Source organism: Mycobacterium sp. E3339 (assembly GCF_001666915.1).
Taxonomy (GTDB): domain Bacteria; phylum Actinomycetota; class Actinomycetes; order Mycobacteriales; family Mycobacteriaceae; genus Mycobacterium.
In genome coordinates, this window is record NZ_LZIZ01000248.1 from 1 (window position 1) to 49,967 (window position 49,967).

56 protein-coding genes and 2 pseudogenes are annotated in these 49,967 nt (G+C 68.6%); 41 read left to right on the plus strand and 17 right to left on the minus strand.

What is annotated here, in order from left to right:
• Together A5702_RS23630 and A5702_RS23635 are read right to left on the minus strand one after the other, a co-directional pair.
• Positions 1-647, minus strand: a pseudogene (locus tag A5702_RS23630) (hypothetical protein); the annotation flags it as partial.
• Positions 644-1,219 (minus strand): TetR/AcrR family transcriptional regulator, encoded by a 576-nt coding sequence (locus A5702_RS23635; RefSeq protein WP_067822570.1) that lies wholly within the window; start codon positions 1,217-1,219, stop codon positions 644-646. The pseudogene A5702_RS23630 and the gene A5702_RS23635, both read right to left, overlap by 4 nt.
• 28 nt (positions 1,220-1,247) lie before the next feature.
• Here A5702_RS23635 and A5702_RS23640 point away from each other — a divergent pair, with 28 nt between their 5' ends.
• Together A5702_RS23640 and A5702_RS23645 are read left to right on the plus strand one after the other, a co-directional pair.
• Complete coding sequence (locus A5702_RS23640) at positions 1,248-2,483, plus strand: sulfotransferase (RefSeq protein ID WP_068224336.1); 1,236 nt, start codon at positions 1,248-1,250, stop codon at positions 2,481-2,483.
• A 29-nt stretch (positions 2,484-2,512) separates the two neighbouring features.
• Complete coding sequence (locus A5702_RS23645; protein ID WP_068224339.1) at positions 2,513-3,403, plus strand: alpha/beta fold hydrolase; 891 nt, start codon at positions 2,513-2,515, stop codon at positions 3,401-3,403.
• Between the two features lie 12 nt (positions 3,404-3,415).
• Here the strand turns inward: A5702_RS23645 and A5702_RS23650 are convergent, their stop codons facing one another.
• Positions 3,416-3,628, minus strand: a complete 213-nt coding sequence (locus A5702_RS23650; RefSeq protein ID WP_055404630.1) for a molybdopterin-binding protein — start codon at positions 3,626-3,628, stop codon at positions 3,416-3,418.
• 48 nt (positions 3,629-3,676) lie between these two features.
• Positions 3,677-4,255 carry a TetR/AcrR family transcriptional regulator gene (locus A5702_RS23655; protein ID WP_156349660.1) on the minus strand — a complete coding sequence of 193 codons (579 nt, stop codon included), beginning with the start codon at positions 4,253-4,255 and terminating at the stop codon, positions 3,677-3,679.
• A gap of 161 nt (positions 4,256-4,416) precedes the next feature.
• Here A5702_RS23655 and A5702_RS23660 point away from each other — a divergent pair, with 161 nt between their 5' ends.
• The gene (locus A5702_RS23660) at positions 4,417-5,742 is read left to right on the plus strand and encodes a cytochrome P450 (RefSeq protein WP_068224341.1); all 1,326 of its coding nucleotides are present in this window, start codon (positions 4,417-4,419) and stop codon (positions 5,740-5,742) included.
• Positions 5,743-5,752: 10 nt separating this feature from the next.
• Here A5702_RS23660 and msrA read toward each other — a convergent pair whose 3' ends face one another.
• The gene (gene msrA, locus A5702_RS23665; RefSeq protein WP_055404633.1) at positions 5,753-6,265 is read right to left on the minus strand and encodes a peptide-methionine (S)-S-oxide reductase MsrA; all 513 of its coding nucleotides are present in this window, start codon (positions 6,263-6,265) and stop codon (positions 5,753-5,755) included.
• Between the two features lie 90 nt (positions 6,266-6,355).
• On the opposite strand from msrA, the gene A5702_RS23670 reads away from it, so the two are divergent.
• The 3 genes from A5702_RS23670 to A5702_RS23680 all read left to right on the plus strand — a co-directional run bounded on the left by A5702_RS23670 (position 6,356) and on the right by A5702_RS23680 (position 8,331).
• Positions 6,356-6,859: a nuclear transport factor 2 family protein gene (locus tag A5702_RS23670; RefSeq protein WP_067822579.1), complete on the plus strand. Its 504-nt coding sequence runs from the start codon at positions 6,356-6,358 to the stop codon at positions 6,857-6,859.
• Complete coding sequence (locus A5702_RS23675) at positions 6,860-7,885, plus strand: NAD-dependent epimerase/dehydratase family protein (RefSeq protein WP_067822582.1); 1,026 nt, start codon at positions 6,860-6,862, stop codon at positions 7,883-7,885.
• A gap of 65 nt (positions 7,886-7,950) precedes the next feature.
• On the plus strand, positions 7,951-8,331 hold the full coding sequence (locus A5702_RS23680; RefSeq protein WP_055404636.1) for a DUF427 domain-containing protein: 381 nt from the start codon (positions 7,951-7,953) through the stop codon (positions 8,329-8,331).
• Here the strand turns inward: A5702_RS23680 and A5702_RS23685 are convergent.
• On the minus strand, positions 8,328-8,726 hold the full coding sequence (locus A5702_RS23685; protein WP_055404637.1) for a nuclear transport factor 2 family protein: 399 nt from the start codon (positions 8,724-8,726) through the stop codon (positions 8,328-8,330). The genes A5702_RS23680 and A5702_RS23685 overlap by 4 nt on opposite strands.
• Before the next feature lie 51 nt (positions 8,727-8,777).
• Here A5702_RS23685 and A5702_RS23690 point away from each other — a divergent pair, with 51 nt between their 5' ends.
• Positions 8,778-9,689, plus strand: a complete 912-nt coding sequence (locus A5702_RS23690; protein ID WP_055404638.1) for a DNA-3-methyladenine glycosylase — start codon at positions 8,778-8,780, stop codon at positions 9,687-9,689.
• Positions 9,690-9,783: 94 nt separating this feature from the next.
• On the plus strand, positions 9,784-10,329 hold the full coding sequence (dps, locus tag A5702_RS23695) for a DNA starvation/stationary phase protection protein Dps (protein ID WP_055404639.1): 546 nt from the start codon (positions 9,784-9,786) through the stop codon (positions 10,327-10,329).
• Here dps and A5702_RS23700 read toward each other — a convergent pair.
• A complete protein-coding gene (locus A5702_RS23700) occupies positions 10,326-11,777 on the minus strand; it encodes a chloride channel protein (RefSeq protein WP_156669728.1) in 1,452 nt (483 codons plus the stop codon). The two genes, dps and A5702_RS23700, sit on opposite strands and share 4 nt — an antisense overlap.
• Before the next feature lie 112 nt (positions 11,778-11,889).
• Between A5702_RS23700 and A5702_RS23705 the strand changes: the two genes are divergently transcribed.
• The 7 genes from A5702_RS23705 to A5702_RS23735 all read left to right on the plus strand — a co-directional run bounded on the left by A5702_RS23705 (position 11,890) and on the right by A5702_RS23735 (position 18,896).
• Positions 11,890-12,873, plus strand: coding sequence for a pirin family protein (locus A5702_RS23705; protein ID WP_068224343.1), 984 nt, complete (start codon positions 11,890-11,892; stop codon positions 12,871-12,873).
• A gap of 2 nt (positions 12,874-12,875) precedes the next feature.
• On the plus strand, positions 12,876-13,526 hold the full coding sequence (locus A5702_RS23710; RefSeq protein WP_068224345.1) for a TetR/AcrR family transcriptional regulator: 651 nt from the start codon (positions 12,876-12,878) through the stop codon (positions 13,524-13,526).
• Between the two features lie 55 nt (positions 13,527-13,581).
• On the plus strand, positions 13,582-14,523 hold the full coding sequence (locus A5702_RS23715; RefSeq protein WP_068224349.1) for a class I SAM-dependent methyltransferase: 942 nt from the start codon (positions 13,582-13,584) through the stop codon (positions 14,521-14,523).
• Between the two features lie 33 nt (positions 14,524-14,556).
• Positions 14,557-15,489 (plus strand): class I SAM-dependent methyltransferase, encoded by a 933-nt coding sequence (locus A5702_RS23720; RefSeq protein WP_156669729.1) that lies wholly within the window; start codon positions 14,557-14,559, stop codon positions 15,487-15,489.
• Positions 15,489-16,424: an SAM-dependent methyltransferase gene (locus tag A5702_RS23725; RefSeq protein ID WP_068224359.1), complete on the plus strand. Its 936-nt coding sequence runs from the start codon at positions 15,489-15,491 to the stop codon at positions 16,422-16,424. Before A5702_RS23720 ends, A5702_RS23725 begins: the two co-directional genes overlap by 1 nt.
• A gap of 129 nt (positions 16,425-16,553) precedes the next feature.
• Positions 16,554-17,981, plus strand: a complete 1,428-nt coding sequence (locus A5702_RS23730; RefSeq protein WP_055405139.1) for an aldehyde dehydrogenase family protein — start codon at positions 16,554-16,556, stop codon at positions 17,979-17,981.
• Positions 17,982-18,032: 51 nt separating this feature from the next.
• The gene (locus A5702_RS23735; protein WP_067822599.1) at positions 18,033-18,896 is read left to right on the plus strand and encodes an SDR family oxidoreductase; all 864 of its coding nucleotides are present in this window, start codon (positions 18,033-18,035) and stop codon (positions 18,894-18,896) included.
• Between the two features lie 3 nt (positions 18,897-18,899).
• Here the strand turns inward: A5702_RS23735 and A5702_RS23740 are convergent, their stop codons facing one another.
• Complete coding sequence (locus A5702_RS23740) at positions 18,900-19,724, minus strand: tyrosine-protein phosphatase (protein ID WP_055405137.1); 825 nt, start codon at positions 19,722-19,724, stop codon at positions 18,900-18,902.
• The gene (locus tag A5702_RS23745) at positions 19,717-20,937 is read right to left on the minus strand and encodes an acyl-CoA dehydrogenase family protein (protein ID WP_055405143.1); all 1,221 of its coding nucleotides are present in this window, start codon (positions 20,935-20,937) and stop codon (positions 19,717-19,719) included. The genes A5702_RS23740 and A5702_RS23745 overlap by 8 nt, the downstream gene beginning before the upstream one ends.
• A 177-nt stretch (positions 20,938-21,114) precedes the next feature.
• Here A5702_RS23745 and A5702_RS23750 point away from each other — a divergent pair, with 177 nt between their 5' ends.
• From A5702_RS23750 to A5702_RS23765, 4 genes are all read left to right on the plus strand, one after another.
• Positions 21,115-21,576, plus strand: a complete 462-nt coding sequence (locus tag A5702_RS23750) for a nuclear transport factor 2 family protein (protein ID WP_068224362.1) — start codon at positions 21,115-21,117, stop codon at positions 21,574-21,576.
• Positions 21,577-21,803: 227 nt separating this feature from the next.
• The gene (locus tag A5702_RS23755) at positions 21,804-22,892 is read left to right on the plus strand and encodes a Re/Si-specific NAD(P)(+) transhydrogenase subunit alpha (RefSeq protein WP_068224365.1); all 1,089 of its coding nucleotides are present in this window, start codon (positions 21,804-21,806) and stop codon (positions 22,890-22,892) included.
• 2 nt (positions 22,893-22,894) lie between these two features.
• Positions 22,895-23,224 (plus strand): NAD(P) transhydrogenase subunit alpha, encoded by a 330-nt coding sequence (locus A5702_RS23760; protein ID WP_055405134.1) that lies wholly within the window; start codon positions 22,895-22,897, stop codon positions 23,222-23,224.
• Complete coding sequence (locus A5702_RS23765) at positions 23,221-24,645, plus strand: NAD(P)(+) transhydrogenase (Re/Si-specific) subunit beta (protein WP_067822602.1); 1,425 nt, start codon at positions 23,221-23,223, stop codon at positions 24,643-24,645. Before A5702_RS23760 ends, A5702_RS23765 begins: the two co-directional genes overlap by 4 nt.
• Before the next feature lie 52 nt (positions 24,646-24,697).
• On the opposite strand, the gene A5702_RS26550 is transcribed toward A5702_RS23765, so the two are convergent.
• The gene (locus A5702_RS26550; protein ID WP_156349705.1) at positions 24,698-24,823 is read right to left on the minus strand and encodes a hypothetical protein; all 126 of its coding nucleotides are present in this window, start codon (positions 24,821-24,823) and stop codon (positions 24,698-24,700) included.
• 165 nt (positions 24,824-24,988) lie between these two features.
• Between A5702_RS26550 and A5702_RS23770 the strand changes: the two genes are divergently transcribed.
• Positions 24,989-25,612 carry a TetR/AcrR family transcriptional regulator gene (locus A5702_RS23770; protein ID WP_055405132.1) on the plus strand — a complete coding sequence of 208 codons (624 nt, stop codon included), beginning with the start codon at positions 24,989-24,991 and terminating at the stop codon, positions 25,610-25,612.
• Here A5702_RS23770 and A5702_RS23775 read toward each other — a convergent pair.
• On the minus strand, positions 25,609-26,505 hold the full coding sequence (locus A5702_RS23775) for an alpha/beta hydrolase (protein WP_068224368.1): 897 nt from the start codon (positions 26,503-26,505) through the stop codon (positions 25,609-25,611). The two genes, A5702_RS23770 and A5702_RS23775, sit on opposite strands and share 4 nt — an antisense overlap.
• A gap of 109 nt (positions 26,506-26,614) precedes the next feature.
• Between A5702_RS23775 and A5702_RS23780 the strand changes: the two genes are divergently transcribed.
• The 4 genes from A5702_RS23780 to A5702_RS23795 all read left to right on the plus strand — a co-directional run bounded on the left by A5702_RS23780 (position 26,615) and on the right by A5702_RS23795 (position 30,282).
• Complete coding sequence (locus A5702_RS23780; RefSeq protein ID WP_068224369.1) at positions 26,615-27,715, plus strand: diacylglycerol kinase; 1,101 nt, start codon at positions 26,615-26,617, stop codon at positions 27,713-27,715.
• 16 nt (positions 27,716-27,731) lie between these two features.
• Complete coding sequence (locus A5702_RS23785; RefSeq protein ID WP_067270071.1) at positions 27,732-28,472, plus strand: glucose 1-dehydrogenase; 741 nt, start codon at positions 27,732-27,734, stop codon at positions 28,470-28,472.
• 88 nt (positions 28,473-28,560) lie between these two features.
• Positions 28,561-29,901 (plus strand): FAD-binding oxidoreductase, encoded by a 1,341-nt coding sequence (locus tag A5702_RS23790; RefSeq protein ID WP_067822614.1) that lies wholly within the window; start codon positions 28,561-28,563, stop codon positions 29,899-29,901.
• Between the two features lie 30 nt (positions 29,902-29,931).
• Positions 29,932-30,282 carry a hypothetical protein gene (locus A5702_RS23795; protein WP_055405090.1) on the plus strand — a complete coding sequence of 117 codons (351 nt, stop codon included), beginning with the start codon at positions 29,932-29,934 and terminating at the stop codon, positions 30,280-30,282.
• Here A5702_RS23795 and A5702_RS23800 read toward each other — a convergent pair whose 3' ends face one another.
• Genes A5702_RS23800 through A5702_RS23810 form a run of 3 tightly spaced genes read right to left on the minus strand, consistent with a single transcriptional unit; the run spans position 30,283 to position 32,519 of the window.
• Positions 30,283-30,819, minus strand: a complete 537-nt coding sequence (locus tag A5702_RS23800) for a TetR/AcrR family transcriptional regulator (protein WP_055405091.1) — start codon at positions 30,817-30,819, stop codon at positions 30,283-30,285. It abuts the gene before it with no gap.
• A 28-nt stretch (positions 30,820-30,847) separates the two neighbouring features.
• A complete protein-coding gene (locus A5702_RS23805) occupies positions 30,848-31,684 on the minus strand; it encodes a thioesterase family protein (protein ID WP_067822617.1) in 837 nt (278 codons plus the stop codon).
• Between the two features lie 16 nt (positions 31,685-31,700).
• Positions 31,701-32,519 (minus strand): SMP-30/gluconolactonase/LRE family protein, encoded by an 819-nt coding sequence (locus tag A5702_RS23810; protein WP_068224370.1) that lies wholly within the window; start codon positions 32,517-32,519, stop codon positions 31,701-31,703.
• 264 nt (positions 32,520-32,783) lie between these two features.
• Between A5702_RS23810 and A5702_RS23815 the strand changes: the two genes are divergently transcribed.
• The 3 genes from A5702_RS23815 to A5702_RS23825 are packed head-to-tail and all read left to right on the plus strand — an operon-like array spanning position 32,784 to position 35,752.
• A complete protein-coding gene (locus A5702_RS23815) occupies positions 32,784-33,665 on the plus strand; it encodes an acyl-CoA thioesterase II (RefSeq protein WP_068224373.1) in 882 nt (293 codons plus the stop codon).
• A gap of 15 nt (positions 33,666-33,680) precedes the next feature.
• On the plus strand, positions 33,681-34,601 hold the full coding sequence (locus tag A5702_RS23820; RefSeq protein WP_068224374.1) for an LLM class F420-dependent oxidoreductase: 921 nt from the start codon (positions 33,681-33,683) through the stop codon (positions 34,599-34,601).
• Positions 34,601-35,752 carry an acyl-CoA dehydrogenase family protein gene (locus A5702_RS23825; protein ID WP_055405096.1) on the plus strand — a complete coding sequence of 384 codons (1,152 nt, stop codon included), beginning with the start codon at positions 34,601-34,603 and terminating at the stop codon, positions 35,750-35,752. Before A5702_RS23820 ends, A5702_RS23825 begins: the two co-directional genes overlap by 1 nt.
• On the opposite strand, the gene A5702_RS23830 is transcribed toward A5702_RS23825, so the two are convergent.
• Complete coding sequence (locus tag A5702_RS23830; protein WP_068224375.1) at positions 35,736-36,422, minus strand: DUF427 domain-containing protein; 687 nt, start codon at positions 36,420-36,422, stop codon at positions 35,736-35,738. The genes A5702_RS23825 and A5702_RS23830 overlap by 17 nt on opposite strands.
• Before the next feature lie 107 nt (positions 36,423-36,529).
• Here A5702_RS23830 and A5702_RS23835 point away from each other — a divergent pair, with 107 nt between their 5' ends.
• The 8 genes from A5702_RS23835 (at position 36,530) to A5702_RS23870 (ending at position 43,144) form a co-directional block, all read left to right on the plus strand.
• Positions 36,530-37,699, plus strand: a complete 1,170-nt coding sequence (locus A5702_RS23835; protein ID WP_055405098.1) for a CaiB/BaiF CoA-transferase family protein — start codon at positions 36,530-36,532, stop codon at positions 37,697-37,699.
• A 131-nt stretch (positions 37,700-37,830) separates the two neighbouring features.
• Positions 37,831-38,409: a hypothetical protein gene (locus A5702_RS23840; protein WP_068224376.1), complete on the plus strand. Its 579-nt coding sequence runs from the start codon at positions 37,831-37,833 to the stop codon at positions 38,407-38,409.
• Positions 38,409-39,113 (plus strand): NIPSNAP family protein, encoded by a 705-nt coding sequence (locus tag A5702_RS23845; RefSeq protein WP_067822632.1) that lies wholly within the window; start codon positions 38,409-38,411, stop codon positions 39,111-39,113. Before A5702_RS23840 ends, A5702_RS23845 begins: the two co-directional genes overlap by 1 nt.
• A complete protein-coding gene (locus A5702_RS23850) occupies positions 39,110-40,321 on the plus strand; it encodes a cytochrome P450 (protein WP_055405101.1) in 1,212 nt (403 codons plus the stop codon). Before A5702_RS23845 ends, A5702_RS23850 begins: the two co-directional genes overlap by 4 nt.
• 1 nt (position 40,322) lies before the next feature.
• Positions 40,323-41,291, plus strand: coding sequence for a zinc-binding dehydrogenase (locus A5702_RS23855; RefSeq protein WP_068224377.1), 969 nt, complete (start codon positions 40,323-40,325; stop codon positions 41,289-41,291).
• Positions 41,288-42,031 carry an HpcH/HpaI aldolase/citrate lyase family protein gene (locus A5702_RS23860; RefSeq protein WP_068224378.1) on the plus strand — a complete coding sequence of 248 codons (744 nt, stop codon included), beginning with the start codon at positions 41,288-41,290 and terminating at the stop codon, positions 42,029-42,031. Before A5702_RS23855 ends, A5702_RS23860 begins: the two co-directional genes overlap by 4 nt.
• Entirely contained in the window at positions 42,021-42,419 is a 399-nt protein-coding gene (locus A5702_RS23865; RefSeq protein WP_055405104.1) for a nuclear transport factor 2 family protein, read from the plus strand. Before A5702_RS23860 ends, A5702_RS23865 begins: the two co-directional genes overlap by 11 nt.
• Positions 42,416-43,144 carry an SDR family NAD(P)-dependent oxidoreductase gene (locus A5702_RS23870; protein ID WP_055405105.1) on the plus strand — a complete coding sequence of 243 codons (729 nt, stop codon included), beginning with the start codon at positions 42,416-42,418 and terminating at the stop codon, positions 43,142-43,144. The genes A5702_RS23865 and A5702_RS23870 overlap by 4 nt, the downstream gene beginning before the upstream one ends.
• A gap of 18 nt (positions 43,145-43,162) precedes the next feature.
• On the opposite strand, the gene A5702_RS23875 is transcribed toward A5702_RS23870, so the two are convergent.
• On the minus strand, positions 43,163-44,272 hold the full coding sequence (locus A5702_RS23875; protein ID WP_068224387.1) for an alcohol dehydrogenase catalytic domain-containing protein: 1,110 nt from the start codon (positions 44,270-44,272) through the stop codon (positions 43,163-43,165).
• A gap of 14 nt (positions 44,273-44,286) precedes the next feature.
• Here A5702_RS23875 and A5702_RS23880 point away from each other — a divergent pair, with 14 nt between their 5' ends.
• Both A5702_RS23880 and A5702_RS23885 read left to right on the plus strand, forming a co-directional pair.
• Complete coding sequence (locus A5702_RS23880; RefSeq protein WP_068224382.1) at positions 44,287-44,778, plus strand: thioesterase family protein; 492 nt, start codon at positions 44,287-44,289, stop codon at positions 44,776-44,778.
• 95 nt (positions 44,779-44,873) lie between these two features.
• On the plus strand, positions 44,874-45,314 hold the full coding sequence (locus tag A5702_RS23885) for an SRPBCC family protein (protein ID WP_055405533.1): 441 nt from the start codon (positions 44,874-44,876) through the stop codon (positions 45,312-45,314).
• Between the two features lie 5 nt (positions 45,315-45,319).
• On the opposite strand, the gene A5702_RS23890 is transcribed toward A5702_RS23885, so the two are convergent.
• On the minus strand, positions 45,320-46,012 hold the full coding sequence (locus A5702_RS23890) for a GntR family transcriptional regulator (protein WP_082956184.1): 693 nt from the start codon (positions 46,010-46,012) through the stop codon (positions 45,320-45,322).
• Positions 46,013-46,173: 161 nt separating this feature from the next.
• Between A5702_RS23890 and fadD5 the strand changes: the two genes are divergently transcribed.
• From fadD5 to A5702_RS23910, 4 genes and pseudogenes are all read left to right on the plus strand, one after another.
• Positions 46,174-47,790 (plus strand): fatty-acid--CoA ligase FadD5, encoded by a 1,617-nt coding sequence (fadD5, locus tag A5702_RS23895; RefSeq protein ID WP_068224384.1) that lies wholly within the window; start codon positions 46,174-46,176, stop codon positions 47,788-47,790.
• 272 nt (positions 47,791-48,062) lie between these two features.
• The gene (locus A5702_RS23900; RefSeq protein WP_055405531.1) at positions 48,063-48,878 is read left to right on the plus strand and encodes an ABC transporter permease; all 816 of its coding nucleotides are present in this window, start codon (positions 48,063-48,065) and stop codon (positions 48,876-48,878) included.
• 1 nt (position 48,879) lies between these two features.
• Positions 48,880-49,749, plus strand: coding sequence for an ABC transporter permease (locus tag A5702_RS23905; RefSeq protein WP_055405530.1), 870 nt, complete (start codon positions 48,880-48,882; stop codon positions 49,747-49,749).
• A 2-nt stretch (positions 49,750-49,751) separates the two neighbouring features.
• Positions 49,752-49,967 (plus strand): annotated as a pseudogene (locus tag A5702_RS23910) (MCE-family protein MCE1A); the annotation flags it as partial.

Genomic DNA, 49,967 nt, shown 5'->3' on the forward strand with positions numbered 1-49,967 from the left:
CGGGTGCCGACCGCCAGCGGGACGATGGCGAACATGGTGCGCAGCCATGCGGTCGCCGCCCGCAGGCTCGCCGCGGTCTCGGCGTCGCCGTGCCGGATCGGGTCCGGCTCGTCGAGCGCCTCGATGCGCCAGACGACGGGGCGCCCCGTCAGCGGATCGGCCTGGTAGTCGCGGGTCATCAGCACGGCGGCGTCGGGGATGGGGCCGAGCTCGAAGGCGAAGTCACCGTCGGCGTCGATGTCGAGATCGCTGTCGCGGACGATCGCGACGACCCGGTCGGACCACGCGCCTGGAGACGGTTCGTTGTACGCGGTCACTGAAAAGTACACGCTGTCACCGCGATTGCCGCTGATGCGGTAACGACGCCGCGGATCCACCGGGCACATGAAGTAATAGGCGTCGGTGTTGTCGCCGCCCCACCGGCGGTCCCGGCGGAACGGCGTGTTCACCGCGACGAACTGCGGGCGGCCGGGCTCGGGGAACAGGTAGGCGTCCAGGGCGACGCCCAGCGCCGTGGCCAGGGCGCGGTAGCCGTCGGCGATGTGGCGCTCGTCGGTCACCGCCCGCTCGCCCTCCAGGAACGACCGGTCCAGGGTGGAGAGGGTGCCGAGCAACTCCTGCCATGCGGCCGTCGTTTCGTGCGTCATGCGCTGATTCCCTTCAGGAGCAACGTGGTGGTGCGGTCCACCCAGGCGTCGTCGAGCTCGGTGACGCGGGTGAGCAAACCCATGAGGGTGATGCCGGCGATGGCCTCCGTCAGTTCGGTGGCGCTCACCTCCGGCCGGACCTCGCCGCGGCCCGCGGCGCGCTTCAGCAGCTCGGCCAGGCCGCCGCCGATGATGCCCGCGAACCGCTCCAGCAGCGCCGAGTGCAGGGTCGGATCCGCGGCCATCTCGCCCACCAGCCCGGGCAGGGCCGCCCGGGCCGCCGGCGTGGTCAGGAAAGCCATTGAGCGACAAATCATTTCGCGCAGATCCTCGGCCAGCGACCCGGTGTCGGGCAACGCGGTCCCGGCACCGATGGGGAACACGGCCTCGTGCACCAGGTGCGCCTTGCTCGGCCAGCGCCGGTAGATCGCGGGCTTGGAAGTACCGGCGCGCTCGGCGATCGCGGACACCAGCAGCCCGGCGTAGCCGGTCTCGGCGAGCAGCTCGACGGTCGCGCTCAACACGGCGCCGTCGATGCGAGGGTCACGGGGTCGGCCAAAATCCACTACCATTACGAAACTCAGAGTAACATAAGTCGGCGTGACCGATGCCGTTCGCCTCGATGACCTCGCCCAGCCCCGGTTCAGCGCCGAGGCGCAGCAACTGCTCGACATGATGGCCTCACTGGCGCCGGACTGCCCGCTGGACGCGGACGCGCTGCACGCCAGGGCCGCCGCCGACACCGGCTTGGCCGATTTCGGCGCGCCGGACTATCGCGAGCGGCTCGGGGTCTACCTGGCCGCGCTGCGCGATATCGACGGACGCCACGACGCGGGGACCGTCAACTTCTACGGGCAGCTGCTGCAGTTGCTCAAGAACCGCCTGCTGCTGACCGACCTGCTGCGCCGGCATCCCGAGATCGACGACATCGAGCTGGAGCCGCCGGTGGTGATCGCCGGCCTGCCCCGCACCGGCACCACCCACCTGCACAACCTGCTGGCGGCGCCGCCCACCTTCCGCACCATGCCGTACTGGGAGAGCGTCGAGCCGTTCCCGTTGCCGGCCAAGGCCGGGATCGAGCCGGATCCCCGGCGGGCGCGCATGGACGTCGCGGTCGGGCTGATCAACACCGTGATGCCGCACTTCCCGCTGATGCACGAGATGACCACCGAGCACGTCCACGAGGAAATCCAGCTGCTCGCCAACGACTTTTCGACCATGCTCTTCGAGACGCTGGCGCACGTGCCCCGCTGGCGCGACTACTACCAGGCCCACGACCAGACGCCGCATTATGAATACCTGGCCCGGCAACTCAAGGCGATGCAGTTCCTGCGTGGCGGTCGGCGCTGGCTGCTCAAGTCGCCCCAGCATCTCGAGCAGGTTCCGGTACTCAACCGCGTATTCCCCAGCGCCATCGTGGTTTTCACCCACCGCGATCCCGTGCCGGTGGCGCTCTCGATGATCGCGATGATCACCTACTCCGCGCGCATGCACCGCTCGCCGGTGCCGGTGGAAGAGATCGCGGCGTCGTGGATCGATCGGCTCGAACAGATGCTGACCGCGCTCGTCCGCGATCGCGACGTCATCGGTCCGGAGCGGTCGATCGACATCCGGTTCGACGACTTCATGGCGAACGAGACCGGGGTGGCCGAGCGGGTGTACGCCCTGGCGGGCGAGCCGTTCACCGCCGAAGCGCGAACGGCGATCGACGATTACCTGGCGGCCCACCGTCGCGGCCGGTTGGGCAACGTCGCGACGTCCTGCGAGATGTTCGGGTTGGACGAGGCCGACCTGCGCGGCCGCTTCGCGCCGTATGTGGAACGGTTCCTGGCCTAACCCACCGTGGGCCGCTACCTTCTCAACTCATGGTCACTATGCCCGCGCTGGAGGGTGTCGAACACAGGTATGTGGAGCTCGGACCCGAGGTGACGATCCACGTCGCGGATGCGGGCCCGGCCGAAGGGCCGGCGGTCATGCTGACGCACGGCTTCCCGCAGAATTGGTGGGAATGGCACAACCTGATCGGGCCGCTGGCCGCCGACGGCTATCGCGTGCTGTGCCCCGACCTGCGTGGCGCCGGCTGGAGCTCGGCGCCTCGCTCGAGTTACACCAAGGCCGAGATGGCCGACGATTTGGCGGCCGTCCTGGATCGGCTCGGCGTTGCGACGGTCAAGCTCGTCGCCCACGACTGGGGCGGACCGGCCGCGTTCATCATGATGCTGCGCCACCCGGAAAAGGTGAGCGGGTTCTTCGGGGTCAACACGGTGGCGCCCTGGGTGAAGCGCGATCTGCGGGCGGTGCGAAACATCTGGCGGCTGTGGTATCAGATCCCGATCTCGTTGCCGGTCGTCGGCCCGCGAATGATCGGCAATCTCAACTCGCGGTCGAGCCGCCTGCTCGGGTCATGGGTGGGTGGCGGTTTCGCGTTGCCGGAGGACGACCTGCGCATCTACGCCGAGTGCATGCGCCAGCCCGGCCACGCCGAGGCGGGCTCGCGCTGGTATCGCAGCTTCCAGGGCGGCGAGATGCTGCGCTGGATGCGCGGTGAGTACGACGACGCCCGGGTGGACGTCCCCGTCCGGTGGCTGACGGGCACCGAGGACCCGGTGATCACCCCCGACCTCACCGACGGATATGCCGATCACATCAGCGATTTCGAGGTGGAGCTGGTCGACGGCGTCGGGCACTGGATCATCGACCAGCGCCCGGAGCTGGTGCTCGACCGGGTGCGGAGCTTCCTGCGCGCCGAAAAGTAGGCCCCCGCAAGGCTACTCGACGCCGATGGTGACTTCCGTGGACTTGATGAACACGGTCGCGGGTTGGCCGACCTCGAGCCCGAGATCCGTGGCGGCGTCCTTGGTGACGGAGGATGTGACGATCTGGTCGCCGCCGTCCAGCTTGACCTTCACGATCGCCATCACGGTGCCGAGGTTGACCTCGGTGATGGTTCCTTTGAGCTGGTTTCGCGTCGATAGCCGCATCGCGAGGTCCTCCGTCTCGTTGAGGGTCTGCGATCGAGCCTAGCCCGCTCAGTGCCGCGGGCCGAGCAGGGCTATCGAGGCGTCGACGGCCGGTTCGACTATGCCCCGCACCGGTTTTCCGTCTTCGACGGCCAGGGCGGTCAATTCGCGCAGGCCGCCCAGCAGGATGACGGCCAGCGGGGCGGTCAGCGGGGGCAGCTCGGCGCGCTGGAATCCGGGGCTGGCGCTGAGGTCGATCAGCAGGCTGGACAGCAGCTGCAGCCCGCGGCGCTGCATGGGGCGGGCGGCGGCGCCCAGCGACGGGAGCTCGCGGATCATGCTCAAGGTGATGGCCGGGCGGGCCTCCATGTGTGCGACGTAGGCCTCGACGGCCTGACGAATCTGTTTGTGCCAGTCGGCCTCGGGGTCGACCGCGGCGGCGATGCTCTCGCCGAGTTCCTCGATGTCGGCGCGCAACAGCTCCAGGAAGCACTCTTCCTTGCTGGCGAACTGGTCGTAGAAGGTGCGCTTGGAGGTGCGGGCGTTGCGCACGATGTCGGCGACCGTGCTGGCGCGGTAACCGCGCTCGGCGATCGAGGCGGCCAGGCCGTCGAGCAACCGCAGCCGAAACGGATCGCCCCGAACCACCTCGTCAGGCGTTGCCGTCGCCGCTGGGGTCACGCCGGCGCCCCTTTCGGTAGGGAGAGCACCCTTGTCAGGTGTGGTACCACAGAGTACCGTATTCCGAAAGGATTTGGTACACCGCGGTACCAGCCCGGATCCGGGTCAGATACGGGGAGCAGCCCGCCATGAGTGAAGTCGTCACCGCCCCAGCGTCGGCCGCCGCCGTCCGGATGCCGCCGGCAACCCGGCTGCCAAAGGTGTTGCAGGGACTGGGTTTTGCCGTGTCACGGCGGGGGATGATCAAGCGGCTGGCCCGCCGTCACGGCGACGTCTTCACGCTGAACCTGCCCATCTATGGCCGGGTCGTGGTGGTCGCCGACCCGCAGCTGGCCAAACAGATCTTCACCACCAGCCCCGACGAGCTCGGCAACATCCAGCCCAACCTGAGCCGGTTGTTCGGCTCCGGCTCGGTGTTCGCGCTCGACGGGGAGGACCATCGCCGCCGGCGGCGGTTGCTGGCCCCGCCGTTTCACGGCAAGAGCATGAAGAAGTACGAGGCGATCATCGAAGAGGAGACGTTGCGGGAGACCGCCACCTGGCCCGAGGGCGAGCCTTTCGCGACGCTGCCGTCGATGATGCACATCACGCTCAACGCGATCCTGCGTGCCGTGTTCGGGGCCGAAGGCGCCGAACTCGACGAGCTGCGCCGGCTCATTCCGCCGTGGGTCACGCTGGGCTCGCGGATGGCGACGATGCCCAAACCACAACGCAGTTACGGCCGCTTCACGCCGTGGGGCCGGCTGGATGAGTGGCGCCGCCAGTACGACGGCGTCATCGACAGGCTGATCGAATCCGAGCGGGCCGACCCGCACTTCGACGAGCGCAGCGACGTGCTCGCGTTGATGCTGCGCAGTACCTACGAAGACGGTTCGGCCATGTCCCGCAAGGACATCGGCGACGAATTGCTCACGCTGCTGGCGGCCGGCCACGAGACGACGGCCTCCACGCTGGGCTGGGCGTTCGAGCGGCTGACGCGGCATCCGGATGTGCTGGCGGCGCTGGTCGCGGAGGCCGACGAGGGCGGCCAGGAGCTGCGCCAGGCGGCCATCCTGGAAGTCCAACGGGCGCGGACGGTCATCGATTTCGCCGCCCGGCGGGTCTACCCGCCGCGCTACCAACTCGGCGAGTGGGTCATTCCCCGCGGTGAGTCAATCCTGGTGAGCATCGCCCAGATTCACGAAAACCCGTACGTCTTCGAAGATCCGGAGCGATTCGACCCGCAACGCTACGTCGGGACCAAGCCGTCGGCCTTCGCGTGGATACCCTTCGGCGGCGGCACCCGCCGCTGCGTGGGAGCGGCGTTCGCCAACATGGAGATGGACGTCGTGCTGCGAACGGTGTTGCGCGAGTTCACCATTGAGGCCACGACGGCGCCCGGTGAGCGGTGGCACGGCCGGGGCGTGGCCTACACGCCCAAGGACGGCGGGCGGATCGTGGTGCACCGGCGCTGAGCCGGTAGGCCTACTGGTCCGCGGTGGCCCGGCGCGGCAGTTTCCAACCCGGACGGATGTAGTGGCAGGTGTACCCGTTCGGGTAGTGCTGCAGGTAGTCCTGGTGCTCGGGTTCGGCCTCCCAGAAATCTCCGGCGGGGCTGACCTCGGTCACCACCTTGCCGGGCCACAGCCCGGACGCCTCGACGTCGGCGATGGTGTCCAGTGCGATTCGCTTCTGCTCCTCGTCGAGGTAGAAGATGGCCGACCGGTAACTGGGTCCACGGTCGTTGCCCTGGCGGTCCTTGGTCGTCGGATCGTGAATCTGGAAAAAGAATTCCAGGATGGTCCGATAGTCGGTGACCGCCGGGTCGTAGACGATCTCGACGGCCTCGGCGTGCGTGCCGTGATTGCGGTAGGTCGCGTTCGGGACGTCTCCCCCGCTGTAGCCGACCCGGGTCGAGACGACGCCCGGCTGCTTGCGGATGAGTTCTTGCATCCCCCAGAAACAGCCGCCGGCAAGTATCGCCTTTTGGGTTGCCATCGCTCGTCCTCCTCACCCGCCTCGGTGCCGCCCAGGCTACACTCCGCCGATGAGCCGCAACGTCGCGACGATTTCGGGAAGTGGCACACCATGACCACCCCTTCGTTCTCCCGCAGTGAACTGTCCGCCGCCTTCGAAAAATTCGAGGCAACGGTGGCCCGGGCCGCCGAAACCCGGGACTGGGACGCCTGGGTCGAGCAGTACACCCCGGACGTCGAATACGTGGAGCACGCGGCAGGCACGATGCGGGGTCGCGACGAAGTCCGCGAGTGGATCAAGCAGACGATGACGACGTTCCCGGGCAGCCACATGGTCGCCTTCCCGACGCTGTGGTCGGTCATCGACGAGCCCACCGGGCGGGTCATCCTCGAACTGGACAACCCGATGCGCGACCCCGGCGACGGCAGCGTCATCAGCGCCACCAACATCACGATCATCACCTACGCGGGCGACGGCCAGTGGAGCCGTGAAGAAGACATCTACAACCCGCTGCGCTTCATGCGCGCGGGGATGAAGTGGTGCCGCAAGGCGCAGGTGCTGGGCACGCTCGACGAGGACGCCGAGCGCTGGATGCGGCAATACGGAGGATCGTAAGTGAGCACCAAACCCAAGCTGGTCATCGGCGCCAACGGCTTTCTGGGTTCCCACGTCACCCGCCAGCTCGTCGCCGACGGCGCGCAGGTGCGGGCCATGGTGCGCCCCAACGCCAACACCCGCTCCATCGACGACCTCGAGCTGACCCGTTTCCTCGGCGACGTTTTCGACGACGCCACCCTGCGCGAGGCGATGGACGGTGTCGACGACGTCTATTACTGCGTCGTGGACACCCGCGCCTGGTTGCGCGACCCGGCGCCACTGTTTCGCACCAACGTCGACGGCCTGCGCAACGTCCTCGATGTCGCCGTCAACCAACCCCAGCTGCGCAGGTTCGTCTTCACGAGCACCTACGCGACGGTGGGCCGTCGGCACGGGCACGTCGCGACCGAAGAGGACGTGATCCGGTCCCGCGAGCTGACCCCCTACGTCCAATCGCGGGTGCAGGCCGAGAATCTGGTGATGCGCTACGTCGCCGAGGCCGGGTTGCCCGCCGTCGCGATGTGCGTGTCGACCACATACGGCAGCGGTGACTGGGGCGGCACCCCGCACGGCGCCTTCATCGCCGGTGCCGTGTTCGGCAAGCTGCCCTTTTTGATGAACGGCATCCAGCTGGAGGTCGTCGGCGTCGACGACGCCGCGCGGGCCATGATCCTGGCAGCCGAGCACGGGCGAATCGGTGAGCGATACCTGGTGTCCGATCGGATGATCGCGCTGAACGACGTCGTGCGCATCGCGGCCGACGAGGCGGGAACTCCGCCGCCGCAACGGTCGATCTCCGTACCGATGCTCTACGCCCTGGCCGCGGCCGGCACCCTCAAGGCGCGGCTCACCGGCAAGGACGCCGAACTCAGCCTGACGTCGGTGCGGATGATGCGCGCCGAGGCCGAGGTCGACAGCAGCAAGGCGAAGCGCGAATTGGGCTGGCAGCCGCGCCCGGTCGAGGAATCGATTCGCGAGGCGGCCCGGTTCTGGGCCGCCATGCGCACCCCGCGAAAGGCCAGCCCGGCCGCGCAACCCGAATAAGGCCGATCGGGAAGTCTCGGGCGCCGGCCCGCGTTGAAAACGTCATTGGCGTCTAGGAGGAGATCATGAGCCACCCCGAAATCAAGGAACCCAACGCCGGCCACCCGATCACCATCGAGCCGACCAGGGGCCGGGTCCAGGTGCGCGTCAACGGCGAGCTGGTCGCCGACACGACGGCCGCCCTGGAACTGCGCGAAGCCACTTTGCCTGCGGTGCAATACATTCCGATGAGCGACGTGGCCCAGGACCGGTTGACCCGCACCGACACCAGCACGCACTGCCCCTTCAAGGGCGACGCCAGCTACTACAGCGTGACCAGCTCGGCAGGCGACACCGTCTCCGACGTGATCTGGACCTACGAGCAGCCCTATCCCGCGGTCGCCGAGATCGCCGGGCATGTCGCGTTCTACCCGAACAAGGCCGAAATCAGCGTGTCGCCGTCCTAGCAGGTCCACCCGGGCAGCGCGGCCTCGTGCGCCTGGGTGTCGCTGTACACCCGCATCGAGACGATCAGCCCGTCGCGGGTGTCGAAGATGCAGACGAACGGGCTGTCGTACTCGACGCCGCCGGTGGTGGTGCCGGTGGCCTGCGCCTCGACGACCACCGTCTCGCCCTCGTTGACGCAGCGCACCAGGTCGATGGTCAGCTCGAGCTCGCGTTTGCGTCGCTCGATCGCACGGCGGAAGGTTTGCTTGTCGCAGGAGGTGCGCGTCAACAGCGTCCAATAGGTGAAGTCGTCACTGAGCAGCGTGAAGCCCTCGTCCAGGTCGCCGCCATCGCTCGTACTCTGTAGGAACATCCAAGCCAGTTCGCCCTGCGGGTCATCGAACGGCGTCATCACATCGCAATATTGACTTGGCACATCGTTAACGGTCAATCGGAGAGTTGGTCGGTGGAGAGCGAGCGCACGGTCACGTTCCCCGGGGCGGTCAGTTTCGGGCACACGTTGGCGCCGCTTCGCCGCGGGTCGGGTGACCCCTGCTTCCAGGCGTCCGGCGACGGCACGATCTGGCGAACCAGCCTGCTGCAGAGCGGGCCCGTCACCGCCCGGATCAGCCGCGCCGCCGCAAACGCCGCCCATTGCGTGGCGTGGGGCGGCGGCGCGCAGGAGTTCGTCGAGCGGCTTCCCGCGCTGCTGGGCCTCGAGGACGACGCGTCGGATTTCGTGCCGTCGGACCCCACCGTCGCCGCGGCGCACCGGCGCGTCCCGCACCTGCGCCTGGGCCGCACCGGGCAGGTGCTGGAGGCGCTGATCCCCGCGATCATCGAGCAGCGGGTGCCCGGCGCCGACGCGTTCCGGTCGTGGCGCGTGCTGGTGTCCAAGTACGGCTCACCGGCGCCGGGACCGGCGCCCGCGCGGATGCGGGTGCCGCCATCGGCCGAGGTGTGGCGGCACATTCCCTCGTGGGAGTTCCACCGCGCCAATGTCGACCCGGGGCGCGCGCGGACCGTGGTGACCGTCGCGCGGCGGGCCGGCTCGTTGGAACGGCTGGCGTCCCGCCCGCCCGCGCGGGCGCGCGAGGCGTTGATGTCGTTGCCCGGGGTGGGGGAGTGGACCGCCGCCGAAACGGCGCAGCGGGCGTTCGGGGACGCCGACGCCCTGTCGGTGGGTGACTACCACGTTCCCAAGATGATCGGCTGGACGCTGGTCGGCCGCCCCGTCGACGACGCCGGCATGCTCGAGCTGCTCGAGCCCATGCGGCCGCACCGCCACCGGGTGGTGCGGTTGCTGGAGGCCAGCGGGCTGGCGTACGAACCGCGCCGCGGCGCCCGGCTACCGGTGCAACACATCAGCGAGCTCTAAACGTGGTCATGGCCTCGCCGGGGCCGCGTTTTCAGCAACGGCCATCGGGTAACCACTGTCGAAGACGTGACCGTGTTTGAAACGGAGGAAATCGATGACACAGTTCACCATCCCGGGGCTCACCGACAAACAGGGAGCGCGGCTGACCGAACTGCTGCAGAAACAACTGAGCACTTACAACGATCTTCACCTGACGCTGAAGCATGTGCACTGGAATGTGGTGGGGCCCAACTTCATTGGTGTTCACGAGATGATCGACCCGCAGGTGGAGGCGGTTCGCGGTTTCGCCGACGACGTCGCCGAACGCATCGCGGCCCTCGGCGGATCACCGCAGGGCACGCCCGGGGCGATCATCAAAGACCGCACCTGGGACGACTATTCGGTCGGCCGCGACACCGTCCAGGCCCATCTGGCCGCGTTGGACCTCGTCTACACCGGCGTGATCGAGGACATCCGCAAGTACATCGAGGAGACCGAGGAGCTCGACCCCGTCACCCAGGACCTGTTGATCGATCAGGCCGGGAACCTGGAGAAGTTCCAGTGGTTCGTCCGGGCGCACCTGGAGAGCGCGGGCGGGAAGCTGACCCACCAGGGCTCGAGCACCGAGAAGGACGCCGCCAGCAGCGCCCGCGAGTCCTAGCGGCCGTCCTCGACCCGGCCTTCGCGCTCGGCCGCGGCGGTCTCGCGGTTCAGGCGCTGCGCCTCGTAGATCGTGACGTTGGTGCGCGACATCAACAACGCCGCGATGCCGACGGACAGAATCGCCCCGGGCACCACCGAGAACGAACCGGTCATCTCGGCGACCATGATCATGATGGCGAGCGGCGCCCGGGCGACGCTGCCGAAGCACGTCATCATCCCGACGACGACGAACACGCCCGGCTCGTGCGGCACGCCCGGCAGCGCCAGACCCTCGCCGAGCCGCCACACGGCCGCCCCGACGAAGGCGCCGATCACGATCCCGGGCCCGAACAGCCCGCCGGATCCACCGGTGCCGATCGACAGCGACGTGGCGACGATCTTCGCGATCGGCAGCACGACGACGATCCACAACGGGATGGCCAGCAGGGACCGGCGGTCGGCCGCCAGCTGCGCCCAGCCGTAGCCGCTGCTGAGGATCTGGGGGATCAGCAGGCCCAGGAGTCCGACCAGCAGTCCGCCGATCGCCGGTTTGAGCACCGGGCCGCCCGGCAGCCGCCGGGTGAGCCGCACCGCGGCGTGGAAGGTGCGGGCGTAAAGGTAGCCGACCGCGAAGGCGGCCAGGCCGATGACCACGAACCACAGCAGCGGCCACGCCCGCTCGAAGCGGTACTCGGCGTCGATGTAGCCGAATAGCGGATCGAAACCGAGGAAGGCGCCGAGTACGGCGTAGGCCGTGCCGGACGTGATGAACCCGGGCAACAGGCAGCGATAGTCGAAGTCGTCGCGGTAGGTGATCGACGCCGCCAGGACCGCCCCGCCGAGCGGCGCCGCGAAGATCGCCCCGATGCCGGCGCCGATGCCCAGCGCCACCGCGATCCGGCCGTCCTCGTCGGACAGGTGGAGCCGCCGCGCGAGCAAGGAGCAGAAGCCGGCCGAGATCTGGGCCGTCGGCCCCTCGCGGCCGGCCGAACCGCCCGACCCGATGGTCAGGGCGCTGGCCACCATCTTCACCAGCACCGCCCGGAAGCGGATGGCACGCGGATCGCCGTGCACGGCCTCGATGGCTTGGTCCGTGCCGTGGCCCGTGGCCTCGGGGGCGAACTTGGCGACCAAGAACGCCGAGAGCAACGCCCCTCCCGTCGTCACCAACGGGATCGCCCACGCGCGGTGAAACCCGGGGTCACCCCGGCCGCCGCCCTCGCCCACGGGTGTCGGGATGTGGTAGCCGCCCAGGTAGCCGAGCAGAAACTCGCCGGTGTACTTGAGGCCCAGGTAGAAGACGACGGCTCCCAGGCCGGCGACGAAACCGATCGTGACGCCCAGCAGCAACCACTTCTGCAGGTAGCCGGACTTCCTGATCGACGCCCCGAATCGGCCGCCCGCCCCGGGAGCCGATGCCACCGGCGCCTCGGTGGGCTGTGGTTCGCCATCCGCTTGTTCGGTCACGGCGCGGGTTCCGCAAGCACCAAGTCATCTTATGCAGCGCCACGGCGGCGCCGCGGGGGAATAACTGGACCGCGGTCCGGTTATAGGGGTAGTTCAAACTCACGGAGGTCACATGCCCGCCATCACCGCAAACACGCTGACATTGCCACGCGTCGGCGCCGCCGGCCCCACCGAGACCGAACGCCCCGTGCGGTCGATCACCACCGGGCCGCGCGGCTACGAGGGCGAGGGCTTTCCCGTCGTCCGCGCCTTCGCCGGGGTGAGCGCCGCGGCCCTGGATCCCTTCGTGCACATGGATCAGATGGGTGAGGTGGACTACGAGCCGGGCGAGCCGAGGGGCACGGACTGGCACCCGCACCGCGGGTTCGAGACGGTCACCTACATGATCGACGGCAAGTTCGCCCACCAGGACTCCCACGGTGGTGGCGGCCTGATCACCGACGGTGCGACCCAGTGGATGACCGCCGGGTCCGGGATCCTGCACATCGAGACGCCACCCGCCGAACTGGTCGAAAGCGGGGGCCTGTTTCACGGCATCCAGCTGTGGGTGAACCTGCCCAAGCGAGACAAGTTCGCACCGCCCCGTTATCAGGCCATCGAGGGCACCGACGCGAGGCTGATCGCCTCCGACGACGGCGGGGCGCTGGTCCGCATCATCGCCGGCGAGGTCGACGGCCATCGAGGTCCGGGCATCACCCACACGCCGATCACGCTCGCGCACGCCACGATTGAAAACGGCGGGCGGCTCAGCCTGCCGTGGCGCCGCGATTTCAACGCGTTGGTCTACGTGTTGTCCGGCGGCGGATACGTCGGCCCGGTCGCTCACCCGATTCGCGCGGGCCAATTGGCGGTGCTCGGCCCCGGTGACCGAATCACCCTGGGCGCCAATCGAGTGCAGGAATCGTCGCGGACGACGGCGATGGACGTGCTGCTGCTGGGCGGCCAACCCATTCGCGAGCCCGTATTCCATTACGGGCCTTTCGTGATGAACTCGCGGGCGGAATTGGCCGAGGCGGTGCAGGACTATCAGGCCGGCAAATTCGGGAGCATTCCGCCAAATGCGCTAATGCCGCACCGGGGCGATGGCACACTTTAACGATGTCGTCAGGGGTGAGCCGCAGGCCAGGACGCCCCCCTGCCGCGAAAGCGGACGAGACGCGACAGCGAATCATGCAGGCCGCCCGCCTGGTGTTCAGCGAACGTGGCTACGACGGCGCGACCTTCCAGGCGATCGCGGCCCGCGCCGATCTGACCCGGCCGGCTATCAACCATTACTTCTCGAGCAAGCGCGCCCTGTATCGCGAAGTACTGGACCAGACCAACGAAGCCGTCATCGGTGTCGGCATAAAAGAGGCGGACCGGGAAACGACGCTGGCCGGCCAGCTGACGGCATTCATCACCTCCGCGGTGCGCGCCAATAACGAGAATCCCGCCGGGTCGGCCCTGATCATCACCGGCGTGCTCGAGTCTCAGCGCCACCCGGAATGGAACACCACCGAAAACGACTCCGTGCGAATCGCGCGGGACTTTCTCACCCGGGTCACCAAGGATGCCATCAAGCGCGGCGAGATCGCCCCCGACGTCGATGCGACGGCGCTGACCGAGGCGCTACTCGTCCTGATGTGCGGGGTGGGTTTGTACGCGGGCTACGTCCAGAGCCCCGAGGCCCTGCTCGCCATCACCGGAGTGTTGCGCCGGCTCGTCGAAGGAGCGCTGCAACGCCCCGAGTCCCAGCCGGACGTGCAGTGAAGTTGCGCACAAAGCGTATAGGCTAACTAACTTATCCCGGTAACATGGTCGGGTCATGACTGATCTGGACGCGTCGTTACCGCCCTCCTTGAGATCCGCCGGCGACAGCTGGGCCATCACCGAACTCGTCGGTGCCACCGCCCTGGGCGTCGCGGCGGCACGCGCGGCCGAGACCGCCGGGAGCGACCCGCTGATCCGCGACGAGTTCGCGCCGATATTGGTCGCGTCGGCCGGTCCGGCCTGGGCCCGCCTCGCCGACCCCGAACTGGGCTGGCTCGAGGGCGACGACCACGGGCGGCGCGCGCATCGCATCGGCATCGACTACCAGGCCGTGCGCACCCACTTCTTCGACGAGTACTTCGACAGCGCCGCCCGGGCCGGCATCCGGCAGGTGGTCATCCTGGCCGCCGGCCTGGACTCGAGGGCCTACCGCCTCGACTGGCCGGCCGGCACCGCGGTGTACGAGATCGACCAGCCCAAGGTGCTCGAGTACAAGGCGGGCGTCCTGCAGCAGCATGGGGCGGCCCCGAGCGCCCACCGCCGCCCGGTTCCGGTCGACCTGCGCGACGACTGGCCGGCGGCCCTGGCCGCCGCGGGATTCGACCGCGCGCAACCGACCGCCTGGCTGGCCGAGGGCTTGCTGCCCTACCTGCCGAGCGACGCGCAGGACCGGCTGTTCGAGATGTTCACCGCGCTCAGCGCCCCGGGCAGCCAGGTGGCCATCGAGGCGTTCGGCATGAACTCGCGCAGCAATTCGGCGCGCTGGCAGCGGATGCGCGAGCGGCTCGGCCTGGACGTCAACGTCCAGGCGCTGACGTATCACGAGCCGGACCGTTCCGATGCGGCCCGATGGCTGACCGACCACGGCTGGCAGGTGCAGATCGTGGACAACCGCGAGGAGATGGCCCGCCTGGGCCGCCCGGTACCCGAAGACCTCACCGAGGAAGCGGTGCGCAGCATGCTGCTGCGGGCGCGTCTCGGGGAGCCGACCGACTGACTTTCACACCCGAGGAGCAACCCGATGAGCTCATTGCGCACGCACGATGACACCTGGGACATCAAGACCAGTGTCGGCAGCACCGCGGTGATGGTGGCCGCCGCCCGGGCGGTGGAAACTGAGCGGCCCGACGCCCTCATCCGCGATCCGTACGCCAAACTGCTGGTCACCAATGCCGGTGCCGGGGTGCTGTGGGAGCACATGCTCGACCCCGAGGTGGCGGCCAAGATCGAGGCCCTCGACGCCGACTCCGCCGCGCACCTCGAGCACATGCGCAGCTATCAGGCGGTGCGCACGCACTTCTTCGACACCTACTTCAAAGACGCCGTCGCCGCCGGGATCCGGCAGGTGGTCATCCTGGCCTCGGGCCTGGACTCGCGCGCCTACCGCCTGGAGTGGCCGGCCGGCACCACGGTGTACGAGCTGGACCAGCCCGAGGTGCTGGCGTACAAGTCCACCACGCTGGCCGAAAACGGCGTGACCCCGTCGGCGGAGCGCCGCGAGGTGGCCATCGACCTGCGGCAGGACTGGCCGGCCGCGCTGCGCGCCGCGGGCTTCGACCCGACGGCCCGGACGGCCTGGCTGGCCGAGGGCCTGCTGATGTACCTGCCCGCCGAGGCGCAGGACCGGCTCTTCACCCTGATCGGCGAGCTGAGCCCGGCCGGCAGCCGGGTGTCGGCCGAAACTGCACCCAATCACGCCGACGAGCGCCGGCAGCAGATGCGCGAGCGGTTCCGGAAGGTCGCCGACGAGCTCGGCATCGAACAGACCGTCGACGTCGGGGAGCTGATGTACCGCGACGACCACCGCGCCGACGTCGCGAAGTGGCTCGACGAACACGGCTGGCGCGCGACGGCCGAGCATTCGATCGACGCGATGCGCCGGCTGGGTCGCCTGATCGAGAACATCCCGATGGCCGACGACACGGACGCGTTCTCCGACTTCGTCATCGCCGAGCGGCTGTAATGCCGCGCTCGCTGGACGACTCCTGGGACATCGCCACCAGCGTCGGAGCGACCGCCGTCATGGTCGCCCTGGCCCGCGCCGCCGAGACCGCCAGCGACCAACCACTCATCCGCGACCCGTTCGCCGAGCCGCTGGTCTCCACACCCGAACTGGCCGGAGTCCGCGAGCAGGTGGCCGCGTGGTGGACGGAACCGGACGGCGATGACGACCCGGGAGACGGGGACTACTCGGTCCGCGCCCAGAACATGATCGACTCGCAGGCGGTGCGGACCCATTTCTTCGATGCGTACTTCGCCGCCGCCGCCCAGGCCGGCATCCGGCAGGTGGTGCTGCTGGCCGCCGGGCTCGATTCCCGCGCCTACCGGCTGGATTGGCCGGCCGGCACCGTCGTGTACGAGATCGATCTGCCCAAGGTGCTCGAGTACAAGACCGAGACGCTCGCCGACTGCGGCGCCACGCCGGCCGCCGACCTGCGGCCGGTACCCGCCGACTTGCGCCATGACTGGCCACAGGCGTTGCGCGACAAGGGTTTTGACGCCGGCCAGCCGACGGCGTGGCTGGCCGAAGGGTTGTTGCCGTTCCTGCCGGCCGCGGCGCAAGAACGCCTGTTCGTCGCGATCGACGGGCTGAGCGCGCCGGGCAGCCGCGTCTCGGTCGAGAACTTCGGCATCGACCCGGCCAAGCGCCGCGAAGCCGAGGCGAGGTTCGCCGAACTGCGCGCCAAGCGCGAGGCACGCGGCCAAGACATCTCGTTCAACCCGTTCGACCTGTGGTTCGAGGACGGGGAGCGGCCCGACTGCGCGGACTGGTTCACGGCCCACGGCTGGAGCACCGGGGTGGTGGACGGGCACGAAGAGGCGCTCCGGCTGGGACGCGACCCGCAGCCCGAGGGCCGGCCGTTTGTGGTCACCTATGTGACCGCTACCAAACCCTGAGCTGCCGCAGCCAGAGCCTTTCTACTGCTCTCCCAACCGGATGGTTAGGATCGCGGTTATCACCCATGAGCGCTTGCGCGGCCAGCGGCGGGCGCCCCTCGGGATGACCGAAGCAGGGGAAGGACAACGATGACCACCGAATCGGTTACACCCAAGACATCCGTCACCAATGGCGCGCCGACCGCGCAGCAGGTCGACGTTCCCGCCACGGTGGCCCGGCTCCGCAAGACCTTCGCCACCGGGCGCACCCGCGACATCGAGTGGCGCAAGCGGCAACTGCTGCAACTGGCCAAGCTGATGGAGGAGAACGAGGCGGCCATCGCCGACGCTCTCGCCGAGGACCTGGACCGCAGCCCGTTCGAGGCGTTCATCGCCGACATCGCCACCACCGCCGGCGAGGCGAAGTACGCGGCCAAGCGGGTGCGCCGGTGGACGCGCCGCCGCTACCAGCTGCTCGAGGTGCCGCAGCTGCCGGGCCGCGGCTGGATCGAATACGAGCCGTACGGCACCGTGCTGATCATCGGCGCGTGGAACTACCCGTTCTACCTGACCCTGGGCCCCGCCGTCGGCGCCATCGCGGCGGGCAACGCCGTGATCCTCAAGCCCTCGGAGATCGCCGCGGCGTCCGCGCACCTGATGGCCGAGCTGGTGCCCAAGTACCTCGACAGCGACGCGATCGCGGTGGTCGAGGGCGACGGTTCGGTCAGCCAGGAGCTGATCGCGCAGGGGCTGGACCGCCTGCTGTTCACCGGTGGCACCGAGATTGGTCGCAAGGTCTACGAGGGCGCCGCGCCCCACCTGACCCCGTGCACGCTCGAGCTCGGCGGCAAGAGCCCGGTGATCGTGGCGGCCGACGCCGACGTGGACGTGGCGGCCAAGCGCATCGCCTGGATGAAGCTGCTGAACGCCGGGCAGACCTGCGTGGCCCCCGATTATGTGTTGGCGGACGCCAAGATTCGCGACGAACTGGTGAGCAAGATCGGCGCCGCCATCACGAAGTTCACCTCGGACAAGCCCAACGGGATGCGGATCGTCAACCAGCGTCAATTCGACCGGATCAGCGGCTACCTCGCCAGCGGGGACGGCAAGGTGGCCGTCGGCGGGGCGTGCGACGCGGCGAGCCTGCGCATCCAGCCCGCCGTCGTCGTCGACCCCGACCCGAACGGCCCGCTGATGCAGAACGAGATCTTCGGGCCGGTGCTGCCAGTGGTGACGGTCCAATCCCTGGATGACGCAATACGTTTCATCAACGCGCGACCCAAGCCGCTGTCGGCCTACCTGTTCACCAAGACGCGGGAAACCCGCGAGCGGGTGATCAAGGAGGTGCCGGCCGGCGGCATGCTGGTCAACCACTTGGCCTTCCAGGTGTCGACGGCCAAGCTGCCGTTCGGCGGTGTGGGCGCGTCGGGGATGGGCGCCTACCACGGCCGGTACGGCTTCGAGGAGTTCAGCCACCGCAAGTCGGTGCTCACCAAGCCCACCCGGCCCGACCTGTCCAGCTTCATCTACCCGCCGTACACCGAGCGCGCCATGAAGATGGCCCGCAGGATGTTCTGATCATTCGAATCACCTGCTAGGCAGTACTTTTCACACTTAGAGAGGAACCTTATGCCCGGAGTGCAGGATCGCGTCATCGTCGTCACCGGAGCCGGCGGGGGACTGGGCCGCGAATACGCCCTCACCCTCGCCGCCGAAGGCGCCAGCGTCATCGTGAACGACCTCGGCGGTGCGCGTGACGGTACCGGTGCCGGCCACAACATGGCCGACGAGGTGGTCAAGGAGATCAAGGACGCGGGTGGCCGGGCGGCCGCCAACTACGACAGCGTCGCCGACCCCGAGGGCGCCGAGAACATCATCAAGACGGCGCTCGACGAGTTCGGCGCCGTGCACGGCGTGGTGAGCAACGCGGGCATCCTGCGGGACGGCACCTTCCACAAGATGACCTACGAGAACTGGGACGCCGTGCTCAAGGTGCACCTGTACGGCGGGTACAACGTGCTGCGCGCCGCGTGGCCGCACTTCCGCGAGCAGAGCTACGGCCGGGTCGTCGTCGCCACCTCCACCAGCGGCCTGTTCGGCAACTTCGGGCAGACCAACTACGGCGCCGCCAAGCTCGGCCTGGTCGGCATGATCAACACGCTGGCGCAGGAGGGCGCGAAGTACAACATCCACGCCAACGCCGTCGCCCCGATCGCGGCCACCAGGATGACCGAGGACATCCTGCCCAAGGAGGTGCTCGAGAAGCTGACGCCCGAGTACGTCGCGCCGGTGGTGGCCTACCTGTGCACCGAGGAAAACCCCAACACCGCTTCGGTTTTCGTGGTCGGCGGCGGAAAGGTGCAGCGGGTGGCGCTGTTCCAGAACGAGGGCGCCAACTTCGACAAGCCGCCCACGGTCGAGGACGTCGCCTCGCACTGGTCGCAGATCGACGACCTCTCGGCGGCCCAGCCGGCCAACTTCAAGCTCGGGTAGCGGTTAGGCAAGCAGTTCGTTGCGCAGGCGGTCCACATCCGCCTGCGCAATGCCCGCGTCCCGCAGGTACGCGTCGAGCGAGCCGTGCGCCTCGTCGATCGCTTGGCGCGCGGCGGCCAGATACTCCGGGCGCACGCCGAGCACACCGTCGGCGAGCCGCGCCTTGGTGAACGTGACGACCTCCGGCGTCAGTTCGACGTCGGAACGCTGCTGGATCATCTCGTAGATGTGGTCCCGCAGCTGGGGTACCGCGGCGTTGCTGCGCAGGTAGTCGGCGACGATGGTGTCGCGATCGACGCCGACCGTTTCCAGCACCGTGGCGATCACGAAACCGGTGCGGTCCTTGCCCGCGAAGCAGTGGGTGAGCACCGGACGCCCGGCCGCCAGCAACGAAAAGACATGCTGCACAGCGCGTTGCGCCCCGTTGCGAAACGGGAATTGCCGGTATTCGTCGATCATGTGCCGGACGGCGGCCTCGTTGACGGCTTCGTCGGATTGGTCGGGATCGTTCTCGAACAGCCGCCGAAACGCGGTTTCGTGTGGCGCCTCGTCCTCACTCGGCTCCTCGTCGCCCAGGTCGGGAAAGGGCAACAAGTGGATCTGGACGCCGTCGGGAACCAGGCCGGGGCCGCGGCGGGCCACCTCGCGTGCGGCGCGCAGGTCGGCGACGTCGGTGATACCCAACTCGCGCAGCGTCGCGCGGCCCTCGTCGTCGAGGCGGCTCAGCTCACCGGACCGGAACAGCCGGCCGGGACGAAGCCCCGGCGTCTCGTCGGCGACATCGCGAAAGTTCCACGCGCCGGACAGCTCCCGCAGGGTTTCAGTCATGTGCGGTGACCGCCGCGGCGAGCGGTGACTTCTCCCGGCCGATCTCGGCGCGCGCGATGGTCCGCATGTGCACCTCGTCCGGGCCGTCGAACAGGCGCATGGCCCGATGCCAGCCGTAGGACCGGGCCAGCACGGTGTCCTCGCTGACGCCGGCGGCCCCGTGCACCTGGATCGCGCGGTCGATGACATCGCAGGCCACCTGGGGCGCCACCGCCTTGATCTGCGAGACCAGCAGGTGAGCGGCGCGGTTGCCGTGCTGGTCGATGGTCCACGCCGCCTTCTCGCACAGCAGCCGGGCCTGGTCGATCTCGTTGCGCGACTTGGCGATTGCCTCACGCACCACGCCCTGCTCGGCCAGCGGCCGGCCGAACGCCACCCGGTTACGGGCGCGGTCCACCATCAGGGCCAGCGCGCGTTCGGCGCCGCCGAGGGCGCGCATGCAGTGGTGGATCCGGCCGGGACCGAGCCGGGCCTGGGCGATCGCGAAACCCCCGCCCTCTTCGCCGAGCAGGTTGGTGACCGGTACCCGGACGTTGTCGTAGATGATCTCGCAATGCCCGGGCTGGTCCTGGTAGCCGAAAACGGTCGTCGACCGAACCACGTTCACGCCCGGGGTGTCGATGGGCACCAGCACCATCGACTGTTGCTGGTGGCTGGCCGCCTCGGGGTTGGTGCGGCCCATCACGATCAGGATCTTGCACCGAGGGTCCGCCGCGCCCGAGGTCCACCACTTGCGCCCGTTGATCACGTAGTCGCCGCCATCGCGCACGATGGAGGTCTCGATGTTGCGCGCGTCGCTGCTGGCGACCGCCGGCTCGGTCATGGAGAAGGCGCTGCGAATCTCGCCGTTCAGCAACGGCTCCAGCCACTGCTTGCGCTGCTCCTCGGTGGCGAACAGATGCAACGTCTCCATGTTGCCGGTGTCGGGCGCCGCGCAATTGAGCGCCTCGGGCGCGATCTCCAGGCTCCAGCCGGTGAGCTCGGCCAGCGGTGCGTACTCGAGGTTGGTGAGGCCGGACTCGGCGGGCAGGAACAGGTTCCACAGGCCTTGCTCTTTGGCCTTGGCCTTCAGCCGCTCGATGACCGGCGGGACGGTGTGATCGCTGGGGCCGGCCTCGTGCCGGTACTTGTCGTATTCGGCCTCGGCCGGAAAGACGTACTCGGTCATGAAGTCGGACAGTCGCTTGTGGTAGTCGTTGGCTTTGGCCGACATCGCGAAGTCCATGACCGTCACGATAGGACACGTGTCAGGACGGCCCATATGGCGAGCCTCAATGGTTCACCTTCGCGACACTGAAACCTCGCACATGACACGCCGTGAAGGGCGTGCGTGGTTTCAGTCTCGCGGTGTGGCGGGCGGTCGCGATTCCCGTCGCGCACCATGGGAGCCATGACCGAATCCCGCCCGCCGTTCCCGCCGTTCACCCGCGAGACGGCGCTGCAGAAGGTGCAGGCCGCCGAGGACGCCTGGAACACCCGCGACCCGCACCAGGTGAGCCTGGCGTACACGCCCGACTCCCAATGGCGCAACCGCGACGAACACGTCGTCGGGCGCGAGGAGATCGTCGCGTTTCTGACCCGCAAATGGCGGCGCGAGCTCGACTACGCGTTGCGAAAAAGCTTGTGGGACTTCCACGACAACCGCATCGCCGTGCGCTTTCAATACGAATGCCGCGATAAGGCCGGACAGTGGTACCGCAGCTACGGCAACGAGCTGTGGGAGTTCACCCCGTCGGGCTTGATGGCGCGCCGCGAGGCCAGCATCAACGACGTGCGGATCGACGAGTCCGAGCGCCGCTACTTCGGGCCCCGCCCGCCGGCGGAGCACGGCCGGGACATCCCGCTCTGGTAGCGGGACGGCCACAACGCCGGCGTGTGACTCCACAACTCGGCGGGCGGTACTGCGCGCGCCGCGGGTAGCGAACCATCGATGAGTTGAACGGCCGCGCCAGGGGTATCGGGCCCCGGTCCATCGCACGGCCGGGCCGAAATCCGGCAGGCGTTAAGGTAGCGAAGCGTGCGGCCAGCCAGCGGCACAGTCAAACGGCAGGAAAGTGCGGGAAAGCAGATGTACGCGCCATGACAGATGCGCAGACGACGGTAGGGGTGGTCGCCGAGTCCGCGGCCGACGAACGGCGCGTCGCGCTGGTGCCCAAGGCGGTCGCGTCGCTGATCAGCAGCGGAGTCGCGGTGGTGGTCGAATCGGGAGCGGGCGAAGGCGCGTTGCTTCCCGACCAGCTCTACAGCGAGGCCGGCGCCAGCATCGGGGACGCCTGGTCGGCGGACATCGTCGTGAAGGTGGCGCCGCCGACCAAGGAAGAGGTCGCCAAGCTGCGCAACGGCCAGACCCTGATCGGGTTCCTGGCCCCGCGCAACGCCGACAACTCGATCGGCGCGCTCACCGAGGCCGGCGTGCAGGCGTTCGCGCTGGAGGCCATCCCGCGGATCTCGCGCGCCCAGGTCATGGACGCGCTGTCGTCGCAGGCCAACGTCGCCGGCTATAAGGCCGTGCTGCTGGCCGCGTCCGAGTCGACCCGGTTCTTCCCCATGCTGACGACCGCGGCGGGCACCGTGAAGCCGGCCAGCGTGCTGGTCCTGGGCGTCGGCGTGGCCGGCCTGCAGGCGCTGGCCACGGCCAAGCGGCTGGGCGCGCGCACCTCCGGTTACGACGTGCGCCCGGAGGTGGCCGACCAGGTCCGCTCGGTCGGCGCGCAATGGCTGGACCTCGGGATCGACGCGGCCGGGGAGGGCGGCTACGCCCGCGAACTCACCGAAGCCGAGCGCGCCCAGCAGCAGGAGTCGCTGGAGAAGGCGATCGCCGGGTTCGACGTGGTGATCACCACCGCGCTGGTCCCCGGGCGGCCCGCGCCGCGCCTGGTGACCGCCGCGGCGGTGGAGTCGATGAAGCCCGGCAGCGTGGTGGTCGACCTGGCGGGGGAGACCGGGGGCAACTGCGAACTCACCGAACCCGGCCAGACCGTCGTCAAGCACGACGTGACCATCGCCTCGCCGCTGAACCTGCCGGCGACCATGCCCGAGCACGCCAGCGAGCTCTACAGCAAGAACATCACGGCGCTCCTGGACCTGTTGATCACCGACGGCAAACTGGCCCCCGACTTCGACGACGAAGTGATCGCGGCGTCCTGCGTCACTCGAGAAGGAACCTAGACATGTACGACGAGCTGTTGGCCAATCTGGCGATCCTGGTGCTGTCCGGGTTCGTCGGGTTCGCGGTCATCTCCAAAGTGCCCAACACGCTGCACACCCCGCTGATGTCGGGCACCAACGCCATTCACGGGATCGTGGTGCTCGGCGCCCTGGTGGTGTTCGGCGAGGTCGAGCACCCGTCGCTGGCCGTGCAGATCATCCTGTTCGTCGCGGTGGTGTTCGGCACGCTGAACGTCATCGGCGGTTTCATCGTCACCGACCGGATGCTGGGCATGTTCAAGGGCAAGAAGAAGGTGGCGCCCGTCAAGACCGAGGATCTGGCGGCGAAATGAACTACCTCGTCACCGTCCTCTACATCGTTTCGTTCGCCCTTTTCATCTACGGCTTGATGGGCCTGACCGGGCCCAAGACCGCGGTGCGGGGCAACCTGATCGCCGCGGTCGGCATGGCGCTGGCCGTGACGGCGACGCTGATCAAGATCCGGCACACCGAGTCGTGGGTGCTGATCATCGCCGGCCTGGTGGTGGGCGTCCTGCTCGGCGTCCCGCCGGCGCGGTTGACCAAGATGACCGCCATGCCGCAACTGGTGGCGTTCTTCAACGGCGTGGGCGGCGGCACGGTCGCGCTGATCGCGCTGGCGGAATTCATTGAGACGAGCGGCTTTTCGGCGTTCCAGCATGGTGAGTCGCCGACCGTGCACATCGTGGTGGCGTCTTTGTTCGCCGCGATCATCGGGTCGATCTCGTTCTGGGGTTCGATCATCGCGTTCGGCAAGCTGCAGGAGATCATCTCGGGATCACCGATCGGCTTCGGGAAGGCCCAGCAACCCATCAACGTGCTGCTGCTCGTTGCGGCGGTGGCGGCGGCGGTGGTCATCGGCCTGGGCGCGCATCCCGGCACGGGTGGGGTGTCGCTGTGGTGGATGGTCGGCCTGCTGGCCGCGGCCGGTGTGCTCGGCCTGATGGTGGTGCTGCCCATCGGCGGCGCCGACATGCCGGTGGTGATCTCGCTGCTCAACGCGATGACCGGGTTGTCGGCCGCGGCGGCCGGCCTGGCGCTGAACAACACCGCGATGATCGTGGCCGGCATGATCGTCGGCGCGTCGGGTTCGATCCTGACCAACCTGATGGCCAAGGCGATGAACCGCTCGATTCCCGCGATCGTCGCCGGCGGTTTCGGCGGTGGCGGTGTGGCACCCAGCGGTGACGGCGGCGGCGACAAGCACGTCAAGGCCACCTCGGCCGCCGACGCCGCGATTCAGATGGCCTACGCCAACCAGGTGATCGTGGTGCCCGGCTACGGGCTGGCCGTCGCGCAGGCGCAGCACGCGGTCAAGGACATGGCGTCGCTGCTGGAGGACAAGGGCGTGCCGGTGAAGTACGCGATCCACCCGGTGGCCGGCCGGATGCCCGGACACATGAACGTGCTGCTGGCCGAGGCCGAGGTGGATTACGACGCGATGAAGGACATGGACGACATCAACGACGAATTCGCCCGCACCGACGTCGCGATCGTCATCGGCGCCAACGACGTCACCAACCCGGCGGCCCGCAACGAGCAATCCAGCCCGATTTACGGCATGCCCATCCTGAACGTGGACAAGGCCAAGTCGGTGATCGTGCTCAAGCGGTCGATGAACTCGGGGTTCGCGGGCATCGACAACCCGCTGTTCTACGCCGACGGGACGACGATGCTGTTCGGGGACGCGAAGAAATCGGTGACAGAGGTCGCCGAGGAACTGAAGGCGCTTTAGCGGTGATCGCAAGCGCAGCGGAGCCGGGCGCTGCGGGTCACCGCCAGAGGGTCTAAACCGGAGGGTAGGCGGGCGGCGGATAGCCGTTGCCGTCGACGACGCCGCGCAGGCCCCACGGGACGTAGCGGAAGAAGAACTCGATCTCGTCGCTCATGTCATAGTCCGGGCTCGGATCCATGAAGACACCCCTCCAGTCGCGACTTGAGCTTTCTTCAGGCGAGTCTAGTCCCATCCTCGTCGGGGTGACACCCGGCGTTTGCCTAAACTGTCCAACCAGTTGATTGATAATTGGACTTGCCCGGCACCCCAGCGTCCCGCCCGGCAGTGACGATTGCGAGTACAGATGCCATCCGAGAACGGACTGACCCGGCGCGAGGAATTGCTGGCCGTCGCCACCAAGCTCTTCGCCGCCCGCGGCTACCACGGCACCCGGATGGATGACGTCGCCGACGTGATCGGCCTGAACAAGGCGACGGTCTACCACTACTACGCCAGCAAGTCGCTGATCCTGTACGACATCTATCAGCAGGCCGCCGAGGGCACGCTGGCCGCCGTCCACGACGATCCGTCCTGGACGGCCCGTGAGGCGCTCTACCAGTACACGGTTCGCCTGCTCACCGGCATCGCGGCCAACCCGGAGCGGGCCGCCGTCTACTTCCAGGAGGCGCCCTACATCACCGAGTGGTTCACCGAGGAGCAGGTGGCCGCGGTCCGGGAGAAGGAAACGCAGGTCTACGAGCACGTCCACGGGCTCATCGATCGCGGCATCGCCAGCGGCGAGTTCTACCAGTGCGATTCGCACGTCCTGGCGCTCGGCTACATCGGCATGACGCTCGGCGCCTACCGGTGGTTGCGGCCTAGCGGCCGCCGCAGCGCCAAGGAGATCGCCGCCGAATTCAGCACCGCGCTGCTGCGCGGCCTGATCCGCGACGAGGGGATCCGCACGAGTTCCCCGCTGGGGCCCTAGGCTTGCGCGCCCTTCAGGTGCTTGTCCAGGAAGGCGAGCTGGTCGGCCACCACGCGGTCGAAGGCCTCGTCGACGTAGATCGCGAAATGGCCCTCGGGATATACCTTGATCTCCCCGCGCGGGGCCTTGGCCGCGTGCCGCAGCGTCGCCGCCGCGGGGGCCACCGAGTCGGCCTCGCACACGCAGAACAGGATCGGGCAGCCGATGTCGGGGGTGCGGCGCCCGGGCCGATAGGTCATGATTTTCAACGCGATCCGGGCCGCCACGTCCGAAGGGATGTCCGCGCCGTCGGGCACCAGTCGTAAAAAACCCGGGTACGCGTCGGGGGTGGTCATCAGCGCCACCTCGCCCGGTCGCCCCACCGCGGGAACCATCACCGGTGCTTTGCCGAGCCGGGCGGCGAGGAGGTCGCGGGCGGCCAACGTGCCGACGCGCATGAAGATCAGCGGGTTCAGCGTTCCTATCGACGCTCTGGCGTCGGTGAAGGGGCATTGCACCACGGCGGCGGCGATGTCGGGGTGGCGGGCCGCCGTGGTGATCACATGGCCGCCGCTAAAAGACGTGCCCCACAACGCGATTCGAGCGGTGTCGATTCCGGGGATGGTGCGGGCGTAGCTGACGGCCGCGGCCCAGTCGGCGAGTTGCAGCCCGATGTCGAGCAGTTGGCGTGGGTGGCCCTCGCTGTCACCGAAGTTGCGGTAGTCGAACACCAGGCAGGCGTAGCCGGCCGCGCTGAAGCGTTCGGCGTAGGCGTCCAGGCGCATGGTCCGCACCCCGGCGAGGCCGTGCGCCATCACCAGCAGCGGCGCGGGCCCACTGCCCGGCGGCCGGTAGAGCCAGGCGCTGATCAGATCGCCCCCGGATGGGAACTGGACGTCTTCGCGTTGTGTCATCAGTCAGTCATTCTGCCCGCGTCACCGCGACGGGTCCGCCGGTATGCGCCGCGAATTTAATGGACTACTGTCTAGAAAAGTTTTGAGCGCTCAACGAACGGAGACTCTCATGGCGATCCGCGTCGCGCACGTCGGTACCGGAAACGTCGGAGGGTTGGCGCTCGCCGAACTCATCACCAACCCCCAGTTCGAGTTGACCGCGGTGTGTGTCTCCACCCCCGAGAAGGTCGGTAAGGACGCCGGCGAACTGTGCGGCGTCGGTTTGGAGCGCGGTGTGGTCACCGGTGTCACGGCCGTCTCCGACCTCGACGCGCTGCTCGCCACCCAGCCCGAGTGTGTCGTCTATTGCGCCATGGGCGACACCCGGCTGCCCGACGCGATGGCCGACGTCATGCGCGTCCTGGCCGCCGGCGTCAATGTCGTCGGCTCCTCGCCCGGGCTGTTGCAATACCCGTGGGGCGTGATGCCCGAGAAGTACATCGGCCGGGTCGAAGATGCTGCCAGGCAAGGGTATTCGAGCATTTTCATCAGCGGTGTCGACCCCGGATTCGCGAACGACCTGATCCCGTTCGCGCTCGCCGGGACCTGCCAGCGCGTCGAGCAGGTGCGCTGCATGGAGATCCACGACTACGCCAGCTACGCCGGCGCAGAGGTGATGCATTACATGGGATTCGGCCGACCCATGGACGAAATCCCGATGCTGCTGCAACCGGGCATCCTGTCGATCGCGTGGGGCACCGCGATCCGCCAGCTGGCGGCCGGGCTGGGCATCGAGGTCGACGAGATCACCGAGTCCTACCAGCGCGAGCCGGCGCCGGAGGATTTCGACATCGCGGTGGGACGCGTCGCCAAGGGCACCGTGGCCGTGCTGCAATTCGAGATCCGCGGCATGGTCGACGGCCACCCCGCCATCGTCATCGAGCACGTGACCCGGCTGCGGCCGGACCTGCGACCCGATCTGCCCCAGCCCGCGTCCGGCGACGGCTCCTACCGCATCGAGATCACCGGCGAGCCGTCTTATGCCGTCGACATCATTCCGAGCAGCCGCAAGGGCGACCACAACCACGCCGCGATCGCCGGCGCCGCGGGTCGCATCGTCAACGCCATTCCCGCCGTCATCGCGGCACCGCCCGGCATCCGCACGACGCTGGACCTGCCGCTGGTGACCGGCAAAGGCCTGTACGCACCAAGCACTTTGGTGAGCACCTAAATCGAAAGGAGTCCCTGTGGGACGGGTAGAAGGCAAGGTTGCGCTGATCAGCGGGGGCGCCCGGGGGATGGGCGCCGAGCATGCGCGGCTGCTGGCGTCCGAGGGCGCCAAGGTGGTGATCGGCGACATCCTCGACGACGAGGGCAAGGCGGTTGCCGACGAGATCGGCGATTCGGTCCGCTACGTCCACCTCGACGTCACCCAGCCCGACCAGTGGGACGCCGCCGTCGAGACCGCGGTCAGCGAATTCGGCAAGCTCAACGTGTTGGTCAACAACGCCGGGACCGTCGCGCTCGGGCCGCTGAAGAGTTTCGATCTGGCCAAGTGGCAGAAGGTGATTGACGTCAACCTGACCGGAACCTTCCTGGGCATGCGCGCGGCGGTCGAGCCGATGATCGCGGCGGGCGGCGGCTCGATCATCAACGTGTCCTCGATCGAGGGCCTGCGCGGCGCGCCCATGGTGCACCCGTACGTCGCCTCCAAGTGGGGGGTGCGCGGGCTGGCGAAGTCCGCGGCGCTGGAGCTGGCGCCGCACAACATCCGCGTCAACTCCGTGCACCCCGGCTTCATCCGCACCCCGATGACCCAGCATCTGCCCGAGGACATGGTGACGATTCCGCTCGGCCGCCCGGCCGAGTCGCGGGAGGTCTCGACGTTCATCCTGTTCCTGGCCAGCGACGAGTCGTCCTACTCGACGGGCAGCGAGTTCGTCATGGACGGCGGCCTGGTGACCGACGTGCCGCACAAGGAGTTTTAGCCTCGGTTCGTCACCGAACGTGCACTCACGGCGAGAATTAGGCTAATTTTTCGCCTTCAGTGCACGTTCGGCGTAGGGGATGGTGTCAATGCTGCGTAGCCTGGCCGAGGTAGTGGGATCGAACCACGTCGTCACCGATCCCGACGTGCTCGCGGGCCGCAGCGTCGACCACACCGGTCGTTATCGGGGCCGGGCGAGCGCGCTGGTGCGCCCGGGTTCGGCCGAGCAGGTCGCCGCGGTGTTGCGGCTGTGCCGGGACGCGGGGGCGCACGTCACCGTCCAGGGCGGGCGCACCTCGCTGGTGGCCGGCACCGTCCCGGAGCACGACGACGTGCTGCTGTCCACCGAGCGGCTGCACGCCCTCGATGACGTCGACACCGTCGAGCGCCGGATCCGGGCGGGCGCCGGCGCCACACTCGCCGCGGTGCAGCGGGCCGCGGGCGGCGCGGGCCTGCTGTTCGGCGTGGATTTGGCCGCCCGGGACACGGCGACCGTCGGGGGGATGGCGTCGACGAACGCCGGCGGGCTGCGCACGGTCCGCTACGGCAACATGGGCGAACAGGTCGTCGGCCTGGAGGTCGCCCTGCCCGACGGTTCGCTGCTGCGCCGGCACAGCCGGGTGCGCCTTGACAACACCGGCTACGACCTGTCGGCGTTGTTCGTCGGCGCCGAGGGCACCCTGGGCGTGATCACCTCGCTGGATCTGCGCCTGCACCCCACCCCCGCGCGGCGGGTGACGGCGGTGTGCGGGTTCGACGACCTGGCGGCGCTGGTGGACGCGGGCCGGACGTTCCGGGACACCGACGGCATAGCGGCGCTGGAATTGATCGACGGCCGGGCCGCCGCGCTCACCGGCGAACACGTCGGCGTGGGTGCCCCCGTCGACGGCGACTGGCTGCTGCTGGTGGAACTCGCCGCCGACCAGGACCAGACGGACCGGCTCGCCGACCTGCTCGACGGAGCGCGGATGTGCTCCGCGCCCGCGGTCGGCGTGGATGTGGCTGCGCAGCAACGGTTGTGGCAGTTGCGCGAGTCGCTCGCCGAGGTGCTCGGCGTGTACGGGCCGCCGCTGAAGTTCGACGTCTCGTTGCCGCTGTCGTCGATCGACGAATTCGCCCGAGCCGCAGTCGATTTGGTCGGGACGCACGCGCCGGATGCGCTGCCCGTACTGTTCGGCCACATCGGCGAGGGCAACCTGCATCTCAACGTGCTGCGCTGCCCGGTCGACCGGGAGCGGGCACTCTACGAGCCGATGATGGAACTGATCGCGCGATCCGGTGGCAACGTCAGCTCCGAGCACGGCGTCGGCACCCGCAAGCGGCACTACATGGGCATGTCACGCGAGCTGGCGGACATCGCGGCGATGCGGACCATCAAGGCCGCGCTGGACCCGACCGGCTACCTCAACGCCGCGGTGCTCTTCGACTAGCCGGAGGTCGCCTGACATACGCTGGCGTCCATGGCATCCGGGATCTTCGACACACCCGTCAACCGAATCGTCAACAATTTCTTCAATGGCATGATCGACGCGCCCGTCGTCGGGCGACTGGTACGACGCGGGCTGATCAAGATCCGCTACGTCGGCAGGCGTTCGGGCAAGACGATTCAGACCCCGGTCGGGTATCGCCGTTCCGGCGACGGCATCGTCATCAACGTCATGTCGCCCGATAGCAAGACATGGTGGCGAAACTTTCTCGGCGCGGGCGGGCCGATCACGCTGCTGAACTTCGACGGCGCGGACCGCACCGGACACGCGATCGCCAGCCGAGACGAGAAGGGCCGCGTCAAGGTCGCGGTGCGGCTCGACTGATCACGAACCCTTGATCCCGACCGCGTGCCGCAGCTGCGCCAGGAACTGATCGGCATCGTCGCTGGGCACGATGTAGTGCGAGATCGCGATCCGGATCACGGTCGCCGCCTTCACCGCGGCGTTGGGTCCGGGCAGGTGGCGCTGCAGGCCCTCCCGCATCTGCGGGATGACCCCACCGAACTGGGCGATGGTGTGTTCGGGCTCGACGTCGACCATGCGCACCCCGGAGTACGAATGTTGGTATTCCACGATGAACCGCAGCACGGCGTCGAGCTTGTCGACGCCCTTCAACCCCGCGGTGGCCCGCACCAGGCCGCTTTCGAAGATCTGTCGCTCGTAACTCGAAAAGGCCGACAGCAGCTCCTCTTTCGACGCGAACCAGCGGTACAGCGTCGGGCGCGAGACCCCGGCCTGCGCGGCGACGTCGGACAGGCTGAGCTTGGTCTTGCCGTTGCGGCCGAGCACCTCGGCGGTGGCATCGAGGATGCGCTGCCGCGTCGAGGTGTCGGGCTCTGCGGTCTGGGCCGGACTGCTCATAAGTGCAACTCTACGAAGTCGTTCACCGTCATTTCGCCTCCCGGCCAGGCTTGGGCGGTCTCGGCCGCACCAACACGGACTGCTGGATGGCGCCCACCGCCCCCTGCTCGTCGAACAACGTGCCGACCGTGGTCCCGATGCCGTCCGGGCCATAGTTCGTCTCGGCGCGGATCCCGATCCACTCCCCGTCGGGAACCCGGAACACGTGCACGGCCAGGTCGGTGTTGAGGAAGGTCCACCGGGTGATGTCCAACTTGCTGCCGATGCCGTTGGCGCAGTCGGCCACCGCGAACAGCCGCTCCAGCGGTGTCATGCTCTCGCCGGTGACCAGGTCCACGGTCGGGTGGATCCACGATTCGCCCGGCCCCTCGCTCAGCGGTTCGGTCAGCCACAGCCAGTCCAGGCTGTGCACGTAGTTGCGGTCCCAATCCCGCGCCTTCAGGTTGCGGTTGCGCGCCTCGCCGCGCGGCCGCGGCATTTCGGGCGCGGCGTGGGCCACGGCGCGCGTGTCCAACGTCTGTAGCCGCCAGCCGCTGGCGCGCGCCACCGGCCGGGGCTCGCCATCGGGGCCGGGGGCCAGCATCTCGGCGGTGACCAGTTCGATCTGCTTGCCGCCCCGCTGCACCTGCGACCCGACCCACAGGTCCCCCTCGGCCGGCACCCCGCCCAACAGGTCGATGACGACGCGCGACAGGCGGGTGTCGTCGCGCTGTTCGCACCGCTCGAGCGCCCGCACCAGCAGCGCGGACACCGGCCCGCCGTGCTGAATCGCGGCCGACCAGGTGCCCCGCGCCAGGTCGGTGGCCCGGAACTTCTCGCCCAGCGGATCGGCGCCGTCGACTAGCTCGTAATAGGAGTCGGACATCGTCGTCAACCTTTCCTCAGGGCAGGCCGGCGCCGGGAGTCGTCACCGTGACCGCATCCAGCCGGGACAGCCGGGTGCCGACCAGCCGCTGGGGATAGGCGTCCGTGCTGGACAACAGGAACAGCGTGCGCCGCTCGGGGCCGCCGAGCGCGCAGGCGATCGCTACCCGCTCGCCCATGTCGATGCGGTCGGTCACCGCCCCGCCCTCGACGATCCGCTCGAATTGGTGGGCCAGCGTCATGGACGCCCACACCGCGCCGTCGGCGTCGAGCGCGATGCCGTCGGGCGGCCCGTCCAGACCCTCGGCGAAAACCCGCCGGTCGGCCAGGCCGCCGTCGGAGTCGATCGTGAACGCGGTCAGCCGGCGGCCGATCGACTCGGCGACGATCAAGGTGGCGCGGTCCGGGGTGATCACCATGCCGTTGGGAAAATCGAGGTCTTCAGCGACGACGGTGGCGCTGTCGTCGGGATCGAGGCGGATGATGCGCCCGCCGTGCCGCGCCTGGCACCCGATGTAGGCGCGCCCCGCGTCGTCGATCACCATGTCCCCGAGGTTTTCCGGCGCGAGTTCGGTGAGATCGGCGACGGTGTCCACGGTTTCACCGTCGTAGCGCAGCACCTTGCGGTCGTCGGCCGAGACGATCAGCAGCGATCCGTCCGGGCGGAAACCCAGGCCGGAGGGCGAGTGCCCGGGCAGCGGCAACGTCGTGAGCGAGCCACCCATGGTCGAGGTGTGGACCGCCTCGCCCAACATGTCGGAGAACCACAGCAGCCCCTCGAACCAGCGTGGCCCCTCGCCGAAGCAGAAGCTGTTGGCCAGCGGTTCGGGAATCATCCGGTCACGCCTTTGACCACGGCTTCCGCTTTACAAAACACCGCCAAAGTGTCATGCACCGCGGGTGCCGGTGTCAATCTCGCGACGGCCGGTCCCCGCGGGCCCCGTGAACGCGGATGCGCAACCGCGGGAGGCGCCGCCCAATTGTGTTGCGCCCCTCGGTGTCCCATCGAGCCGCCGGACCACCTTGTTAGCCAAGCTTTACAAATCCTACGCAAAGTGTCACGCTGAGCCGTGAGCTGCTAGCCGAGAGGTGGACCCGACTTGACCACGGAATCTGAGCAGACCGAGTGGACCGTGCAGGGCCTGCTGGACCTGTTCGACGTGCGGGCCGACGGGCCGGACCGGTTCACCGGCGACACGGGGATCGCCGGCGGCGACGAACGTCAGGTGGTGGAGGGCACCCAGGTGCTCGCCCAGGCGATTGTGGCGGTGGCCAAACGGTTCGGAGACAAGTCGGTGCGTTCGGCGCACGCGGTGTTCTCCCGCGCGGTGACCGTCGGCCCGCCGATCGAACTCGTCCTCGACGTCGTGGCCGAGGGCCGGTCCACCGCCACGGCGGTGGTCGCCGTCCACCAGAACGGGCGGCGCTGCCTGAGCATCACGGTGCTGGCCGACGTGCCGACCGGCGACGTCATCCGCCACCACCTGCCGCGCCCCGACGTGACCGGGCCCGCGGACGCCATTCCCTCGCCGATGCCGATGGTGGGCCGCGAACTGCGCCTGGTCGACGTCGTCGACGTGAACAGCCCCGACGAGGTCGGGCCACCCGAGCTGCACGCGTGGCTGCACTACGACCCGATCCCGGAACGGGACGACCTGGCCAAGGCGCTGCTCGCGTACTTCACCGGCCACCTGGGCATCTCCACGACGATGCGACCGCACGAGGGCATTGGCACCGCCCAGGCGCACCTGACCGTGTCCACCGCACCGATGAGCATCTCGGTGGCGTTCCACGAACCGGTGCGCTGGGACGGCTGGCTGCTCTACACCCACGAGAGCACCCAGGTCGGCGCGGGGATGTCGTACGTGCGCGGCACCGTGCACTCCGAGGCGGGCGAGCTACTGTGCTCGTTCGCCCAGGAGGCGCTGATCCGGCCGCTGCGCACCACCGACACGGCGATCGATTCCCGCGCGCGATTCTGACGGCGGGCCGCGCTCATGCACTTCACCATCACCCATCCGATGCACAGCCACCCGTACAACCCGGAGTTGGTCAGCGGGGACGGCATCGCGAAGGTGGCCGCGGCCACCCAGGCGGCCGGCATTCACGGGTTCGGCTTCACCGACCACCCGGCGCCGTCGCAGCGGTGGCTCCAAGCCGGTGGGCATGACGCTTTGGATCCCTTTGTCGCGCTGGGTTTCGCGGCGGCCACGACGACGACGCTGCGGCTGATCCCCAACATCGTGGTGCTGCCGTATCGAAACCCGTTCGTAGTGGCCAAGTCCGGCGCGACGCTGGACCTGCTCTCCGGCGGTCGCTTCACGCTCGCGGTCGGTGTGGGTTATCTGAAGCGGGAATTCGCCGCGCTCGGTGTCAGCTACGACGAGCGGGCCGAGCTGTTCGAGGAAGCACTGCAGGTGATCCGGGCTGTCTGGACCGGCGACGACATCACCTTCGAGGGCAAGCATTTCAGCGCGCGGGGGATCACCGCGCACCCCCTCCCGCTGAGCGATCCGCACCCGCCGATCTGGATCGGCGGCAACACCTCGTCGGCGCGCCAGCGCGTGGCGCAATACGGCGACGGCTGGTGCCCATTCCCCGCCCCTCCCCAGTTGGCGCAGACGGCGGGCACCGCGGTGATCGACTCCGTGGCGCGGCTCACCGAAGGCATCGACGATCTGCGGCGCCGGTGCGATGCCGCGGGCCGCGACTGGTCCACCATCGACATCACCTTCGCGAACTTCGAGGGCGGCAGCCCCGCCGACGACTCATTCAACGCCGACGCCTACCTCGCCGGCTTGGAAAGGCTTGCGGGCGTTGGGGTTACCTGGGTGAGCGTGCACCTGCCCGGAGACAGCATCACCCACGCGCTCGAGACCCTCGACCGATTCCGCACCCTCGTGATCGACGCGGCCTGATGGACTTCTCCCGCGTCGAACTCTCCCCGGAGGACCAGGCCTTCCGCGACGAGACCCGGGCGTTCATCGCCAAGCACGTCACCGACGAAGTGCTGCACCGGCAGCTGAAGTTCGGCGAAAACTTCGACGAGGAGGTGCATCTGGCGCTCGGCGAGGCCGGCTACCTGGCATCCGATTGGAAGCTGGAGGCCGAGGGCGGCTTCAGCCCGGTGCGCCGACGCATATTCCAGCTCGAGATCGCCCGCGCCCACACCCCCTGGTATCACTGGGGCACCACGTCCGTCGTCGCCAAGCTGGTGCGGCAGTTCGGGGTGCCCGAGTTAGCCGACAAGGTCATCCCGGGCGTGCTGGCCGGCGAGATCCGGCTGTGTCTGGGCTACACCGAGCCCGAGGGCGGCTCCGACGTCGCCACCTGCAAGACGCGCGCGGTGCGCGACGGCGATGCGTGGATTATCAACGGCTCCAAGATGTTCACGTCGAACGCGCAGAACGCCAGGTACGTCTTCCTGCTCACCAACACCGACCCCCAGGGCCCCAAGCACAGGAACCTGACGATGTTCCTGGTGCCCCTCGACACGCCGGGCATCGAGATCCAGGGAATCCGGACGCTGGACGGCGACCGCACCAACATCGTCTACTACAGCGACGTCCGCGTCGACGACGTCTACCGCATCGGCGAGGTGAACGGCGGCTGGACGGTGATGCGCGCGGCGCTGGACTCCGAGCACGGCATCGTGGACCCGGAAGACCATGGGCTGCAATACGTCGCGGCGATGGCGGCGCACGGCGACCTGATGGCCGAAGTGATCGACGCCGTCGCGGCCGTCGTTTCGGCGACGGACGACGAGTCGGTGAAGTACCGGCTCGGACGGGCCGTCGCGCGCATGGAGGCGTCGCTGTCATCGCCCGGAATGTTCGGCCGGGTCGCGGTCGCGCAGACGATGCGCGACATCACCGGTGACCTGATGGACATCATGGGCTCGGCCTCGGCGTTGCCGACCGAAACCGAAGGCTCCGCCACCGACGGTGCGGCGGAACATCTTTACCGGCTCTCGTTGCCGCTCGGCATCTATGGCGGCACCCTTGAAGTGTTCCGCAACATGATCGCCCAGCACGAGCTGAAGCTGGGACGCCCTAGCTACGGCGGGTGAGCGGCAGGTCGGCCACGACGTCGGCCCGGGCCAGGTCGAAGCTCAAAAAGCCCTTGATGGGCAGGCTTTCGGGTGGCGGATCCGAATAGCTCCAGGCGATGTCGTCGATCGCGTGATCGTCAACGACGGCCGACCAGTAGGTGGCGAAGCCCTTGTAGTTGCAATACGTCACCGTGTCGGTGCGGCGCAGCAGGTCGGTGCGCACGTGCGTCGGATCGACGTAAAGCCTTGGCTCCAAGGCCGTTTCGAACACAATAACGGTGTCATCGGTATCTACCAGCGTGACGCCCCCGACGCTGGCGCGCAGGCGGCGCCTCGTCGGCCGGCAGTCGACGCGGTGGTAGGGGTTCGGCGGATAGTGTACGAGCTCGCGTCCCTCCTCCAGCCAGGTGTCGACGGCGTCCCACGGCACGTGCACGAAGCCAGGCGCCTCCGGCTCGGGTTCGGTGGGCAGGTCGGCGACCGCGTCGGCCGGGAAAACGTAGCTGAGCGGCCGGCCCCGCCGGTGCACCAGCATCGCCCGCTCGGTGTCGATCACCAGGCGCCCGTCCTGGATCGCCTGCACGCGCCGTGGGTGCGGCTCGACGAACACGACGCCGTCCGGTATGGCGGGGGAGAACCGCCCGGCCGGATCACTGCTGAGCGGACCACGTCCGGCAACGAGGCTCATGGTGCTCCTTCCATCGCCCACGCCTTCGACCGTCACGCTAGCGTGGCACTGGCAATGGACCGTCACGCCGGCGTGACATTCGAAGAGCGCGGAGTAGGAACTTAGCCATGGCGGGACCAATGGAGGGCGTCAAGGTCGTCGAGCTCGGGGTCTGGGTGGCCGGGCCGGCAGCCGGCGGCATCCTGGCCGACTGGGGCGCCGACGTCGTCAAGATCGAGCCGCCGCGCGGGGACCCGGGACGCATGTTCGGCAGGATGTTGGGCTGCGACCTCGGCGTCAACCCGCCCTTCGAGATGGACAACCGCTCCAAGCGCAGCGTCGTGCTGGACCTCGCGCGGGAGTCGGGCCGCGACACCGCGTTCGAATTGCTCGCCGACGCCGACGTTTTCGTGACGAACGTGCGGCCCGGCGCGCTGTCGCGCCTCGGACTGGACTTCGAATCGGTGTCGGCGCGCAATCCCCGCCTGGTCTACGGGCTGATCACCGGATACGGCGAGACCGGGCCCGACGCCGACCGCGCCGCATATGACGTCGCCGCGTTCTGGTCGCGGGCCGGGGTGGCACATCTGCTCACCCGGCCCGGTGACACGCCGCCGTTCCAGCGCGGCGGCATGGGCGATCACTCGGCCGGCATGACGCTGGCCGCGGCGATCTGCGCGGCGCTGGTTGCCCGCGCCCGCACCGGGACCGGCCAACTGGTCAGCACCTCGCTGTACCGCCAGGGCGCCTACACGGTGAGCTTCGACCTGAACACCTATCTGCTGACCGGTCAGCCGATCGCGGTCGGGCAACGCGAGGCGATGGGCAACCCGTGCATGAACAATTACGCGACCGCCGACGGGCGTCGATTCTGGATCGTCGGGCTCGAAGGCGACCGGCACTGGCCCCCGCTATGTCGCGTCGTCGGCCATCCGGAGTGGCTGACCGATCCCCGGTTCGGCGACGCGTACGCGCGCTTCGTCAACGCGGCGGAGCTGATCGCCGAACTCGACGCCATCTTTGCCACCCGCACACTCGACGAATGGGCGCAGGCGTTTTCCGGTGAACCGGACTTCTTCTGGTCACCGGTCAACTCGCTCGAGGACGTGGTGGCCGACGAGCAATTCCACGCCGCGGGCGGCATCGTCGACGTGCCGGACGGCGAATCCGTCGTTCCGATGGTGGCCACCCCGGCCGATTTCCACGGCACCCCATGGGCACCCCGTTCTGCGGCACCGGAACTCGGGCAGCACACCGAGGAAGTGCTCGCCGAGCTCAAGGCTCGCCACGGCTTGTGACCACCGGTCGCTCCTTTACAAATATCGTCCTAAGTGTCACGCTGTCCGGTGAGCCGCGCAAGGCGGCACCCAGCCCAGGACAAGCGTTGCCGTAAGCGCCAATCCCCGCGCGGCGGTGAGGAACGGATTGAATGGTCACGTCAACGTTCGACATCAGCCAAGGCGCCCGGGTCGATGCCGCCGGAGCCAGCCGGGAACGTTTGGGATACCGGCTCGACGTCATCGCGGTGAGCGCCCTCGACGTCGTCCAATCGGCCGGGGGTTGGCTGTACGACCGCGCCATGGCCGGTTGGCAGGTGACGGTGTTGCTGCCCGACGCGGGCGACGACCGATCCCTGCGCATCCTCGGTGTGCGGGCGCTGGACCTCGAGGAGCAATTCGCGATGCTCGGCCCGGCGAGCCAGAGCCTCGCGGTCAGCGCCGAGGCGTTCATTGCGGATGCGCGCGTGCGCGACAGGGTGCTGGCGTCGCTGGACGACCGGCTGACCGAAGTCACGCTGTGGGGCCACGCGCCGTCCGGTTGGCCCTTGCGGGTGGATCGCGGGGTGGCCCGGGCGCAGTACGCGCTCAGTGCGGCCGCGCGCCGATTCAAGGGCCACGCGCTGGCCGCGGCCGGGATGGCTTGTCCCGCGGTCTATTCCACCGAGACCTTGCTCTGTGACCTGGCGACCTGCGCGCGCGGCGACTCGGGGCTGGTCCGGCTCGACTGATGAAGAAGTACTACCGGCACACGCTTCTCTACCTGCACGAGACCATCTCGCTGGGCACCGGCCGAACCGAGCGCTTCACCGAGGTCTTCTCCGACACCTACCGGCCGATGATGGAGGAGCTCGGCGCGCGGCTGTTCGCGATTTGGGAGACGACGCCCTACAACGGTCACTGGCCGCAGGTGACGATCATCTGGGAGATCGACGGATTCGCCGATTACGCGCGCATCGGCGCGGCGCAGGCCCGCGGGGGCAGCCACGAGGCCGCGGCCGGAAAATGGTCGGCGTTCCTGGCCGACGCCGGCGCGGCGGGGGAGGGCCGCATCATGTACCCCGGGCCCAGCAACAAGACCCTGGCCCAGCTGCGCGACGCGAATTTCACCGCGCCGCTGGTGATTCAGGAGATCATGCAGACCAAGCCCGGGCGTCAGGACGACTACATCCGCGAACTGGAGCGCCTCTACGTTCCATGGTCGGAACGGACCGGCAAACGCTGGCTGGGCTCGTTCACCACGACCTTCCGCTACAACGAGGTCATCCACTACTGGGCGCTCGACGGCGGCTGGGAATGCTTCGCCAACCACTACCCCTCGTGGAAGGAGAGCCCGCCTCCCGAGATCGTCACGTGGATGAGCGTGGCGCCCGCCCTGCGCGATGGCTGGGAGGACTCGATCCTGCAGGCCCTACCGCCCTCGCCGCTGCAGTGAGCTTCTCCTACGACCCGTTCGACGCACAGGTAATGGCAAACCCATTGCCCTACTACCAAATTCTGCGCGACCAGTACCCCGTGTACTACATGCCGCAGTGGGACACCTTCGCGCTGTCCCGCTTCGAGGACATCTGGCAGGTGTTGGAGGTCAACGACGGCACGTTCGTCGCGACGGAAGGTACATTGCCCCCGGCCTCGGTGCTGGCTTCCCACAACGACGGGCCGCTCGACGACCCGCCGCTGCACCCGCTGCCCTTCCACGCGGTGTTCGACACGGACCTGTACGCCGAGATCCGCCGCGCGCATTCGGCGCCGTTGCGTCCGAGGTCGGTCGCCGGGCTGGAAGCCAGGATCCGTACGCTCGCCAACGAGCGCCTCGATGAGCTGCTGCCGCGCGGTTCGTTCGACCTGACGCAGGAGTACGGCGGCATCGTCGCGGCGTCGATGGTGTGCGGATTGCTGGGCTTACCAGACGATCTCGCGCCCCAAGTGCTCGCCGCGGTCAATGCCGGCAGCCTGGCCGAGCCCGGTGAGGGCGTCGACACCGCGCAGGCCCGGCCCAACTACCTCGAATACCTCACGCCGGTGGTCGAGCGCCGGCGGGCCGACTCATCCGGGACCGAGTTGCCGGTGGTCGATGGCCTGCTGCGCTACCGGTTGCCCGACGGCAGCGCGCTGTCCGACGCCGAGGTCGCGACGCAGATGCTCTGCATCTTCATCGGCGGGACGGAGACGGTGCCCAAAATCGTCGCGCACGGGCTGTGGGAGCTCAGTCAGCGACCCGGCCAGATGGCCGCGGTGTGCGCCGACCCCGCCACCAACGTGCCGATCGCACGCGAGGAGATGATCCGCTATTGCGCGCCGGCGCAGTGGTTCGCCCGAACTGCCCGGCGGCCGTACACAATTCACGGGCGAACGATCGAGCCCGGCCAGCGCGTCATCACCCTGCTGGCCTCGGCCAACCGCGACGAACGCGAATACGCCGAACCCGACGAGTTCATCTGGGACCGGCCCATCCGCCGTTCGCTGGCGTTCGGACGCGGCCAGCACTTCTGCATCGGCTACCACCTGGCCCGGCTGGAAATCGATGTGCTGCTGGCCGAATGGCTGCGCCGGGTGCCGGACTTCGCCGTCGACGGCGACGCCGCCACCCGGCTGCCGTCCAGCTTCCAGTGGGGATGGAACAAGATCCCGGTGGAGGTCTGACGTGTGGTCCTACCGGATCATCGCCCCATATGTGTTGGAGTGCACGTCGGTCGCCGAGAAGACGCCCGAGGACGTGGCCGAAGGCCAGGTGCTGTTACGGTTTTTGGCCGCCGGCGTCTGCGGCAGCGACATGCCGGCCTTTCGTGGCGCCAAGGGACGGCTCCCGGGCGACGACGGCGTTAGCGCCGCCGAAAAGGACGGCTTCCCGATCCACGAAATCGCCGGCGAGGTGATCGCCAGCCGCCATCCCGAGCACCGTCCGGGCGACCGCGTGGTGGGCTGGGCGTCCGGCTTCGACGGCCTGATGGAGCGGGTGATCAGCGACGGCAGCGGGCTGGCCCCATACGACCCGGGACTTACCCCGGCCCAGGCCGTCGGCCTGCAACCGCTGGCGTGCGTCCTGTACGCCCTCGAGCAGCTGCCCGACCTCACCGGCAGGCACGTGGCGATCATCGGCCAGGGATCGATCGGCCTGCTTTTCTCCTATGTCGCCAAGGCGGCCGGCGCGCGGCGCGTCACTGGAGTCGACCCCGTCGACCGATCAGGTTTCGCAACCGCTTTCGGCGTCGACGAGGTGGTGCGCGCCACCAGCGACCGGTGGGTGAGCCGGCTCGTGGCCGCGGACCGCGCGGACGTCGTCATCGAGGCGGTCGGCCATCAGGTGGCCACCCTGGGGCACGCGATCGAGGCCGCGGCGTTCGGCGGCACCGTGCTGTATTTCGGCGTGGCCGACGACGACGCCTACCCGATCAGCATGCGCCTGATGCTGCGCAACAACCTCACCCTGAAATCTGGTGTGACACTCGACCGCCGGCGGATGCTGGAGCTCGCCGGCAAGTTCGCCGCCGAACATCCGGAGCTGCTCGGCACGTATCTCACGCACACCTTCGGGATCGAGGACGCGCAGGCCGCGTTCGACTTGGCCTGCCGGCCCGACCCGAAGCGTGTCAAGATTGCGATCGCCGGGTGAGCGTCTTCAAGGGCGACAAGCAGACGCCGATCTGGGGCGGCTGGATCACCGGCCCGAGCCTCATCGGCCCGGACGAATTCAGCAGGGCCGGTTACGATTACGTCGGATTCGACGCCCAACACAGCTACCTCGACGACGCCGACATCGCCGGCATGCTGCGCCGAACCGAACACCTGCCGATTGGCACCGTCGTCCGGCTGCCCAACGCCGACCCGGCACCGATCGGGCGTGTGCTGGACGCCGGCGCCGACGCCGTCGTCATCGCCATGATCGAGTCCGCGGAACAGGCCGCCGCGGCGGTGGCCGCCACCCGCTACCAGCCGGCGGGCATCCGCAGCTTCGGCCCGCTGCGCGCCGACCTCGGCCGCGACACCGCCGCGCTTCAAGCCCGGGTTAGCGTGTTCGCGATGATCGAGACCGCCGCGGCGCTGGAAGCCGTTGACGAGATCTGCGCCGTCGACGGGCTAGCCGGGCTCTACGTGGGACCCGCGGACCTGGCCCTTTCGCTCGGCGTGGATGTGCTTGGGGCGCACAGTGATCCGATCGTGCTGGACGCCATCGTGCGCATCCGGCGGGCGGCGGATGCCGCCGGACTGGTTAGCGGAGTCCACGCGGGGGACGGCACCGCGGGCCGCGCCATGGCGAAGCTGGGGTTCTCGATGATCACCCTGGCGGCCGAATCGGTTGCGCTGCGCCGGGGAGCCGCGGAACACCTGCGCGAGGCCAAGCATGACGGATGATCGGGCCGCGATCCGCGAACTGATTGACGCCTACGCGTTGGCGCTGGACGCCAACGACATCGACGCCTGCCTGCGCCTGTTCGCCCCGGACGCCGAATTCCTGGTCTACGGGCGCACGTTCGCCGGGCACGACGGCATCGGCAAGATGTTCCGGGATGCCCCGCGGGGTCTGCACCTGACCGGGGTGTCCCGCATCGACGTCCACGACGACACGGCAACGGCCCGGTCGCAGGTGCTGTTCGTCCGGGCGGTCGACCAGAACCTCCGACCCGCGCTGTACGACGACGAGCTGGTCCGCACCGACGGGCGGTGGCTTTTCCGCCGGCGCCGATGCCAATTCGTCACCAGCCGAGGCCTTTCCGACGCCCCCGAGGTCACATCGTCATGAATGAACGCGTCGCACTGGTGACCGGGGCGGCCGGGGGACAGGGCTGGGCCATCGCGAAAAAACTCCGGGCGGAGGGTTATTCGGTGGCCGCGTGTGATCGGCGCGCGGGCGACCTGACCGCCCTGGTCGCTGAATTGAGCGACGACGAGGTGATCGTCGTCGAACTCGACGTCACCTCGGAATCGCTGTGGGAGCAGGCCGTGCGCACCGTGGTCGACCGGTTCGGGGCGCTGACCACGCTAGTCAACAACGCCGGCGCGTTGCACCGGGCGTCGCTGGCGGACGAGACCGCGGATGCGTTCGAAAACTCCTGGCGGGTCAACTGTTTCGGTGCATTCCTGGGCATCCACACGGCACTGGAGCACCTCCGCGCGGCGACCAACGCCGCGATCGTCAACATCTGCAGCACCGGCGCCATCCGCCCCTTCCCGCACCACGCGGCCTACGGTTCGGCGAAGTGGGCGCTTCGCGGCCTGACCCAGAACGCCGCCGCCGAACTGGCGCCCCTCGGCATTCGCGTCAACGCCGTCTTTCCCGGGCCGATCGCGACCCCGATGCTCGACGACGCCACCCAACTACGGCTCGCCGCGTCGTCGGCCTTCGGGCGGATCGGCCAGCCCCGCGAGATCGCCGACGCGGTCGCGTTCCTGGTCTCCGGGGCGGCGTCGTTCATCACCGGCGCCGAACTGGTCGTCGACGGCGGCCAATGCGTGCAGATCCGATGAGCCGCACCCGCGGTAGCGCTAGTCGAACCTGATGAGCTGGCGCACGGCGGTGCCGTCGGCGAGGTTGTCCATGGCCTCGTTGATCGCCTCCAGCCGGATCGACGAGGACACCAGCGCCTCCACCGGGAGCCGGCCCGACTGCCACAGTGCGACGAACCGGGGAATGTCGCGACTGGGCACCGCCGAACCCAGGTAACTGCCGATCAGCGATCGGCCTTCGGCCACGAAACCCAACGGCGACACGGTGATTCGCGCAGCCGGTGGCGGCAGCCCGACCGTGATGGTGCGGCCGCCGGGCGCGGTCAGGGCGATGGCCGTCTCGAGCGCGGCGGGATGGCCGGCGGCCTCGATGACCACGGCGGCCTTGACGCCGCCGTCGAGGGCCTGCTGCGAGGTGTATGCCTCGTGCGCGCCCCGGGCCCTTGCGGCGGTCAGCTTTTCGGGCAATTGGTCGACGGCGATGACGCGCACGTCGTCGTAGGTGAGCGCCGTGAGCACCGCGGCCATGCCGACACCGCCGAGGCCGACAACGGCGACCGTCTGCCCCGGCCGCGGGTCGCCGACGTTGAGCACCGCACCGCCACCGGTCAGCACCGCGCAGCCCAGCAGCGCGGCGACTTCGGGCGGCACGTCGGGCGGCACCGGCACCACGCTGGCCCGGTTGACCACCGCGTGCGTCGCGAAACCCGAAACGCCGAGGTGGTGGTAGACCCGGTGGCCGGCCTGGCTGAGCCGGATGTCCCCGCCGAGCAGCGTCCCGGCGCCGTTGGCCGCGCTGCCCCGTTCGCACGGCGTCAGGCCCCCGGTCGCGCAGGCGGCGCAATGGCCGCACCGCGGCAGGAACACCAACACCACCCGCTGACCGATGGCGAGGTCGGAGACACCGTCGCCGACCTGCTCGACGATCCCGGCCGCCTCGTGGCCGAGCAGCATCGGCACCGGGCGCACCCGGTTGCCGTCGACCACCGACAAGTCCGAGTGGCACACGCCGGCCGCCTCGATGCGGACCATCACCTCGCCGCTGCCCGGCGGGTCCAGCTCGAGATCGACGACGCGGATGGGCCGGGACTCGGCGTACGGGCGGGCCAGACCGATCCGGTCCAGCACGGCACCCCGAATCCGAACCATGCTGGAATACAACCATGGTTCGCCAACCGCCTGCCTCGCCGGCTCCGGTGGTACCGCCGGCGCCGGACGGGCTCACCAGCGACGACTTCCCGGTCATCTGGCCGGTCGGAACCCGGTGGGCCGACAACGACATGTTCGGCCACCTCAACAACGCCGTGTACTACCAGTTGTTCGACACCGCCATCAACGCCTGGATCAACACCAGCACCGGGCTGGACCCGCTCACCACGCCCGCGCTGGGCATCGTCGCCGAGTCGGGCTGCCGGTACTTCTCCGAGCTGCATTTCCCGGAGGACCTCGCGGTGGGCCTGGCGGTGACCCGGCTGGGTCGCAGCAGCGTGACCTACCGGCTCGGCGTGGTCCGGTCGGCCCAGGGCGGGCGGGCCCAGCCCATCACCGCGCTGGGCCACTGGGTGCACGTCTACGTCGACCGGAACAGTCGCAAGCCGGTCGAGATTCCGGACGCCATCCGCTCGTTGCTGTCGACGGCGCGGGTGGACCGGTAATCCCGAGATCGCCCGCGGCACCGGGGCTTTCGCGCGAAATCGCCGTGCCACCCGCGCTCTGGGGGGCGCGTCGAGCGCCCGGCTATGCTTCGCCAATGCCCGTTATGAGCAAGACCGTCGAGGTCAACGCCGACGCCGCCTCGATCATGGCGATCGTCGCCGACTTCGAGGCCTACCCGCAGTGGAACGAGGAGATCAAGGGCCTCTGGGTGCTCGCCCGCTACGACGACGGGCGCCCGAGCCAGCTGCGGCTCGACACCGACTACCAGGGCATGCAGAGCATGTTCATCCAGGCCGTGTACTACCCGGGGGAGAACCAGATCCAGACCGTCCTGCAGCAGGGCGACCTGTTCACCAAGCAGGAGCAGCTGTTCAGCGTGGTGGAGATGGGCAACTCGAGCCTGCTGACCGTGGACTTAGACGTGGAGACCTCGATGCCGGTTCCCGCGCCGATGGTCAAGCAGCTCGTCGGCAACGTGCTGGACCACCTCGCCGAAGCCCTGAAGCGGCGCGCCGAGCAGCTCGCCTCCGGTTAGCGGCTTCAGTCGAAGATTCCGGTGCGGTCGCGCAGCTCGGTCAGCCGGGTCGCCGCGTCGGTGAACTGCCACACGGTGTGCTCGATCACCGCGGCGGCGTCGCGCCGGCGCAGCGCGGCGATCAGCTGTCGGTGATTGTCGACGGCGGCCGCGCCCCACTGTTCGTCGGCGGCGTACACCAGCACCGGCATGTAACGGGCGGCGTTGAGCAGGAACCAGGCCAGCTTGATCCGCCCGCTCGCCTGGTTGAAGACCCGATGGAACGCGAACTCGATGCCCGCGATCGTCTCGGCGTCGCCGGACCCCACCGCCGCGGCGAGCGCCTCGTTGATGCGCTCGAGCTCGGCGATCTCGGCGTCGGTGATGTGATCGGTGGCCGCGGCCGCCAGCTCCTTGGCGATAGTGGCCTGCAGCCAGAAGATGTCCTCGATGTCCTGGCGCGTCAGCGGCAGCACCACGTGACCCCGGTGCGGTTCGAGCTGCACCATCCCCTCGCCGCGCAGCTTCAGCAGCGCTTCGCGCACCGGCGTGACGCTCACGCCGAGCTCGGCCGCGGTCTCGTCGAGTCGGATGAACGTTCCCGGCCGCAACGCCCCGGACATGATCGCCGCTCGAAGGTGGCCCGCGACCTCATCGGACAGCTGTGCCCGGCGCAGTGGCCGTCGCCTCCTCAGTCGCGTGGATATCGGTGCGTTCACGGGGGCTGCCAGGGCTTTCGGGGCGTCGCGGAGGTTGGTTTGAAACTTCGGTCGGGGCTTGTCAGCTGGGCGTTAAGGCCATAATGTGACCCAGACAACACCATGTTTTATCAAATATCAACCTGGCGCAAGCGGTGCGCGAGTGAAGGGAAAGGCTTGAGTTGACCGCGCAATTAGCGAGCCATCTGGCGCAGGCGACCGAGCAGCCGTATCTGGCCCGGCGCCAGAACTGGGTGAACCAGCTCGAACGGCATGCCCTCATGCAGCCGGGCGCGGCAGCACTGCGTTTCCTGGGGAAGACCACGACGTGGGGTGAATTGCAGGGCCGGGTTTCGGCGCTGGCCGATGCGCTGAGCCGTCGGGGAGTCGGCTTCGGCGATCGGGTCATGGTGCTGATGCTCAACCGCCCCGAGTTCATGGAGTCGGTGCTGGCGATCAACGCGCTCGGCGCCATCGCGGTCCCGCTCAACTTCCGGCTCACCGCCGCCGAAATCGCGTTCCTGGTCCAAGACTGCGAAGCCCGCGTGCTCATCACCGAATCGGTGCTCGCCCCGGTGGCCACCGGGGTTCGCGACGTCGAGCCACTGCTGGAAGCGATCGTGGTGGCCGGCGGCGCGGGCGACGACAGCGTGCTCGGCTACGACGACCTGATCGACGAGACCGGCCGCGCGCACGAGCCCGTCGACGTCCCGAACGATTCGCCCGCGCTGATCATGTACACCTCGGGCACCACCGGCCGCCCCAAGGGCGCCGTACTGACCCACACCAACCTGACCGGTCAGACCATGACGGGCCTGTACACCAACGGCGCCGACATCAACAGCGACGTCGGCTTCGTCGGCGTCCCGTTCTTTCACATCGCCGGCATCGGCAACATGCTGACGTCGTTGCTGCTCGGCATCCCCACGGTGATCTACCCGCTGGGCGCGTTCGAGCCGGGGCAGCTGCTCGACGTGCTGGCCGAGGAAAAGGTCACCGGCATCTTTCTGGTCCCCGCGCAGTGGCAGGCGGTGTGCGCCGAGCAACAGGCGCGTCCGCGCGACCTGAGGTTGCGGGTGATGTCGTGGGGGGCCGCGCCGGCGCCCGACGCGCTGCTGCGCGAGATGTCGGCGGTCTTCCCCGGGACCCAGATCCTCGCGGCGTTCGGCCAGACCGAGATGTCACCGGTCACCTGCATGCTGCTGGGCGAAGACGCGATCCGCAAACGTGGCTCGGTGGGCAAGGTGATCCCGACCGTTGCCGCGCGCGTGGTCGACGAGAACATGAACGACGTACCGATCGGTGAGGTGGGCGAAATCGTCTACCGCGCACCGACTTTGATGAGCGGGTACTGGAACAACCCGGAGGCCACGGCGGAGGCGTTCGCGGGGGGTTGGTTCCACTCCGGAGACCTCGTCCGGATGGACGAGGAGGGCTACGTCTGGGTGGTGGATCGCAAGAAGGACATGATCATCTCGGGCGGCGAGAACATCTATTGCGCCGAGGTGGAAAACGTTCTGGCCGGCCATCCCAACATCGTCGAGGTCGCGGTCATCGGACGGGCCCACGAGAAGTGGGGTGAGGTGCCGATCGCGGTCGCGGCCATCGCCGGCGATCAGCTGCTGCTGGACGAATTGGACGAATTCCTCACCGAGCGGTTGGCCCGCTACAAGCATCCCAAGGCGCTCGAGATCGTCGATGCCCTGCCGCGCAATCCGGCCGGCAAGGTGCTCAAGACTGAGCTACGGATCCGTTACGGAAGCGCAAATATCGACGAGAACCGTTCTAGGGCAACATGATTCATGGGGCGAGAGGAAGGCTGACGGAAACTGTAACGTTTGCCCGCTGTTGGCGAAGGGTTAATTGTGCAGATGCAGTTCACACGTGCAAGGCCATCGGGTACATTCCTGTGGTCTCCGTTACTACTTGTCAGTAGGGAGCCGATGGTCACACACGTTGGGTTGGGGCGAGGCGGGGGCATCCCCAGTCGCGTTGCGGCGAGGGGGCGAGGCTTGCTACACGATCTGCCGGGGCGCCCACAGGCGCGCGGTACCAGCTGGAGGGGGCAGCGGTGACGTCAACGTCGACCGGTCGGCAGGGCCCCTACCTCGTCAATTACCTACGCGACCAGCTGGACACCCCCCTGACGCTCATCGGGGGATTCTTCCGGATGTGCGTGCTGACCGGGCGGGCGCTGTTCCGCTGGCCGTTCCAGTGGCGCGAATTCGTCCTGCAGTGCTGGTTCATCATGCGGGTGGCGTTCCTGCCGACCATCATGGTTTCGATTCCGCTGACCGTGCTGCTGATCTTCACCCTCAACGTGCTGCTCGCCCAGTTCGGCGCCGCCGACCTGTCCGGCGCGGGCGCGGCGATCGGCGCCGTCACCCAGCTCGGCCCGCTGACCACGGTGCTGGTGGTCGCCGGCGCCGGCTCGACGGCGATCTGCGCGGACCTCGGCGCACGCACCATCCGCGAGGAGATCGACGCCATGGAGGTGCTCGGCATCGACCCGATCCACCGGCTGGTGGTTCCCCGGGTGGTCGCCGCGACCCTGGTGGCCACGCTGCTCAATGGCCTGGTGATCACCGTGGGCCTGGTCGGCGGCTACCTGTTCGGCGTCTACCTGCAAAACGTCTCGGGTGGTGCGTACCTGGCCACGCTGACCACGATCACCGGCCTGCCCGAGGTGGTCATCGCGACCGTCAAGGCCGCGACCTTCGGCCTGATCGCCGGGCTGGTCGGCTGCTACCGCGGGCTGACCGTGCGCGGCGGTTCGAAGGGCCTGGGCACCGCGGTCAACGAGACCGTCGTGCTCTGCGTCGTCGCGTTGTACGCGGTCAACGTGGTGCTGACCACCATCGGTGTGCGATTCGGAACGGGCCACTGACATGTCGACCGCTGCCGTCTTGCGTGCCCGCTTCCCGCGGGCGGCCGAAAACCTCAACCGCTACGGCGGCGCCGCCGCCCGTGGGCTCGACGACGTCGGGCAGATGGCCTGGTTCGGGGTGGTGGCCCTGGGCCACGTTCCGCACGCGCTACGCAACTATCGCAAGGAGACCCTGCGGCTGATCGCCCAGATCGGCATGGGCACGGGCGCCATGGCCGTCATCGGTGGCACCGTCGCGATCGTCGGCTTCGTGACGCTGTCGGGTAGCTCGCTGGTCGCCATCCAGGGCTTCGCGTCGCTGGGCAACATCGGCGTCGAGGCGTTCACCGGCTTCTTCGCCGCGCTGATCAACGTGCGGATCGCCGCCCCGGTTGTCACGGGCATCGCGATGGCCGCCACCGTCGGGGCCGGCGCCACGGCGGAGCTGGGTGCCATGCGCATCAGCGAAGAGATCGACGCCCTGGAAGTCATGGGCATCAAGTCGATCTCGTTCCTGGCGACCACCCGGATCATGGCCGGCCTGGTCGTCATCATCCCGCTCTACGCGCTGGCGATGATCATGTCGTTCCTGTCCCCGCAGATCACCACCACGGTGCTCTACGGGCAGTCCAACGGAACCTACGAGCACTACTTCCGGACGTTCCTGCGTCCCGACGACGTGTTCTGGTCGTTCCTCGAGGCCATCATCATCACGGCGGTCGTGATGATCACCCACTGCTTCTACGGATACAACGCCGGCGGCGGACCCGTCGGCGTCGGAGAGGCCGTCGGCCGATCGATGCGTTTCTCGCTGGTGTCGGTGCAGGTCGTCGTTCTGGCCGCCGCGTTGGCGCTCTACGGCGTCAACCCAAACTTCGCGTTGACGGTGTAGCCATGTCATCCCCAGTGAAGGTCAACAAACCCCGGAACCCGCCGTACAAGCTGGCCGGCGCCGCCGCGTTGATCATCGCCTTGGTGGCGTTGGTCCTGGTCTACGGGCAGTTCCGCGGCAACTTCACGCCCAAGACCAAGCTGACGATGCTGGCGTCGCGGGCGGGCCTGGTGATGGATCCGGGCTCGAAGGTCACCTACAACGGCGTGGAGATCGGG

Bases quoted from the DNA above. Each gene is read 5' to 3' on its own strand.
- A5702_RS23635 (WP_067822570.1), bottom strand. From the start codon at position 1,219: ATGGTAGTGGATTTTGGCCGACCCCGTGACCCTCGCATCGACGGCGCC.
- A5702_RS23645 (WP_068224339.1), top strand. From the start codon at position 2,513: ATGGTCACTATGCCCGCGCTGGAGGGTGTCGAACACAGGTATGTGGAG.
- A5702_RS23650 (WP_055404630.1), bottom strand. From the start codon at position 3,628: ATGCGGCTATCGACGCGAAACCAGCTCAAAGGAACCATCACCGAGGTC.
- A5702_RS23660 (WP_068224341.1), top strand. From the start codon at position 4,417: ATGAGTGAAGTCGTCACCGCCCCAGCGTCGGCCGCCGCCGTCCGGATG.
- msrA (WP_055404633.1), bottom strand. From the start codon at position 6,265: ATGGCAACCCAAAAGGCGATACTTGCCGGCGGCTGTTTCTGGGGGATG.
- A5702_RS23670 (WP_067822579.1), top strand. From the start codon at position 6,356: ATGACCACCCCTTCGTTCTCCCGCAGTGAACTGTCCGCCGCCTTCGAA.
- A5702_RS23680 (WP_055404636.1), top strand. From the start codon at position 7,951: ATGAGCCACCCCGAAATCAAGGAACCCAACGCCGGCCACCCGATCACC.
- dps (WP_055404639.1), top strand. From the start codon at position 9,784: ATGACACAGTTCACCATCCCGGGGCTCACCGACAAACAGGGAGCGCGG.
- A5702_RS23705 (WP_068224343.1), top strand. From the start codon at position 11,890: ATGCCCGCCATCACCGCAAACACGCTGACATTGCCACGCGTCGGCGCC.
- A5702_RS23710 (WP_068224345.1), top strand. From the start codon at position 12,876: ATGTCGTCAGGGGTGAGCCGCAGGCCAGGACGCCCCCCTGCCGCGAAA.
- A5702_RS23715 (WP_068224349.1), top strand. From the start codon at position 13,582: ATGACTGATCTGGACGCGTCGTTACCGCCCTCCTTGAGATCCGCCGGC.
- A5702_RS23725 (WP_068224359.1), top strand. From the start codon at position 15,489: ATGCCGCGCTCGCTGGACGACTCCTGGGACATCGCCACCAGCGTCGGA.
- A5702_RS23730 (WP_055405139.1), top strand. From the start codon at position 16,554: ATGACCACCGAATCGGTTACACCCAAGACATCCGTCACCAATGGCGCG.
- A5702_RS23735 (WP_067822599.1), top strand. From the start codon at position 18,033: ATGCCCGGAGTGCAGGATCGCGTCATCGTCGTCACCGGAGCCGGCGGG.
- A5702_RS23740 (WP_055405137.1), bottom strand. From the start codon at position 19,724: ATGACTGAAACCCTGCGGGAGCTGTCCGGCGCGTGGAACTTTCGCGAT.
- A5702_RS23745 (WP_055405143.1), bottom strand. From the start codon at position 20,937: ATGTCGGCCAAAGCCAACGACTACCACAAGCGACTGTCCGACTTCATG.
- A5702_RS23750 (WP_068224362.1), top strand. From the start codon at position 21,115: ATGACCGAATCCCGCCCGCCGTTCCCGCCGTTCACCCGCGAGACGGCG.
- A5702_RS23755 (WP_068224365.1), top strand. From the start codon at position 21,804: ATGACAGATGCGCAGACGACGGTAGGGGTGGTCGCCGAGTCCGCGGCC.
- A5702_RS23760 (WP_055405134.1), top strand. From the start codon at position 22,895: ATGTACGACGAGCTGTTGGCCAATCTGGCGATCCTGGTGCTGTCCGGG.
- A5702_RS23765 (WP_067822602.1), top strand. From the start codon at position 23,221: ATGAACTACCTCGTCACCGTCCTCTACATCGTTTCGTTCGCCCTTTTC.
- A5702_RS26550 (WP_156349705.1), bottom strand. From the start codon at position 24,823: ATGGATCCGAGCCCGGACTATGACATGAGCGACGAGATCGAGTTCTTC.
- A5702_RS23770 (WP_055405132.1), top strand. From the start codon at position 24,989: ATGCCATCCGAGAACGGACTGACCCGGCGCGAGGAATTGCTGGCCGTC.
- A5702_RS23775 (WP_068224368.1), bottom strand. From the start codon at position 26,505: ATGACACAACGCGAAGACGTCCAGTTCCCATCCGGGGGCGATCTGATC.
- A5702_RS23780 (WP_068224369.1), top strand. From the start codon at position 26,615: ATGGCGATCCGCGTCGCGCACGTCGGTACCGGAAACGTCGGAGGGTTG.
- A5702_RS23790 (WP_067822614.1), top strand. From the start codon at position 28,561: ATGCTGCGTAGCCTGGCCGAGGTAGTGGGATCGAACCACGTCGTCACC.
- A5702_RS23795 (WP_055405090.1), top strand. From the start codon at position 29,932: ATGGCATCCGGGATCTTCGACACACCCGTCAACCGAATCGTCAACAAT.
- A5702_RS23800 (WP_055405091.1), bottom strand. From the start codon at position 30,819: ATGAGCAGTCCGGCCCAGACCGCAGAGCCCGACACCTCGACGCGGCAG.
- A5702_RS23805 (WP_067822617.1), bottom strand. From the start codon at position 31,684: ATGTCCGACTCCTATTACGAGCTAGTCGACGGCGCCGATCCGCTGGGC.
- A5702_RS23810 (WP_068224370.1), bottom strand. From the start codon at position 32,519: ATGATTCCCGAACCGCTGGCCAACAGCTTCTGCTTCGGCGAGGGGCCA.
- A5702_RS23820 (WP_068224374.1), top strand. From the start codon at position 33,681: ATGCACTTCACCATCACCCATCCGATGCACAGCCACCCGTACAACCCG.
- A5702_RS23825 (WP_055405096.1), top strand. From the start codon at position 34,601: ATGGACTTCTCCCGCGTCGAACTCTCCCCGGAGGACCAGGCCTTCCGC.
- A5702_RS23830 (WP_068224375.1), bottom strand. From the start codon at position 36,422: ATGAGCCTCGTTGCCGGACGTGGTCCGCTCAGCAGTGATCCGGCCGGG.
- A5702_RS23835 (WP_055405098.1), top strand. From the start codon at position 36,530: ATGGCGGGACCAATGGAGGGCGTCAAGGTCGTCGAGCTCGGGGTCTGG.
- A5702_RS23840 (WP_068224376.1), top strand. From the start codon at position 37,831: ATGGTCACGTCAACGTTCGACATCAGCCAAGGCGCCCGGGTCGATGCC.
- A5702_RS23845 (WP_067822632.1), top strand. From the start codon at position 38,409: ATGAAGAAGTACTACCGGCACACGCTTCTCTACCTGCACGAGACCATC.
- A5702_RS23865 (WP_055405104.1), top strand. From the start codon at position 42,021: ATGACGGATGATCGGGCCGCGATCCGCGAACTGATTGACGCCTACGCG.
- A5702_RS23870 (WP_055405105.1), top strand. From the start codon at position 42,416: ATGAATGAACGCGTCGCACTGGTGACCGGGGCGGCCGGGGGACAGGGC.
- A5702_RS23875 (WP_068224387.1), bottom strand. From the start codon at position 44,272: ATGGTTCGGATTCGGGGTGCCGTGCTGGACCGGATCGGTCTGGCCCGC.
- A5702_RS23880 (WP_068224382.1), top strand. From the start codon at position 44,287: ATGGTTCGCCAACCGCCTGCCTCGCCGGCTCCGGTGGTACCGCCGGCG.
- A5702_RS23885 (WP_055405533.1), top strand. From the start codon at position 44,874: ATGCCCGTTATGAGCAAGACCGTCGAGGTCAACGCCGACGCCGCCTCG.
- A5702_RS23905 (WP_055405530.1), top strand. From the start codon at position 48,880: ATGTCGACCGCTGCCGTCTTGCGTGCCCGCTTCCCGCGGGCGGCCGAA.